Genomic DNA, 55,840 nt, shown 5'->3' on the forward strand with positions numbered 1-55,840 from the left:
AATAGAAAAATCCTTGAGTATTAATTTATCAGATGATTATAAAGAATTCCTCTTAAAATATGGGGAGTGCATGATCATGGAAGATAATCTAGTCTTTCCGGTATTAGGAGACACTCCACTTTCTGATGAAGGTGTCTTACCTTTGGGTTTTTTTTATGGGCTAGAAGATAACAGATACGATATTAGGAACGTTAGAGATATTTATTTTGATCAGATGCCTGAATGGGTTCTTCCTATCGCTGATGCTGAAGGAGGAGATCAAATTTGTATAGGAGTGAAAGGGGAGAAAAAAGGAAAAATATATTTTTGGGATCATGAACTTAGAGACAGACAACAAGACCTTTTCTTAGTTGCCAATACTTTTAGTGATTTTATTCAAAGTCTATTTGTTAAAGATACACCAAAAAAGAATAAAAATGATGGGGTTATTTCGATTGAACTTGATGAAGACTTATTAAATGATTAGGAATGAAAATAGATAATATGTCACCTTATACCAAATAATTGTCTCCTATTGTCTTGATACAAATAAGTTAGTAGACGGAGGATGCTCTGTAATACCCTGGGATAACCAAGATGATTATGGACGAACTCTTAGCTGATAATTTCTTGAGTTTTTTATGGAAGAGTTTGAGGAGTCTAAAGAAAAATTGGGAAGATGAAGAATAATTATAACAACCTCATCCATATCCAGAAGTCAAAAACCATATAGAGGTCAATATGCCCTTCAAGAAAAGTCCTTTAATTAAAGGGCTTTTTTGTTTAGCCAAGTTATAAATAGTGTATGTATAATGGGAAAATAAAATTTACCTTAATGATTCCAGATCGACATTGACATAATCCAAAAATAGGATATCCTTAAGGAATAAACGGTTTGTAAGATTGAGGGATTTTTGGTAAGGGGGATCTTAAAAAATGAATAGTGATACGGTATGGCAAAGAAACTTCACTTTTCTTTTTTGCTCAAAACTGGTGAAGATAACAGCGGATTGCTTTGCAGTAAATACAATTCTGTGGTTTTTGATTTTTGAAGGAAAAGGGGCAATTGGCACCGCTCTATTGCTGGCAGTATCTTTTCTTCCGCAAGCTTTATTGGGGCCAATCATTACTCCATTAATGAAGAGAAACACTTTGAAATTTTGGATGTTCTTTGCGGACTTAACCAGAGCGATGCTCATGCTTGCGATTCCAATTTGTTATTTCAGCGGTTTTTCACCACTGTGGTTTATCTTATTACTCATGCTGATTCATTCAGCCACAGGAGCATCTTATAACCCTGCAAGTGTTTCGTTGATTCCGAAAATTGTTAAGGCAAATCTCATTCAAAAAGCAAACGCGGTAATGCAGTCATCGGAACATATTGTGAGACTTGTTGGAGTCACTGTATGTGGCGTTACTATTGTTGCTATTGGGGCGGCGCAAGCAATGTTAATAACCCTTCCATTGTATATACTTTCAGCCAGTTTAATTCTATTTATCAAATACAAAATAGAGAGAGAGGCTGAACACGAAAGTGAGAGTACAAAACAAAAAGGCGCATACTTCAAAAAATTAAAAAGAGGTTTCACTCTTGTTCGAAGTCATCATATTTTATTTCCATTAGCAGTCTATTGTGTTTTTTCTAATTTGGCGTCTGCTCCATGGGAGGCGCTTTCTGCGGTTTATATTGCTGAAGAGCTTGGGGGAGATCCTATCATTCATTCCTTATTAAAAGTGACCACAGCAGGAGGAGCTTTTTTATTAGGATATATTTTAGCAAAAGTAAAGGTAAATCGATATGGACTCCTGTTTGTGACTGCTGGAATAATCGAAGGGGTTGCATTTTTTATCACAGGAATGAATCCATTACTGCCATTAGTATTTTTAGCTGCTTTGGCTTTAGGAGCCACAATAAGCGCAATCAATGTCCCGGAGCATACGATCATTCAAATATCTGTTGATGATGAGGATCAACCACAGGTTTATTCAGTAATAAGTATGATTTCTTATGTCATGATTCCATTGGGAGCTATAGTCGGCGGTTATGCAGCAGCAGTCTTCGGTTCAGGAAAAGTAATCGCTGCCGGAGGAGTGATTGAGATCATTGCAGGTATTGCTATCCTATTGTTTACAAAGCTCGGGAAAGCTCAGAGATTGGATATGATCCGAGAAAAAGAAGAAACATTAAAAATTTGAGTTTAATGTTCAAACAAATCTAACAAAACGATTTGGAAATCTTCCGAATTTTGCGATAATACAGGTGGTTATAAAACTTAATTTGTTATTTTAGAGAAAGGATGAGAGGGGTTTTGACAACGATTAAAATTGCATTTGAAGAAGTAGCCAATAAGATTAACCAATGGTATACGATGATTAAAAAACGTGAAGTTGAAGATGCCATTCAATTGAAAGATGAAATTGATTACATATTGGATGATATGGAGGAGAATCAAAATTTGCTCCTTTATTATAACCTCTTAGATGCACGTCACAGGATGTCAGTAGACATGTTTAAGTCATCAGGGGAAATTCTTGAGAGAATTCAGAAAAGTCCAGAAATGCAGAAAACAGACGATATGCTGCAATATTATTTTTTATTTTTCTCAGGTCAATACATGTTTTTCAAAAAGAAATACATAGAGGCAATTAATTATTACAAATTAGCTGAAGACAAACTTATAAAAATTGAAGATGAAATTGAAAAAGCAGAGTTTTATTATCATCTAGCTATATCATATTATCACATCGATCAATATTTCTTTTCATTGGCTTACGCTGAAAAAGCTCTAGATATTTTTAGGGAATTTGAAGATTATGCACATCGGTCAATTAGCAGTGAAATGATTTTGGGTGCAAATAAACTTGATCTATTCCGTTATGAGTCCGCTTATGAACATTATAACAATGCTTTGGAATTTGCAAAGACCATACAGATTCCTGAGTCAGAAGGAAAGGCATATCATAATCTAGGGATTCTTTATATAAGAAGAAACATGTTATCCGAAGCGGAAGACTGTTTTAAAAATGCTTTACAAATTCAAGAATATATCCAAAGCATAAATGGACTTAAATCAATCTATAATCTAACTCATGTCTTGTATAAATCGGGACATATCGAAGAAGCAAGGGAATGGTATGACAAAGGATTAAAACGTGCAGAAAAAGAAGGAGATAAGGAATATTTGGCGAAACTTACACTTGTTAACACCTTATACGATGAGTACAATGAAAGTGTGTTAACGAATTCCCTTGACATTTTAGAAAAGTTGGATTTGTGGAACGATGTAGCAGAATTAACACTTGAGGTGGGATGCTACTTCAAAAAATCCGATGATATCAAGAATGCAGCAAAATATCTTGAAAAGTGTATTCACGCAAGGGATCAAATTCTAAAAGTGACGGAGGAATTAAAATGAAAAAGACAATTGCCATTGCTTCTACAGTCATTTTAGCTGGTTTGGTTGCATTCGGAGTGTCTACTGGGAAAATAGAAATTCAACAAGGTGAGCATGTTCAAGTCGCTGAAAAAGCTGTCTTCTGATGCGTGTTTCAATTAAAGACTTGATTAAACAGTCCTTTTAAGGACTAAATAAACATTTTGAAGAAGCAATAAAGGATAGGCTACCTCCTGCGAGGGATAGCCTATTTTTTTATGAGTGAATTGCATTAACTGTTTCATGGATTTTCATTTGTCATGCCGACTAATGAAAGGACACCACTGAAGATTAATATGACGAATGATTATATTCAATTTATCTTCTCCGGTGTTAATTTGTACTTCTGTAACGTTTGATGGGTACGGGGAGTATGTAATAATGGTTTTCAGATAAAAATCATCCTTAAATATTTGATAAATGAAAAAGTAGTATAATTGACACCGCTCCAAAAGGAACTAAAGGTGGTCAATCGAAGGATATGTATATTTAGGTTATTATATTATGATTTGTATATAAATAAATTAAGAAATGAATATGTAAAAGGGGTTCCTTTGGTTATTTATATGCCATAGTTGGAAGCCGATCGACAACATGAAAGTCTATAGACAATAATATATTAGAAAGGAAGATTAATATTAGGTTATTTTTATCAGTAGTTTTTGCGGGGATTGCTGTATTAATAATGACTGTGTTTATTGAATATTTTTTCAATAATATATCGCTAGGTACTAAGCTTATACTCAATGTTGCATCGGCTATTGTGGGATGTGTTTTGGGAATGTTAATAACAAAAAAGCGAAGTTAAATTATGTTCTAAAAGACCATAAAGACAAACTAAAGAAACAAACATGAAAGAGGCCGTATGATAAAGTTCGGTCTCTTTCTTATCTCTATAAATTTGTGGAGAGTAAGTTTACCCTCTTGCCTCATCATATTCCATTGCTTGATCGCTGTCTGTCAGAGATGCCTTTAGTTGTTGGATCGACAACAATACCCAATACAACCAACAATTCTAGCATTGCATTGAACTTTTCAGTTATTCCAGCACTAAATGCTCATATCCAAAAGCTCCAGAAATAGCTTGAACAAACAAAAGTGTTGCAGAGAAAATTACATCGACACTTTTTTCTATTCCACTTCTTTTCCGTTAAGTGGTAAACGCACAACCGATCAACTTCAATGCAAAAGCATATTACGACACAAAAGTATTCAAGTATAAAGATGAAATACATAAGAAAACAGAGGAATACCTTACAATTAAAAAAGAAGAAGCTGAAAAACGCAGGATTGAAGAGTTAAAAGAAAAGCTTGCCAAAGTATCTGATCCTGATGAATATCTTGAAATGGCCAAAGAGATTGGGTATGACAATCTAGACTCAGAGCAGAAACAATATGTTCAGGCACTGCAGAAGATGAAGCGTGATGAGTTCTTTGATCCAATTGGATTTCTTGGGGGAGTAAAAGATAATCTAGTCGATGCGGGCATTGGGTTGTGGGACGCTGCAACCCACCCGAAGGAAACACTGGAGGGCATCGGCCATGTGATCATCCACCCCGTAGATACCTTTAACATCATAAAAAAGGATATTGAAGAATCCTTCGAGCGGGATGTGATCCATGGTGATGCCTACAGCAGAAGCCATTGGTTCGGCTATGCCCTTACAACGGTGGGAACATCGCTAGTAGGCTCAAAAGGTGCAGACAAATTAAGCAAAGTCTCGAAAGCCGGAAAAATCGGAAAAGCTGGAGCTAAAGTAAAGGCAGTTACAAAGAAAGCCACAAGCAAAACGATGAAGGTTTCAAAGGAAGCTTTAGAAAAAAGCGTAGCGTCTTTCAAACAATCGATGCAAAGAGTCGCTTCAAAAATAAAAGGGATTCAAATACACAACCCTTTTGAGCCGCAAGTTGAATTTGCGGGCATAGGGAAAGTTCCATATAATGTACTCAATGGTGAGAAGATAAAAGAAAAGTTTATTCAGTTTGCAAAGAAAGTTTCTGATCTAAGCAGAAAACCGTTTACAGGAAAAAACATAAATCTTCCTTGGTTGAACAAAGAAAGATATGGAGTTACAGAAGTTAAGGGGCATGTAAAGGTTAAAGGAAAAACTAAGGATGTTGGTCGAAGAGTTTATACATGGAATGATATTGATATAAATCAAAAAAATGAGTTTGGTGTTACAAATCTTGAACTCATGAAAAAGGGGAGTGCTCCTTATGCAAAGGATGGTACTCAAATCAACCTTCATCATTTAATTCAAGAAGAAAAAGGAACAATGATAGAGATTCCAAATAGTTTGCACAGAAAATATTATAAAGTAATCCATGGACTAAAAGGAAAAGGAGAAAGTTTCAGAAATGACCCTGAATTGAAAGCTCAATATAACTCTTTTCGAGGTCGCTATTGGAAGTGGAGAGCCGAAGAAATTGAGAAACAGATGAGGTGAATAATTTTATGAATCTCTCAAAAGTTAGAGAATTTATTGAAGAGAATAAACATGAGGCAATATTTACTGGTGGTACAAATGAAAATAATATAAAGTGGATCGAAGAAACACTTCAAGTTGAATTGCCAGAGAGTTATAAATGGTTTTTAAGAAATTATGGTGCGGGTGGTATGTTTGGCGTTTTAATTTTAGGATATAATATTGACTCCGTTACAGTTGTTAACAAAACTGTAGAGTACAGAGAAGATTACAACTTAACAGAAGGCTTAGTGGTCATAGAAGATATTGACTTCTTTGCTTATTGTTTAGATACAAACAAGATGGAAAATGGAGAATGTCCAGTATTTATATGGGATCGAGAAAATGGATATGAAAATGTTGTAGCCGGCAGTTTTATTGAATATTTTTATGATAAGCTTAAACGAATGAAAGAGAACTGGGAAGAAGATGAAGAGTAATCAGATTAGCCTCATCCTTATTAAGGGTGAGGTTTTTCTGGGATTTTTTATATGGAAAAAATTATATAAAAGCCCTATAAACTATAATAAAATAATGTTTTTTAGAAGATGGGGTTATGTTTACTGAAAGGGAAGCATTACGTTTAAGGCTTGAGCAAGTTAATGATGCTGAGATTAATTTGCTGCGTCAACTTCGGGAAGAGCGCAATGAAATTTATTCTAAGCTGCGCGAATTAGATAATCAAAACAATCTAGACGAAGTAACCGATTCAGACATGATCCACAAAAAATCCTTATTTAGAATTAGCCAATGAAACGGCAAAGTCCTTTGAGAAAAACAAACCAGAGAAAACAAATCCGCTAGTTGTATCATCCTCAAACCCTAGAAGAAAACCTAAGCCTGGGACGAAAACACATAGACTTCGTGAGACAGCATTAAAGGTTTTAAGGGATCACAAAGGTGAAATACGGGGATATGAGCTTCAAAAAGAAATTGAAAAAGAAACAGGGATGTCGATTCGTAATATGACGACATTTATGCAAGGATTATTGAAGTATCATCCTGAAGTTGAAAAGACATACCGAGGTCGCTATGTTATTAGAAAAGAAAAAGACAATAACAATAATGAAAGTCCTTCTGAATGAGGGCTTTTTTGTTTAGGAACTGATTTAATGATGTATAATAAATAGGGAACGTACGTTTGATTTTAAGGTGTTGAGAATATGAAGCCTGTTATTTCTAGGGAACTTGAGAATGCAATACATGAAAAGATCATTATTGATCTATGTATCCATGTAATACAGACAAAGTTGAAGAAAGCTGAAGATAAAGACAAAAAACTTGTTGAATATTACGAGGATAAGCTAAAGAAGCTCTTTTCAACAAGAAAACAATTGAATGACTATCTAAGGAAGAAAAACACAAAAATTCAAGAAGTGGTCATATGTGATGACATGTTTGTGGAGTATCCATACTATATTAAAACTAAAGAAGGGGGGATTAAAGAGGGGGGTACAAGGTATTGGAAAGCTGCATTAAAACTTCATTAAAACTTCATTAAAACTTCATATGAAAAGGGTCTATAGGATAGGCTTCTCCCTCATTTTTCATTCATTGTATTATGAAAATTTTCTAACAAATCTTTTCCGTTACATTCCTTCTTTATGCTATAATTCTTAATTATTGGAAAGATTGAAGAGGGAAGGGGTTTGTAACTTGTCTAATGAAAGTGTGATACCGTATGATCTAGTTGCAACGAAAATGAATCAATGGTATACAGCTTTGAAAAATAATTGGTCAGCTATTGCTGAAAGGGTAAAGGAAGAAGTTAAGCAGGAGTTAGAGCGAATGGAAGAAAACCAAGATGCACTGGTGTATTACTCGCTATTGGTGTTCCGTCATGAGCTAATGCTTGATTATCTTTATCCTGATACTGATAGAGACATAGAAAAGCATTACAAAGAATTAAAAGAGAATGTGGGCAGCAAAAATTTAAACGGAATGCTGGAATATTACTATCATTACTTTATGGGGATGTATTATTTTAGACAAAAAGAGCTGTCATACTCTTTGAATTTTTATAGACTTGCAGAAAAAGCTCTTGATTCAATTGAAGGGGTCGAAATTGAAAAAGCTGATTTTTATTTTAAAATGGCTGAAATTCATTATCATATGAAGCAGACTTATCTTTCAATGAATTATGCAAGTCGTGCTTATAAAATATTCCGTAGATACCCTACATATGGCGTTCAACGAGTCCATTGTCAATTTGTAATTGCAGGGAACTGGCTAGACAACATGAGAAGCGAAGAAGCATTAAAAAACGCATTTCAGGCATTAAAGGAATCTAAAGAATTGAATGTTGATTATTTAATTGGCTCATCGCACTTCAACGTGGGGATATGTTATAATCAACTTGAAGAACTTGGTGAGGCGGAGAAACATTTCCAACAAGCTCTTGAATTTTATAGACGTGGAAAACATAGCTATGAACCAAAGGCGTTGTTTAATTTATCACTTGTTAAAGCCAGACAAAATGACTTAGTTGCAGCTTCTCAATTGTACAAAGAAGGGAACGAACTGGCAAAACAATATGAAAACAATGAAATTATCGAAAAATTTAAAATGGTTAAAGGGCTGTACCTGTCAAATGATTTAGACATGGTTAAAGAAACATTCCAGTTCTTCGAAAAAACAAAAATGTACCCCGATATGGAGTGGTACAGTATATTGGTGGCAGAACTGCTTTCAAGTAGAGAGAAATATGAGGAAGCAGGTGAATACTACCGTAAAGCCATTGCAGCTAGGAGACAAATTCAAAGAGGTGAGCTGTTAAATGAAATCTAAATTGTTGATTTGTGCAGTTTTATTGTTAAGTGTTGCAGGGATAGTTGGGACTTCTTATCTTCAAACACAAAACAATAACATTAAAGTGGCCGAGAGAATGGCAACTTAATTAAGCGAAACTTATTTTTGACAATGTAAGAGAAATTTAAAAATAAAATACGTTGATAATAGATCAGTCAAAATAGGCTGATCTATTTTTGGTTGGGTTCTACATGTGTATAGTGGTACTCAGTATGTTTTTTTCAAGGGAGGTTACATCCTATTATAAGATCAATTAAGTTTACTTAAACAGTATTCTTAATTGATGATTAGTCTTAGATAGAGGTTGCCTATCAGCAAATGAGAGTGAGTAGGGGGATTCGGTGGAATAAGACACAGTAACCCTAGATTTCTCTGAAAAAGTCCTTGCTATGCAGATTAATCTCTATTTGAACAAAGAATTAAATATGAAATGTAGATCAGTTAATTTCTTCGTCAGATGGGTCTTTTTTATTTAGAAGTAAGGGGGAGAAAGAACTTTTTTATACAATTCAAGTGAAAGATAAATTTTTCCTTTAATATCAATTTATATACCTGTATAATTTCCTGGTGAATTTTTTTAAAGGAGGATAGTATTGTATTTTTGAAACATATTTTACTAAGGAGAGAGCATTTTTGAAGAAGATACTTAGTGTTTTATTTGTAATCACATTTTTATTCACGACCATTTCAACAACTTTTACAATGCCAGAAAGAGCATTTGCAGCGTCAGGAAGTAGTCTAAATGAGTCTCAATTGAAAAAAATTCAAAAAGAAATAGAGATCTTGAAATTATTAAAAAAAGAATACGATTCACTTGATAAGCAAAAAAAGCCCTTTTAAAGAAAAAGTTAAAAAGGCTAGCTGCTCTAGTAGATATTAAACTTAAGGCATTACATAAAAAAATTAAGAAAAAAGAAAAAGAAATAATAAAAGAGATAGAGACTAAAGTTATTCCCGCTATAAACAAAGCATTATGGATTTATAAACAAACAATAGAAATACTCGATGGCGTGAATGAAATAATGGAGCAAATGATAGAAGCCGAGAACCAAATGATCAAAGGCTTAGATCAAATGAATGCTGCTGTAGATGGAATGAATAAAGAAATGGACAATGTTATTCATTCGATGAATGAAGTTAACAAAGCAATGGATGAATGTAATAAAGCCTTAGATGTCATGATAGAAACAACGAATGAAATGACAAAAGAGGTTAACGATGCAACCGCCAATGCGAACCAAATGATTAGGGGTATTAACCAGGCCAATAAGGGTATGGAGCAATTAAATAAGTCAACTGACAAACTTAATAAAGCTATTAAAAAAACCAATAGAGCTTTTGGTAATTATGATAAAAAATCAAATAAAGTTAAAAATAAAAAGATTACAAAGAAGCAAGCAGAGAAAATAAAAAAGCAAAAAGAACAGTTAAAAAGAGCCCAAAACAAAGTTGATAATGCTAGCCAAAATTTAAAGAAGAATGAGAAGACTTTAAATGAGGGAGCTCTTGGTTTATCAATTTTACTTGATTTAACCCCAGTGGTTTCTAATATAAAAGGTGGGGCGGAGTTTGTTATTGGAGAAGACCTAGTTACTCATGAGCGCCTCTCTGATTACGAAAGAACACTTGCTGGAATAAGTGTGCTTACATCAGGCACCTTCAAGCTTGCAAGTAAGGCAATGGGTATGTCTTCAAAAACTGCTAAGACTGCAAAAATTGTTGAGGATGGTGCTAAAAGCGGAAAAGCAGGTTTTGATGTAGCTTCCTTTGAAAAAAAGATAGCTAAAATGAATTTAAATGAAAAAATTCCATTGGTTAGAACGACTGCTGCTGATTTTGCTAAGCAAAGAAATTGGAAAAAGGATTCGAAATTAACTAAAATTAATAAAAGAGATGTGTATTTGGATTCGAAAACAGGCACATACTATGCAGTAGATACCCAACATGGTAGATTTGAAGTTGTTAATAAAAGAGGAAAACATCAAGGAGAAGTGGACTTTAACTTAAACGAAACTAAACCAGCTGACAAATCGGGACGTCATGATTTAAAAATGAAATAAGGAAGTGAAAATTAGAATGAATGATCTAGTTAGCGAAACTATAGAAAAATACTACAGAAACAATAACGAATCAGATTATCTTACTAAATGCCGCGAGCAGTTTTTAATACCAGAAATAATAAAAAAATTTTCCGACAATAATAATATGATAATCACCAATGTGAATTTTGGTGAAATATGGCCGTCGTCAAAATTAATATTTGAGTATGAAGACTACATAAAAGGAGAATTTGAAGTTACTTATAGTACCACTTTAATGCTATCTAAGCTTGCTCCTTTATTTTATCTTCAGCACGAATTTCAAGTTGAAAACAGAGATGCGAATAGAACTGTCCCAACTCTTGAGGGTTTTGATACTCAACCTTATAATACTAAACAACAAGAATTTGAAGATTGTGTGAAAGAATATTTTTCAAAGAAAGAGTTCATTGAATTATCCTATTCGGAGATGAATGAAGTTGTATGCGGGCTGGATTTTAAAAAAGATGTCGCGTTTTTTGGATCACAAGTTACAGTGGAGAGTGCATTGTTTTTTGATCTACTAGAAATTTGTCCAGACTAAAATACAGCTATCTTTTGTTATTCGAGATAAATAAGTAAAAATTAAAGGTGAATAAAATATGGAAAAGAAATGCTACATGATTCACTTGAGTTTTACCAGCAGAGTAGTGGGCAAGAAGGCAAATACAAAGGAGTAGGAAAGTACATGAAAGCTAATGTGCTCTATTCTGCTATTGGGTGCAGTTGGTTTAGTGGGCACTTCCTACGATCAATCAACAAATAGAACATATCATGTTGCTGACAGGATAGCAATTTGAATCTGAGACTGTTATATGAAAATATATAAGAACCTTTAGAAGAGACCAGTTCGTGAAACACTCCATGAGTTTATGGCTGGTCTTTTTTTGCATCTATTGTAATAAACTACAGTTTTTCAGAATATTGACTAGAAGCAGGAAAGCCCGCTTGTGACGAAAAGTATACTGTGATTACAGTCAATTCCCAATATTCATAATAGAAGGTCCTTGCTTTACTCAATCATACGAAACGTAGATCAGCCAATTTCTCACTTTATTTTCTTTCATTTAAGCTCCTCTCGATGGTTTATTTCCACCATTGCCAAACTAAACTGCAGCAGGTTACGAGGTAACTCATACATCTACATTTCAGCGATCCTCAGAATATTCAATGCGTTAATATGGATTTATCATTACTCCAATCAGTGCTGTAACAGAATCACGAAAATAAAATATGAATTTCTTTTTATGCAACAATTAAAAAAGCCCAGACTTTTGTGAAGTGCCCACTGGGTTCAGGCATTTCTCTGCTTCCCTATAGTGATAAAGGGAGATTGTCAACTTTTTGTATGAAAGATACATATTCATGAACAATAATTTATCCCTAAACTCTTACTATAGTGAAACATCTTGATTTCTTCCAGAACTTTTTGCGTAACTTCTTGTCGCGATTCTTTGATTCTGTCTATATACAAATGATTCATTTTCGTCGCTAAGTTAATTGCAGAAAAAATTGATTGATCTTACATTATCAATTGGCAATGCTACAAGTTTGGCAGAACCTTTCTTGCACCCAGAAACAGCCAGGAGCAAAGAACAAACGGCATTGTTAGGGCAGGGAGTCCATATGGCAAAAGATACGTGCTGAGGCCTGCTGTGATAGGCACTGTCAGACAAGCTGAAATGATCCCTGATAAAAATGCAAACCGGTTATGTTCACTTTTAAAAACAGAAGATACGGCCAGAATAGTTAAAATTGCGTTATACCCGTAAAGACCCAATGTGATGAGAGAATGCTCCCCTCCTAAAAGGAATGCAATGATGATAGCAACTGCATTTCCGATAACTGTATATAGTCCTAGTTTTCTTCCTGCCCAACATACGGCGAGGAATACTAAAATCCCAGATACTGTGTTACTAAGAAAAAATACTTGTCCAATTCCATGAAAGACCCCGTCTATTAAATTGACTTCACCTGCTGTCTTTAGTTCCCAGTGTGTTAAATCCTGAGGTACCAGGGCAGAACTTAATCTAATCCCTTTTAATTTGTATGAAGCTAATAATATAAACCATGTCAGGATAACAAAGGGGAATGTAAGAATTGGAACTTCGGTTCTTTTCGTAAAATGCATCATGGCGGCTGTGAAGATGGCTGCTGCGGCTGCCCCAATTAAAGCGATAAGCCACATGTAAGGGCCAGTTAAGAATGATGCCAATGCCATTCCAGTTAACACAGAATTATATCCTAACAAACCCTGATTTATATTCTTTTCATCTGCCGCCCCCAATTTCCCTGCTAAGGTGCCGATAATAGCGGACAACAGAGCAATTATGCCTAAATAATAAGAAGAAACAGTGATGGCTATCAGAATTAGAAAGCCGGTCATTACATTCTCAATCAGGATGACTTGAGAGATGCCTTTGAGAGAAGCTGTTATTAAAGGGAAAAACACCCCCTCGCTTAATAAATGATGCTTGTTTTTTTGCATCATGTATCATCTCCTTCTTTTCAACTTAAATATCTACAGTATATCATATGTAAATTTTTAAATATATAAATTGACATATATGTAAGAAATGATATACTCATTTCAAATGGAAGCGGGGAATCAAGTATATTTTCAGTTTGAATAACAGGTGGCCAATCTTATCCTGTATTTGTGAAGGTAAATCCAATGGTTTCCAGCATGGTTTTTTGGCAGTTGTCTCTTTGCACAACAGGCAGGAAACACTTGATTTTTAGGCGCTGTCAGGTCGGAATGTTCATGAATTGGCTCCCCCTATAAGAAAAAAGGAGAGAATAATCCCCGTTTGTTCATTTTGATTTAACAGACTTTTTTTGCCGAAAAAGGGAGGTTTCATGATGCAACTATTACCGCGTGAGGTAGACAAACTTATGATTGTTGTTGCTGCAGATCTTGCGAAGCGACGTAAAGAACGAGGATTGAAATTGAACCACCCGGAAGCAGTAGCGCTTATAACGTATGAAGTGTTGGAGGGAGCACGGGATGGAAAAACAGTTGCGGAGCTGATGGAATATGGAACAACCATTTTGTCGAGGGAAGATGTAATGGAAGGTATTCCGGAAATGATTGAAGATATCCAGGTAGAAGCTACATTTCCAGACGGCACAAAGCTTGTAACAGTACATAGTCCGATTAAATAAAATGGATAGGGGGCTGTTCAAATGCAACCGGGACAACTATTTTTGAAAGAAAAAGATATCATTTGTAATGTCGGAAGAACGGCGTCTAAATTGACTGTAACGAATACAGGTGACCGCCCAGTTCAAGTAGGTTCACATTTTCATTTTTATGAAGTGAATGAAGCGCTTCAATTCAAACGAGAAGAAGCGTTTGGGAAGCGACTCAACATTCCGGCAGGAGCAGCTGTGCGTTTTGAGCCCGGTGATGAAAAAGAAGTGGAATTAGTGCCTTACGCCGGCGAACGTCGGGTATATGGATTTAATAATAAAGTGGACGGACCATTAGAAAAAGAGGGGAACCAATCATGAGTTTCAAGATGCCAAGAAAGCAATACGCTGAAATGTACGGCCCGACGACAGGGGATTCTATTCGTCTGGCAGATACAGATTTGCTCATTCAAATTGAGAAAGACTACACAACATATGGCGATGAAGTTGTATTCGGCGGCGGTAAAGTTATTCGTGATGGAATGGGACAACACCCTCTAGCTACACGTGGGGAGGGAATAGCAGATGTTGTCATGACGAATGCTGTTATCTTAGATTACACTGGTATTTATAAAGCAGACATTGGAATTCGTGATGGCAAAATTGCTGGAATCGGAAAAGCGGGTAATCCGCTAATCATGGACAATGTGGATATTGTGATTGGCGCCGGTACAGAAATTATTGCTGCTGAAGGTATGATCGTCACTCCAGGTGGAATTGACACTCACGTCCATTTTATTAATCCGGAGCAAATCAGAACAGCAATAGCTTCAGGTCTTACCACTCTAATTGGAGGAGGAACAGGACCTGCTGCAGGATCAAAGGCTACTACAGTTACACCGGGTGAGTGGCATATGCACCGAATGCTTGAAGCGGCAGAAGGCATGCCGATTAATGTCGGGTTTACAGGAAAAGGGCAAGCTGCTTCAGAAGAACCGCTTGTAGAGCAAATACGCGCTGGTGCCATTGGACTGAAAGTTCATGAGGACTGGGGCGCTACAGCTTCAGCTATCGACCATGCCCTAAGTGTGGCTGACAAATATGATGTACAGGTTGCCCTTCATGCGGATACATTAAATGAAGGCGGATTTATGGAAAATACAATGGCAGCTATTAAAAATCGCGTCATTCACATGTACCATACAGAGGGTGCAGGGGGAGGACATGCCCCTGATTTAATTAAATCGGCCAGCTTTAACAATGTTCTGCCATCATCTACGAACCCGACATTACCTTATACAGTCAATACAGTAGACGAGCACTTAGATATGTTAATGGTCTGTCACCATTTGAATCCATCTATTCCAGAAGATTTGGCGTTTGCTGACTCACGTATCAGACGTGAAACGATTGCAGCTGAGGATATTCTCCAGGATATGGGTGTATTCAGTATGACTAGTTCGGATGCCCAAGCGATGGGACGGATTGGAGAAGTCATTTTACGTACATGGCAAGTAGCCGATAAGATGAAAAAACAAAGAGGAACAATCGTGGGCGACAATGAGTTTTCGGACAACAACCGCGTGAAACGTTATATTGCCAAATATACCATTAATCCTGCCATTACTCATGGTATTTCCGAATATGTCGGTTCTATCGAGATAGGGAAAATGGCCGATCTCGTTGTTTGGAATCCAGCATTTTTCGGCGTGAAGCCTGAAATGGTGATGAAAAGCGGCTTTGTTGCAGAGAGCTTAATGGGAGATGCTAACGCCTCTATCCCGACACCGCAGCCGGTTATTTACCGTCCGATGTATGGACAATATGGCAGCGCGCTGTCCAGCACTTCCATTACGTTTATTTCTCAGGCAGCTTTCGATGACAAAGTGCATGAGAAGCTTGGATTGCAAAAAATCATTCTTCCGGTTCGGGGCATTCGCAATTTAACGAAAAAAGATATGAAGCTGAATTGCGAAACTCCTGAAATAACGGTCGATCCACAAACATATGAAGTAAAAGTAAATGGCCAATTCATTACATGTGACCCTGTTGATGAGGTGCCAATGGGTCAACGATATTTCCTATTCTGAGGTGAGAGTCATGATAATTGAACAAATCGTAACAAATATTGAAAACATGGAAAAGGAGGAAATTGAAAAACGCCATATTGAAAAAGTGTACCTCGAAAGTGCTAATTTAGTAAAACGAATCCAACGGGTGAAAACAGATCATGGCAATGAAATTGGAATACGTTTAAAAGAACCGCGTGACCTTGTCGCTGGTGATGTTTTGTATATGAATGATAAAAATATGATCGTTATCGATGTACTATCCGATGATTTATTAGTCATCAAACCGCGCACCTTGAATGAAATGGGAACAATCGCTCATCAATTAGGAAACCGCCACCTGCCGGCGCAGTTTGAAGAGGACGAAATGCTTGTTCAATATGATTATCTTGTAGAAGAATTACTTCAAGACCTGCAGATTCCTTATAAACGTGAAGACCGAAAAGTAAAACAGGCCTTTCGCCATATCGGCCATAGCCATGAATAATATTCTATCTTTACTCCAACTATGCGATTCAAATTTTCCTATAGGGGCTTTCAGTCATTCGTATGGTCTTGAGACCTATATCCAAGAAGATAAAGTCCATGATCAGGCAACGTTCGTACAATGGCTTCATACGTATGTAAACGAGCAGCTCATCTATTCAGATGGGATTGCTTCTCGCCTTGTATATGAAGCGTTAGAGAAGGAAGATTTACAAACAGTATGGAAATTAGATCGTATGTTGACTGTTCAAAATTTGCCGCGTGAAACAAGAGAAGGAACCCAAAGGATGGGTGAACGGATGTTAAATCTTATTGAATCCCTATATGATATACCAATTCTTTTAACATATCGGGAGCGTATAGATCAAAAGCAATCGTTTGGACATCCTTCCATTGTATTTACGATTGTAGGTCATCATCTTGGTGTCCCTTCATCAACGACTACTTTGTACTATTTGTATTCTGCAGTTTCAAATCTTGTGCAAAATGCGGTACGGGCTGTCCCTCTGGGGCAAGTGGCAGGTCAAAAGACAATTCAAGAATTTCAGACTGTCTTAATCGAAGCAACAGAAAAAATTGAAAATTTAAATGAAGAGGAATTTGGGATTGTTTCCCCCAGTTTAGAATTATCTCAGATGATGCACGAACGTGTAAATATTCGTATTTTCATGTCTTAATAAAAAAAGGAAGTGTTCGTTATGAATCCAGTTAAGATCGGTGTAGGAGGACCTGTAGGAGCAGGGAAAACAATGTTAGTCGAAAAATTAACCCGACATTTACAAGCTGAAATGAGTATGGCAGTTGTGACAAACGACATTTATACAAAAGAAGATGCCAAGTTTTTAATGAACAACGGGGTGCTTCCCGCAGATCGCATTATAGGTGTGGAAACAGGCGGCTGCCCTCATACGGCAATTCGCGAAGACGCTTCAATGAACTTTGCGGCCATTGATGAGCTGGTCAAGAAGAATCCAGACGTTGAACTCATTTTCGTTGAAAGCGGCGGGGATAATCTGGCAGCTACCTTCAGCCCTGAACTTGTTGACTTTTCAATCTATATTATTGATGTTGCCCAAGGGGAGAAAATACCGCGTAAAGGCGGGCAAGGAATGATTAAATCCGATTTATTTATCATCAATAAAACAGATTTGGCGCCTTTCGTTGGTGCAAACCTGGATGTTATGGCATCTGATACGAAGGTTTTCCGCGGAGACAAGCCATTCGCTTTTACAAATTTAAAAACGAATGAAGGTCTTGATCAAGTCATTGACTGGATTAAGAAAAATGCACTGTTAAAAGGACTGGAGTAAGATGGGGGACTGGACAGGCGTTTTGCGTTTGGGCGCTGAAGAAAAAAATGGAAAGACCATTGCGAAAAATGTGTATTTTCAGGGGGCGTATAAAGTCATGCGTCCTATTTATCATGATGAATCAGGACAAGCCTGTTATTACATTTTAAATCCTGGCGGCGGTTATCTAGACGGTGATCGCTATCAAATGAAGATTTCACTGGAGAAACAAGCAAGATTAACATTAACAACCCAATCGGCAACTAAAATATATAAGACACCTCATACACATGCATATCAGGAAACCGAATTTAACCTGAGGGAAGGCAGTTATCTGGAGTACATTCCCGATCCGCTTATCGGCTATCAAGATGCACGGTATAAACAAAAAAATGTGGTGTATATTGAAAAAGGATGTACACTCCTTTATTCAGATATTGTGACTCCTGGATGGTCTCCCAGCGGAGAAAAATTCACCTATGATATGCTTCAATTCATTAATGAAATCTATTTGGAAAATGAGCTGGCAGTCTATGACCATATCAAACTATGCCCGGCTAAACAAAATATCGATCGTCTCGGTTTAATGGAAGGCTATTCTCATTTAGGTTCCATGATTGTGATCAACGAAAAGGTAGATCACGACCTTCTTGATCGGTTATATCAGGCCGTTGATACTCAGACAAAAGCATACAAAATAGGCTTATCTTTATTGCCTATCCCCGGGTTTTCCGTACGGGTATTAGCAAATCAAACACAGGTCATCGAAAGTCTATTTTCCGAAATTCATTATATCCTCAACCAAGAATGGTTTAACAAAACCCCGAGTTTTTTAAGAAAATATTAACGGTTAAAAAAACAGCAACACATTCAAGATAAAAAGGAGCTGCATTTTTATGGAAGGTACATTATTTTCAGTTTTAATGTTGGCTTTAATTTTTGGAATCAAGCATGCAATTGAACCTGACCATGTTATTGCGGTATCGACAATTGCAAGTCAAAGTAAAAAGTTATGGCAAGCTTCTTTAGCAGGCATATTTTGGGGGATAGGTCATACGGCAACATTATTTATAGTTGGAATCATTGTTATTGTAATGAAGGGTCAAATATCAGAAGAGTGGTCGATGTCCTTAGAATTTTTAGTAGGAATTATGCTTGTTTATTTAGGGGTTAAAACGATTCTTTCTTTCAAGAATAACCATGTACATACGCATCAACATCTCCACTCCCATCAAAGCGGCGGTGACCATAAGCACCGCCATAAAAAGGTCACATACTTAAGATCGACATTCATCGGTTTAGTTCATGGTCTTGCAGGAAGTGGAGCTATGGTCTTATTAACGATGAGTACTGTAAAGAATGTGGAGGAAGCAGCCCTATATATTCTTATATTCGGTGCAGGAACAGTTATTGGTATGCTTTTTTTTACAACAATCATTGGAATTCCTTTTGTGCTGAGTAAGAAGCGGGGAGCAATCAGTGGAACACTAGGGATGACGACAGGTGTAATAAGTGCTGTTTTTGGTGTATACTACATGTATAACTTGGGTATTAATGAGGGTTTATTTAACCTTTGGATTTAAAAATAGTATAAAGTAACCGCCATTTAAAGATTGAGGTGAATGATATAACTACTTTAGGATATGCCATTCTGAGTGTTCTCGGCAGAAAACCTTGTTCCGGATATGAGTTAGTTCAGTACCTGGAGGCAGTGTGGCCAGCAAAACATAGTCAAATATATCCTATGCTAAATAAAATGGAGCAAGAGGAACTTCTTGAATATGAGCATGTAGAACAAATAGGGAAACCTGATAAAAAAATATATTCAATTACAGAAAAAGGGAAAGAAGCGTTGGAAGGTTGGATCGCCGTATCTCCTTCAGATCCCATAAATAGGGACGAATTTCTGATTAAAGTATATTCGATTTGGTTGTTGGAAGAGGAAGATTCTCTAAAATTGATTCAGGATCGAATCGGAAATTTAGAAAAAACAATGGATACCCAATTAAAAAAAATGGCGGAGCTGGAAAAAAGCAAGGAAGCAGAAAGCATGTCAAAAAACTTTGGCCGTTATATCTTGATTGATCGCAAATTCAGACTGGCCAAAGAGGAAAAAACATGGTGTCAAAAGGTTTTAAATCTAATAAAAGATAAGAAATTCAATTTTCCCTTTCTGTGTTATGTCAGTGTAGAAGGAATAAAGGGAGCGTCTATACTTATCTAGACAGAAAAACGAATGTCACGTACATAAGATAAGGAGCCACAAATATAACACAGGGAGAAAACCGCATATTAGCACTATGCGTTCAAAAACGAAACATGTCATTATTGTTAAACAAACGAGGGAACTGCCCCATAAGATAAGACAAATAAAAAACACCTTCAAGTTTGAAATCGGATAGGCTTGGGGGTGTTTTTTCTATGGGATCAAGAGTGGGTTATCCGTAGAAAACAGAAGGCTGTAAAAATGAGATTAGCAAGCATGCCTATGAAAGAGATCGTGCACGAATTGAAAATCAAGAATAAGACGCAGATTCAGACAAAGGTCAGCCTGTTGGAAAACAATACACGATGAAAGCAAATTTAAAAAGCTGTTCGTGCTAATGAAACAAACCAATGATTATTTGAGAAAACAAAAGTGAATTTCTTTTTATTCAAATCAAAAAGCACAGATTTTGTGAAGATCCCGCTGTGAAACAGGGGAGAGCTGAGCAGCGGCCGCAGCACATCTTCAGACTGACTGTTCCATTCCCCTAAGGACCTCATCAATCATCATTTTCTTCTGATTTACCATGTCACCCCCGTTAAGCAATTACCGAAAAGGCAAACAGAAATAAAAAATTGGTTTGTCCGCACAGCTTACCTGAATACAATAAGAAATAAAGTATTTCTCGGGAAAGCGCAGGTTTCAACAAGACCTGACCCGTTCTTGTCAAAAAGCATCGGATTGTGCAGTCATGTGGGCGTCTGTCACGGCTTAAGCGCGCCATGAATAGGATATAAAGAGAGAATGGTGAGGTGAGTGTGTTGGAAAGGGCTGTTACTTATAAAAACAACGGACAAATCAATATCATACTGAACGGTCAAAAGCAGGTTTTGGCCAATTCAGAGGCTGAAGCCGAATATCAGGCGGCACTGCAAAAAAATGAAGCCAAGCACAGCATTCTGAAGGAAATTGAAAGGGAAATGAACACGCTGGTCGGAATGGAGGAAATGAAGCGCAATATCAAAGAAATCTACGCCTGGATTTTCGTCAATAAAAAGCGCGAAGAACAAGGCCTTAAGGCCGGAAAACAGGCGCTTCACATGATGTTCAAAGGAAATCCGGGAACCGGAAAAACGACCGTCGCCAGGCTGATCGGCAGGCTTTTTTACGAAATGAATGTTCTCTCAAAAGGCCATCTGATCGAGGCGGAGCGCGCCGATCTCGTCGGTGAGTACATCGGCCATACGGCGCAAAAAACGAGGGATTTAATCAAAAAAGCGATGGGCGGAATCCTGTTCATCGATGAAGCCTATTCCCTTGCCAGAGGCGGAGAAAAAGACTTCGGCAAGGAGGCAATCGATACATTAGTCAAACATATGGAGGATAAGCGCAATGAATTTATTTTAATCCTCGCCGGCTATTCACGGGAAATGGATCATTTTCTTTCGTTAAATCCCGGCCTGCAGTCCAGATTTCCGATCAGCATCGATTTTCCCGACTACTCCGTTAGCCAGCTGATGGATATTGCGAAACGGATGATGGCGGAAAGGGAATACCAGTTCAGCCCTGAAGCCGAATGGAAGCTGAAAGACCATTTGATGGCCGTCAAAAGCACGGTCAGCCCGGCCAAGTTCAGCAACGGCCGCTACGTCCGCAACTTAATCGAAAAATCGATTCGTTCGCAGGCGATGAGACTCTTGATGGGAGACTGCTACTTGAAGAATGATTTGATGACCATCAAAAGCCAGGATCTTGATGTGAAAGAAGACGCGCCACACGTATGATGGGGCGTCTTTTTTTATTTTCAAGGATTTCTGGCAAGTGCTCCCTCCGTTTGTTATGATAGTACTGCTTGCCTGACTATTGTTTAGAAAGGAACATGATCATTTGAATAAACAGGAAGTCATAAAAGAAAAAGTGATATTGGTTGGATGCCAGCTGCCGCATGTAACCGACGAGCGTTTTTCATATTCGATGGAAGAGCTCGCCGCTTTGACGAAAACCGCTGACGGAACGGTTGTTTCCACTGTGACACAGAAGCGGAACCGTGCGGACAGCGCTACATATATCGGAAAAGGAAAAGTAGATGAACTGGCGGTGCTTTGCGAAGAGTTAACGCCTGATGTGCTGATTTTCAACGACGAGCTATCGCCGAGTCAGCTGAAAGCGCTTGTTACTTATCTTGACGTGAAAATCATTGACCGGACGCAATTGATCCTCGACATTTTCGCGAAACGGGCGCGGACGCGGGAAGGGAAGCTGCAAGTCGAGCTGGCCCAGCTGCAATATGCACTCCCGCGCTTAAGCGGACAAGGGATTAACCTGTCGAGACAAGGAGGCGGAATCGGAACGAGAGGCCCCGGGGAAACAAAGCTTGAAAGCGACCGGCGCCACATTAGAAACCGGATACATGAAATCAATGTACAGCTTTCGGCCGTTATTCGCCATCGAAACAGATACAGAGAAAGAAGAAAGAAAAACGGCGTCTTGCAAATTGCCCTTGTCGGCTATACGAATGCGGGAAAATCCACATGGTTCAACCGCCTGACAGACGCGGACAGCTATGAAGAAAATCTTCTGTTTGCCACGCTTGATCCGATGACCCGCAAAATGACGCTGCCGAGCGGCTACAGTGTGCTGTTATCCGATACGGTCGGATTTATCCAGGATCTGCCGACGACTTTAATTGCGGCATTCAGATCGACTTTGGAGGAAGTGAAGGAGGCTGATTTGATCCTGCACATGATCGATTCCTCACATGAAGATTATGCGGGGCACGAAGCCACTGTCAAGCGCCTTCTCGAAGAGCTGGAGGCCGATGATATTCCCGTGTTGACAGTCTACAACAAACGGGATCAAAAGAGGGCCGATTTCATCCCATCAGCAGGAAGGGAGCATATCATGACAAGCGCCAAAATAGACGGAGACCTGCTTTTATTTAAGCAGGCAGTCGAAGAATATATCAAACACGAGCTGCTTGTACCATTCGAGGTGGAAATTCCCGCTTCAGATGGAAGGCTTTTATCAAGAGTCAAATCCGAAACCATGACGAAAAGCAGTGTGTTTAATGAAGATCGGGAAGCATATGAGGTGAAAGGGTACATCATGCCCGAACAGAACATATTGGGAGAACTGAAGAAGTTTATGTAGGAAAGGATACTTGTAAGAATGTTTGAGACATTAAAGCATGGAGATTTATTAAAAAAAACGGCATTTGAAACAGAACACGACATCCGAGACATTCATAGAAAAATTGATGAAGTCAGTGAACGAAATGAATGGAAGGTGCTTGAAAGCTACCGCAAGCATAAAGTTTCAGACACTCATTTCACACCTTCGACAGGGTATGGCTATGATGATATCGGCAGGGATACGCTTGAGGCGATTTACGCAGATGTCTTCGGCGGTGAAGCCGGTCTAGTCAGGCCGCAGATCATCTCGGGAACACACGCGATTTCAATCTCATTATTCGGCGTTCTCCGGCCGGGTGACGAACTTCTCTATATCACAGGGAAACCGTACGATACACTTGAAGAAATCATCGGTGTCAGAGGTGAAGAAAACGCAGGTTCTTTAAAGGATTTTAACATTCACTACAGCGATGTCGCCTTGACTGAAGAAGGAACAGTTGATTTCGAACGGGTTGCGTCTTCCATCACTCCGCGGACAAAGGTGGTCGGCATCCAGCGTTCCAAAGGGTATGCCAACCGTCCTTCTTTTACAATAGATGAGATTGAAAACATGATTCGGTTTGTTAAGGAAATCAATGAAAACATCATCGTTTTCGTAGACAACTGCTACGGAGAGTTTGTTGAAGAACGCGAGCCCTGCCATGTCGGCGCCGACCTGATGGCTGGATCACTCATTAAAAATCCTGGCGGCGGACTGGCGAAAACTGGAGGCTATATCGTCGGAAAAGAAGAATGGGTGAAAGCTTGCTCCTACCGGATGACATCACCGGGCATCGGCAGGGAAGCAGGCGCATCCCTTTATTCCCTTCAGGAGATGTATCAAGGTTTCTTCCTGGCGCCGCATGTCGTAGCACAGGCATTAAAAGGGGCTGTTTTCACGGCGCGGTTTCTAGAGAAGCTGGGCTTTCGTCCGAACCCTTCATGGGACAGCAGACGCACCGATTTGATTCAGTCTGTCGAGTTCTCCGGCTCCGAGCAGATGATCGCTTTTTGCCAGGCGATCCAGTACGCTTCTCCGGTCAATTCCCATGTGACGCCTTACCCAAGCTATATGCCGGGCTATGAAGACGACGTCATTATGGCTGCCGGTACATTCGTCCAAGGGGCGAGCATTGAATTATCAGCTGATGGCCCTATAAGACCGCCTTATGTAGCTTATGTACAAGGCGGATTAACCTATGCCCATGTGAAAAATGCGATCATCAGCGCGGCCGATGCATTGATGGAACGGCAATTAATTTAGAAAAAGAAATTAAAAAACGATGTAAAGAATCCTCACATCATGTTGACACATTTTATAACATAACATATAATAAATTTATATAAGAAAAGGAGGAAATTGAGATGAGTGATAAAATTCGCCGCTCAATGCCCTTATTTCCAATAGGAATCGTCATGCAGCTGACCGAATTGTCAGCAAGGCAAATTCGCTATTATGAGGAAAATGGACTGGTATTTCCTGCGAGAAGCGAGGGGAACAGACGGCTGTTTTCGTTCCATGATGTCGATAAGCTGCTTGAGATTAAAGACTTGATTGAACAAGGTGTAAACATGGCGGGAATTAAACAAATTTTCGCGAAGTCAGAACAAGAACAAAAAGAAGAGAAACAAGACAAACCGAAAAAGGCCGAGAAACACAACCTGTCAGATGAAGAGCTGAGAAAGCTGCTGAAAAACGAGCTCATTCAAGCAGGCCGTTTCCAAAGAGGGACAACATTCCGCCAGGGAGACATGTCCAGGTTTTTTCATTAATTGGTTAGCAACTGCATTGCTATATACATTTACCTTTTAGAGGAGGAGTTTTACGAATGGCAAAGTATACAAGAGACGACATTGTTAAACTAGTAAACGAGGAGAATGTCAAATACATCCGCCTTCAGTTTACAGACATTCTTGGAACGATTAAAAACGTTGAAATTCCTGTGAGCCAGCTGGAAAAAGCACTTGATAATAAAGTCATGTTTGACGGCTCTTCAATCGAAGGCTTCGTCCGCATTGAAGAATCAGATATGTACCTATACCCTGACTTAGATACATTTGTCATTTTCCCATGGACAGCCGAAAAAGGTAAAGTAGCCCGTTTCATCTGCGACATCTACAATCCGGACGGCACACCGTTCGAAGGTGACCCGCGCAACAACTTGAAACGCATCTTGAAAGAAATGGAAGACATGGGCTTCTCTGATTTCAATCTTGGACCTGAACCGGAATTCTTCCTGTTCAAGCTTGACGAAAAAGGCGAGCCGACGCTTGAGCTGAACGACAAAGGCGGATACTTTGACCTTGCGCCGACCGATCTTGGCGAAAACTGCCGCCGCGACATCGTTCTTGAACTTGAAGAAATGGGCTTTGAAATCGAAGCGTCTCACCACGAAGTTGCACCTGGACAGCACGAAATCGATTTTAAATACGCCGGAGCGATCCGCGCTTGTGACGACATTCAAACGTTTAAACTCGTTGTCAAAACAATCGCGCGTAAACACGGCCTGCACGCAACATTTATGCCAAAACCATTATTCGGTGTGAACGGATCAGGGATGCACTGCAATCTATCACTCTTCAAAAACGGCGCCAACGCGTTCTTTGACCAAGACGCCGATCTTCAATTGAGTGAAACAGCGAAACAATTTATCGCAGGCATCGTGAAACACGCTACAAGCTTTACTGCCGTGACGAACCCGACGGTCAACTCTTACAAACGTCTTGTTCCAGGCTATGAAGCACCTTGCTATGTCGCATGGAGCGCGCAAAACAGAAGCCCGCTTATCCGCATCCCGGCTTCCCGCGGCATCAGCACGCGTGTAGAAGTAAGAAGCGTTGATCCTTCTGCAAACCCGTACCTTGCACTCAGCGTACTGCTAGCAGCAGGCCTTGACGGCATCAAAAACAAACTGGACGCGCCGGCTCCGATCGACCGCAACATCTATGTGATGACGAAAGAAGAGCGCCTCGAAAACGGAATCGTCGACCTTCCGGCAACTCTTTCAGACGCCCTGGAAGAATTCAAATCAAACGAAGTCATGGTCAAAGCCCTCGGCGACCACCTTTTCGAACACTTCGTCGAAGCAAAAGAAATCGAATGGGATATGTTCCGCACACAAGTTCATCCTTGGGAGCGCGAGCAGTACATGTCTCAGTATTAATTTAGGAATCCCTTGGCACCAGTGGTGTCAGGGGGTTTTTATTTTTGTGGGTATTTTTAATATTTTAAGATGGAACAATAATCACCCACAAATCACCCACAAAAAATCAATAAAAAAATTACTCCATTATCGTGGAGATATACTCTTCATATCTATTCATCGAATCCATGTCAATCTTTTTGCTGACATGAGAATAAATATCGGATGTTACTTGAATACTTTTGTGGCCGAGGCGCTCCTGAACATATTTCATAGATGCCCCGGATTCTAAAAGTAAAACAGCATGAGTGTCCCGAAGGGCATGAATGGGCAATTTGGGTAGACCTGCTTTTTTTAGTATACGTTCAAACGCATTGAATAAAGATGATTTAGGCAGGGGAGATCCATCTTTCCGCGCAAACACTAAGTTTAATTCATGAAGGTAAACTTCATTAAGAACGAGCTTATCGTCATTTTGACGTTTTTTTAAATCGTGTAGATCATTAACCAATTGTTGATCAATAGTTATAATTCGCTTTGATGTAAAAGTTTTCGGGTCACTAAATAATTCATTCTGATTTTTCGCCCTAAAATCAAGAGTTTTAGATATATTAATAGTTTTATTCTTAAAATCAATATCTGTCCACCGTAAAGCCGCAGCTTCACCTTTTCGCATTCCAGTGTTTAGTAACGTCTTGAAGAAAATATAATATATATATCCGTATTGATAAGCTGTACGTAAAAAAAGCGGTAGATCATCACTGTTAATGAATTCAATATTATACTCTCTTTTTTTGTTAGTTTTAATCTCTATACCAACACATGGATTTTTTTCGATTTTGCCAAGCAATACTGCTTTTTCCATTGCATTACTCATGGTACTATGGATAATTTCCACTGTGCGTTTACTATAATTTTGATCACAAAGGTAGTTAATAAATTTTTGATATAAGATAGGTTTTACTTCTTTAATATCGATGTTTTTGAAATACGGAATAATGTGATTATTAACATTTCTTTTATGTAATTCAAATGTATTCTTGCGTACTACCCCGGATTTATATTCTTTCAACCACTCATGAAGATAATTTTTAAGGGAGTAGGGGTGATCATCCAACTCTAATCCATTAAAAATTTTCTTTTCTTCTTCAGCAGCGGCCAATTGAGCTTCTTTCTTTGTATTAAAACCACGTTTTGATTTTTCCTTAAACTTCTTGTCGATTGGATCTTTATACCGGATGCGATATTCCCATGAGCCATTTCCGTGCTTTCTAAAACTGGCCATCTTTTTTCACCTCTCGAGAAACTTACGTTCTGTTTTTAGGTTAAAAAATTTTTTCGATATTTGATAAAACTAGCTGTTCTGGGATTCCATAAAGTTCAATTGCTTCTTTCACGGTTACACACTTATTAAAAGATGAGAACAACAAATTGATTGCAAAAAAATTTGCTTCTAATTCGATTTGATCTGTTGAGAATAATGTCTTTCTTTTTAAAAAAGGAGTGTTTGCGTCCGGATGAAAGATCGCATGACCTAACTCATGAGCGCAAATAAACTCCTTGTTATGTTCATTCGCATTCTGATTAATGTGAATGACCTTAACTCTGAAATGCCTACTGTAATACCCCAGGGCTTTTCCTAAATCTTCATATACCACTTCAATTCCTAGTTCTTTTGCAATTTTAAATGGATTGTTTGTTTCAAATTTTTTTGTTATTGATTTTATCTTTTTAGTAATTGACTCCACAAAAGCACCTACTTACGATATTTTTTCGGAGTGAATTTTTGTTTTGAAATTCTTTTTGCGAGACGTAAAGAATTTTCCAGACTGGCAATTAATAACTCTTTGTCTTCTTCATCCATATCGTCAAGAGTTTGGCCGTCAAATGCGGCATAACCGTTCTTGCCTTCTAACCCTTCTATAATTTTTTGTAGCTCTTTCTGTATATCTCTTTCATCTTTTTCTGTAAGTTCCGGCTCAAAGTTTTCCTTTTCTGTTCTGCCGAGAAGGTAATCAACTGAGACGTTAAAATAATCAGCTACTTTTTGAACTTTGTCTATACCTGGAGTTTTTTCATCCCATCTTCTAATTGTTCCATTTGATAATTTGGTCTTCCTTTCAAGTTCAGCCAAAGATATTTTATGCTCTTTTGCCAACTTTTTTATCCTTTCAACTATTGTCATATCAACCATCCTTAAATGAGCCTATGACAAAAATTAAACTTTATGCTATTTTTGCGTTGACAATTAGCATATAGTTTATTAAAATGTGTTCATAAGCTACTTATTTAGCTTTCAGGACACTACAAACTAAAGCCTAAGACCACGTTCCCCAACGTAAAAGGCTGTAATTGTAGGGTTTATTCGCTATGCTTAGATATTAGCATATATCCTATTTTTCAGTCAACAAAAAGCTAAATAATTAGCAAAAAATATATAGGAGGTGTTTTCTGTGGAATTGGATTTCGGAAAAAGGGTTAAGACCTGGTTAATAATTAACGGCATGCAGCAGAAAGAATTAGCCGAAATGCTAAACATTTCTGGCCCTTACCTCTCCGACATTTTACACGGTAAAAGAGAAGGCAAAAAGGTCAGAGAGAAAATTGTCAAGATCCTGGACATGAAGGAGGTTTCATAATAGGTATGCTAACGGTTCAGGTAGATCAAGAACAAATAGAACGCCAATTTCTTGGCGAAATGCGCAAACACCTGAATGAAATTAAAAATCAATTCACATTCTGGGACATGAAAGAACTGTGTCGACAGACCAACATGAGCCCTAATTTCATAAAGGATACGTTCTTTTACGATCCTCGCTTTCCTAAGTATCGAGTCGGAAAGAAATGGCTTTTTCCAGCAAAAGAATGCGAAAAATTTCTATTGACCTGGTTGGCCGAACAGCCAAGACATTAAGATCTACTAAATGAAGGGAGGTGAGAAAATGAAGATCAAAACAAAAGAATGGCTTGCTTTAAGTGAGGCGGAACGTTTTATGAAGATTTATCAAGCTTTTGTGAAAAAGCATAAGGGAGACTTAAGAAATTTAAAACCTGACAAAATTAAGAATGCGAATGAGCAGTTAAAAAATGTTGAAAATCAAGATTGTATAAAGATGATCATGAAAGATAAACGACTAAAAGATATTGATGAGTACATTAAAGAGTTAACATCTGATTTTATTGGAAATTTTGGTTTCGAGCCTTCAAAATTTTTTCTGGCAGCGGAAGGCGACTCTCTAAGTATCCGAATGTTTCTAAATTGAATTTGAAAATCTTCTTAGTGGTTTTGATTCTTAAGATATTTTGTTTTGCTTTCATCTCCTATTTTCTTGATATGTACATTATACCAGTATGAAAGGAGTAAAGAGAATGACAAATAAAAATATTATTGTTTATTCAAAAAAAGATGGCGTCAACAGATTATTATCTATCGACACCAATGATTTGATTTCTTTGACAAAATTCATTGAAGATCATTATCCGAAAGAGAAAGATTTTATCTACGCCTTAGTGCAAGGTGTAGAAATTAAATTATTCTAGACCGATAAGCTTTTTCGTAATGCTTTCTCCGACATTTGAAAGTATGGACAAGGAAACGCTTGATAACGACTTAACGGCATCTTTCGTTTTAGACCAAACAGCATTGTCACGAATGTTGTCTAAAAATTGATGTCCATCCCAAGTAATGGAGCCAACTCCAATATGGTCAATCTTATTGTCTGCGCGCGAAACCGAACCGTTTAAAAAGTCAGCTTCGATTAACTTGGTTAAAGCGTAAACGGAAGTTTCATAGCCATACTCTTTGAATGTCTGAAAATTTTTGAGCCGATATAAAGTGACGCCATCGTTTAGAGTTAAATTTTCCTCTAATTCTAGAAGAATTGAGCGGACACAATCATGATTTAGTTTCATAGTTTCACCTCCTGTCTTATACAGGAACATTATACCAAAAAAGGAGGAGCAAGCATGTTTTTAGTCAGCTATGTATGGCTACATAATCAAATTCATGCCGTTATCAGTGAATCTGTCCAATCGCACAATCAGGCTTTGGGCAAGCTTAAACGCCAGGGCGGTACCATCATCCAAAATGAACGCAAAGACAATGCTCTCGGCTCTGTAATTGTCAACGGGAAAAAATCAGTTTGGCCTTTAACCAAGTCGGAAGGGTTGGAAGCAAATGGCTGAGGTCAAGTGGATTAAGCTAAGTACGCAAATGTTTGAAGACGAAAAAATCAAGCTAATCGAACAGATGCCGGAGGCTGACACCATTTTAATCATATGGGTCAAGCTGTTGGCCCAGGCTGGGAAAACCAATGCGTCAGGCTATATCTTCCTGAGCAAAAATATCCCGTATACGGACGAAATGCTGGCGACTATTTTCAATCGTCCGTTACCGATCGTGAGAATGGCATTACAGACATTTCAGCGGTTCGGCATGATTGAGATAGATGAGCACAATTTTATCAGCATTTTGAATTGGGAAAAGCATCAAAATGTCGAAGGCATGGATAGGGTGAGACAGCTCAACGCCGAACGAAACAAAAGATACAGGGAAAGAAAAAAACAATTACAGCTTTCTTCACCACAAAACGCAGGTGACGTTAGCGTGACATCACGTGACGGTACAGATATAGATAAAGAATTAGATAAAGATATAGATAAAGAAAATAATATATTGTCGGGTAAACCCGACGACGCATCTCCTGAAAAAGATGAAATTCCTTACAAACTGATCATTGATCTTTTAAACAAAGTCGCTGGAACAAAGTACCGTCATACTACAACAAAAACCAGGTCTTTAATTAAGGCACGCTGGAATGAAGGCAATCGATTTGACGACTTTAAACATGTCATTTTAGTTAAATGGGAAGAATGGCGCGGTTCTGATATGGACAAGTATTTAAGACCTGAAACGCTGTTCGGTACTAAGTTTGAGAACTATCGTAATCAAAAGCCAAAAGGGGGAAGCCGCATTGATCCAGGAACAGAAGACCAATACTCGGGCCTCTTTTAAAACAATTAGCCCTAAGTTTAAAAGCCTGGCTCATTTGATTCCCGAGAAGATCGGCACGCGCATATGCCCTGATTGCGGGACTGAAGTTCCTATTTACCGCAAGGGAGAAAAAGAAATCAGCCATTGTTTGACCTGTGATAACAAAGGGTTGGAAAAAGAAATGAATGAGTTCAAGCGGCAATCCGAGGCGGAAGCTTTCTTCTGGAATAACAGCCTTATCCCGCCGGACACGAGAGATAAAACATTCGAAAATTACCCTTTGAAAACTGCTACGGAATCACAAATTGCCGCCTTTTCTAAAATCAAATGGTATGCGGAAAATTTTGGACAATGGGAGGGCTTTGATTCTCTCATGCTACAGGGGTCTTACGGAGTCGGCAAAAGCCATTTAGCCCACAGCGCTGCCATGCATATAAAATCTCTCGGTAAAAAGGTGGCATTCATCAATACGAAAATGCTGCTGCGCCGGATACGAAACGCTTACGGTGAACGGTCAAAAGAAACTGAGGAAGGCATTTTGCAAAACATTGAAAAATCGGATTTTCTCGTCATTGATGATTTGGGCGCGGAGTATGTCAAAAAGGACAAAGGCGGCGAGGAATCCTGGGGTGCTGATCTGATGCTGTCTATTGTGGAATCACGGGAACACGCTCCAACGATCATCACGACCAACTACAACAGCCAAGATTTAAAAAATAAGTATGGACAGCACGGCGGGCGAATCGTTTCACGCTCTTTAACCGGCGCCAAAGTCATTAAAATTCAAGGACCAGATAATCGTTTGGAGGTGGCGACAAGTGGATGGTAAGGAATTAAAACCGATCATGCCTGGTGTGTGGGGGCATCTTGAAACCAACAAAACACCAGAGGAACTCAAACAAGGATTGAAGGAGCTAGAAACAAAGCTCGAAAACTTGCTGGACTATTGGTCAAATGTACGGAGGGATAACGCATGAAACACGGAAAGCGACCAACACGCGCGCAAAAGAAAATCATTAAAAAGAACGGCTTAAACCCTGAGAACTGGCTTATATCAAAGAATCTACAGCATGAACAAAGATTAGTAGTTGTTCACCGCCATACCGGGACCATGCGGGAGTGTTGGACGTGAAAAAGACTGCCCGCGCTGATCGTTTAGAAATTGCCCTAGACAATCTGAATTATGAATGGTCATATGTCCAGCTTTGTAAATTGATAGATTACTGGTATGACGGCAAATCATTATATGACGTTGCCGATCTTCTGAGAAGAAAACCGGACGAGCTTTTGATTCTGATTGTGGACCTTGCAAAAAGAAGGATTCTCCCTCACAGGCCATACGGTATAGCCGCGAATCCGAGAATATGGATCGGTCCCCAAAGGATGATTACTAAAAAGAACGGAGTAAGACAGCTATTCTGTGAAAGTCCTGTTTATATTCCGTTCCTTGAAAATAATTTTATTTGGTATGAGCAGGAGCTTTATAAGTTTAAAGATTTGTGGAATCGGGGTCAGTCCATTATCAAAATAGCAAAATCCTTCAAAAGAGAAATAGAAGAATTATTATTTCTCGTCATTGATCAGGGGAACAAGGGAATGATTCAGCCGCGAAATGGGGGACTTTTAGGTGAGGAAGCATCTGAACAAGAAAAAAGGCGGTTCAAGATTATCGTTTGAAAAAGCATCCTTACAGCAGCTTTTAGTGATTATCAGGTTTGAACATTGTCCAAAGCGTTATAAAAATGCCGCTTTGAAAAATCTTTTAAAGAGGTGAAGTCTTTATGACAGAACAGGAGCGTATGGAAAAAATCGAATGGATCAATTTGATCGAAAGGTACGGAAAGGAATCGCTTAAACAGAAGAGCGATGAGGAAATTGAAAAGCTTTATAACCTGGCTATGCTCAGGCAGACGGATGAAATTTTTGTATAAAAAAACCAGAGCTATTAAAAGCCCCGGAAAATAAAAACTAGACACTTTTATTTTAACACGGGGGTGCGGCTGGTGAACAGTCCTAAAGAAATCAAAGTCAATCAAGATTTATCAAGCAAAATTCAAGACGGGAAGGTCACTGTCATTGTTTTGGATGGCCTAAACGGAAAGGCTTATGAAGCACAGGCCCCGGAACACGGCAGAACGATCATTGAAACATTTAAAGGTCACTTTTCACGGATTAACCTTGAATCATCACACAAGTTCAATTAATTTGCAGGGGCTTTCCCCTGCGGGGGAGGAACATAATGAACAATGATATTCAATTTTTAAAAGAGCTGCAGGAAGAGTTAAAAACACAAGATACAGACTCCCAGGCTGCACCACGTTTTTGGGCTTTGATGGATTACAGATGGAGAGAAACCACAGAGGGAGAACATGAAAGGATAAGCATTTATTCTTCTGATGCTGGTGAATGTTATGAGTTAAATGAATATGTTGAAAACATTCTGGAAGATGAATATACCATTTACACATACACCAAAAAGGTACACACATACGCCATGACAGCTTGGAGAGCTCCAAAAGTTCAACGGCTGCTTTCAATTCTTGAGACGTTTGATTGGGATTCTTTTGAGAAAGAAGGTGCCGTAAAATGACACTTTTACAACCTTCTTTACTGCATACGATCAAGGCGCAGCGGGACAACATGATGACCATTGAAGAGCTGGCAGAGAAGTACGAACTTCATCCAGATTACGTGAAATCGATTATTGAACGCACGGACGGGCTGGCGATTATGGATCAGGAGGCGGCGAGTAAGTTCATCTGAACACCTAGAAATAATTGTGAAAAATTCACTGTTATTTACGATATAATTGATAATAATTATTCTAGGGAGATGGGCATTATAGACATTAATTTTTACTTGCAATCAGATAATGTACAAGCTGTAAAAAATATTTTCTTGAATCCAAGTTTGTGGGGGTCTTTAGCTGGGGCAACTTTATCATCATCAGCAGCTATTATCATCATGTGGTTAAATGCTGAACGGGATAAAAAAACAAAACGTAAAGATAAACTTGAAGAATTTTTGGTTGAAGCAGTTTTTTTTAGAGATTGCGTAAATCTTTTAATTAAACATATGGATGCTTATGCGTCTTATCAGCATCTTGAGGAAAATATTCCAAGACGGAATATAAGCCATAGCTTACAAGAACAAATGGGTGAAATTAAAGAAAATAAAAAAATGAACGAAAAAGATATACTTCGATACTTGAGCCAAATTAGGTCAGTTGATAGAACTAAATTTTCTTATGAATACTACCAACATTATTTTAAAATTAAATATATATGCGAAAATCAATTAGAATTTTTTTGGGATCGTTCCTTGGAAAATGACATTTCAGGAGCTGCCGAAATTATCTTAAAAGAAATTAAAGCCCTAAAAAATGAGTTGGATAAACTAAATGAAATTATATCTGCTAAAGAAATAGAATTTGAAAAAATTAAATAAGTCCTAGATGGAATACCTGCGGACACTGAACTTACAGCTTTTACGCTGTTTGTTTGGTGTCCGTGTTTTATTTGTCCCGGCTGCGGTCTAGCGAAAGGAGCAATAGACATGAAATCCACCAAAAGAAAACGCCCTGAAAAAGCACAGGAGCGCTCTGAGCGCTTTTGGCGAGAGATTATGGGGCTAAATAAGCAGATTCTTAAACGAAGGAAAGGCGGCGCTTATAAGCGCAAATAAAAGGAGGAATAAACCATGCTATTTCAATTACCCGAAATCGATAGAGAAGCGACGAAAAAGAAAATTGAAGCCATACTGGATAATTACAGGGTGGTTCTCTTGCAAGTGCCAGATGATCTACTGCCGAAGGTCACGGCAGGATTTAACCTCGTGCCGCCGTCAAATACTAACGCGTTTCATTCATCTACTGAAGATACGGCTATTCAAAGAATTGAAATGGAACAGAAACGAAATGCTTTTCTTGCAAAAGTGCAAAAGGCTGTGAACCGTTTGCCTGTCAATGAACGGCAAATCATCATCATGCGATATATGTCCCAAGATCACCGTTTTGATTATGAGGTTTACAACGAAATTGGGTTAAGCCCGCGCACATACTTCAGAATTAAGTCGCGCGCTTTTTACAATCTGGCTTTTGCATTGAAAGAAGAAGTGTATGTGAAGGGAAGTGCTTCATAATGAATTTTGTGCAGCCTATCCGGGATATGGACCAGATTTATTATATAAAGAAATTCCTGAGAGAACGGAGTGAAAGAAACTATCTGCTTTTCGTCACCGGCATAAACTCAGGCTTGCGTATATCCGATTTACTTCGTTTAAGAGTCCGCGACGCCAAACGAATGTACATTGATTTGCGCGAGAAGAAAACCGGCAAGCAGAAACGGATCAAAATAAATAAGGCACTAAAAAAGGCCTTGGCCGACTATATTAAAGACAGAGATGACCAGGAATTTTTATTTAAGAGCCGCGAAGGACTAAATAAACCGATCAGCAGAAGCACAGCATACAACATATTGAAAGAGGCTGCGGAATACGTCGGACTTGATGGGATCGGCACCCACACCATGAGAAAAACGTTCGGTTATTGGCACTATAAAAAATTCAAAGACGTGGCTCTGCTGCAAGAGATATTTAACCATTCCAGCCCTGACGTCACGCTTCGATATATCGGGATTACTCAGGACACAATGGACCAAACAATGGACTCATTCAGCTTGTAAGCTCATCTGTTTTCAAAACGGATGAGTTTTTTTCTGCCTATTTTAACGAACCAACCATAACGAGAAAGTGTCCAACTCAGTTTGGCAAAATGGGATGAAACTATGCAGGACAAAGGGTTCCGGGTTTCTGTGAATTGGACACAATATAAGATATGGTTAATTCGTGGATAAAGTGGATAAGTTAAATGGATTTTGAGTTATAATAAGTCTGAATAGGAGTGATGCAGGTGGAACTTGAGACATTTTCGGCAGTAGCGACAATAATTTCTGCCATAGCAACTGTGATTGCTGCCATAGCAACGGCAATTGCTGCAAGGGCGTCCCGTGCAGCTGCTGATGAAGCAAAAAAAAGCAACGAAATTTCAAAAAAAGAAATAAATAAAAGGGAAAGACCAGTTTTAGATTTACCAACAAAACATTTTAGTGCGAAGCTTGGATCTGATTTTTTTTCACAATGGGAAGATGGGGATCCTGATCATAAAATAAACCGCGCTTCTGATTTCTATCTGGATTTGTATAATATATCGGATACTACTGCGCGTAATGTTGTCATGACATTTGAACGTGAACATACTAATGAGGCGGTTAAAGAACTACTTGTTGATGGTGAGTGGTGTTCCTCGGGAAAAAAGCTTGGAGTAAAGCATACAGAATATGAAGGGAGATTTGATTTGTTATTTTATGATAAAGATGCTTACAAAGATAAAATTGCACCAATTGCTACTATGACAGAAGCATTAGGAAGTATTTATCCTATTAAATATAACAATGAATCGACTAAAGTACATATACCAATATACTTTACATACCTAATGAATTTTGTTTGTAATGATATTAGCATATATGAAAAACAACATAAAATTAGTTTATTATTAACTTTAAAATACAGTGATCCTTCTAATAAAAAAGAATACATTCAAAAAATACGCTTAAGACCTATGTTTAAAAAGATTATTAAAAATAGAAATGAAGGGGTTTCGTTTTTTGGGAGATTAATAAGCGAAGAGATTTCTAACGAGGAAATAATAATGGCAGAATAATGGCACAATGTTGGCGCTTCATTTCATTTTAGATCGGTTATTATGGTATTAGGTCAAAAAAACACTGTAGTGACTTCCTATTGGAGGTCGCTTTTTATGTTCTCCGTAAACTGGGTCTAGACAATTGTGGTGAAGAATGAAACCAAACGAGAAGAACATTCTGAGCCTGGATAGCGCTAGTCTTGCGGCTTTGGTATCGGGGATTTGTAAGCAGTGTGTTTTTTGGACATGCGTCTTACAATGCTTGGCTTCCTCCCGGAGTGTGTGTAAGATGTAATTTAAAGAGCGTATAGCGTAAAAGTGAATAATAAGAGAAATATAAAATTGTAAATAAGTAAATTATTGGTTCTTCAAGAAACGTTCTAAACATAAATTTGTATAGAAATATTACTAAATTACAAATGGAGTGTTGGTTTAGAATGGCTACTCTTGATAAAACCCTGTTTTCTTTTGAATATCCAGAATTTATGGCTAGTACTTGTGTAACAGGTTGGACTTATGTCCCTTGTCCAACTTGGCAGAACCCCGGTCGAATGTGTAGACAAGATATAACAGCACCTTGTATGAAAACTCGAACTAGCAGGTTTAGGGTTTATGCATATGTAAGGTATCCTGATACGCTTGAAGAAGTAGTCAGGAGTGAAATTCAGCGTTGCCATTTAATAGCAGCTGCTGTTGCGACAAATGTCGTTTATACTGCTGCTACTGCTTCATCTGTTGTTGGACCTCAGGCAACTATTGCTGCTGCTATAGGAGCTATTCCAGGAGCTCTAGAAGCTTATCTTCAATCATTTTGGAATTGTTTAACTTCACTGAATTTATCGGACGTGATAAAGCGTCAAATAGAAATAGATGTGAGGCGTGAAACCGTACGTTTAACAGACTGGAATTAGATCAAAGAAAATCTAAAAAGGCTTTAACTTGAGAATGAAAAAATCTTTCGACAAATTTCGCGAAATATTTACTTGTTTATTTTTTAACCGATAAGCATATTGGTGATAGATATTGAATGAAAAATTAGCAAAAGAAAAAAATGTAATAAAGTATTTTAAAAAAATAGAGAAAGAAGGGGGATTCGGGAACTCTGTTAAGGATCAAAATGAATTTAAGGAAAAATTAAAAGAAGATCATACAAAATCGGATTTTTTGTTATTAAAAGAACGGTATGACATTGAAATAGAGACAAATAAAGATACAAGTTTTTTTTATAATCTTATTATTACCGTTTTAATTACCGCTTTAACATTACTGTGTACTTTAATGGTCTGCTTTTTCACTATTAGTACACAAGTAATGACTTCAGCAATAAACACTAAAGTAACTACAACAATTGCTGATGAAAAATTTAAAAAAATGAGCTCTGTGGATCAAAATGATCTATTAACAGGCATTTATTCTCCAATAAAAAAAGAGATGAATGATTTAGTTTTGGGAGGCTTTTTTCCTTTTATAGCTTGTGGGACTTTTATTCTTATTGTAGGCATACTCGTTTTGATGTATCTATACACAAGAAGAGTCAAAAAAACAAGATATTATCATATGTTGATCATAGAGTGTATTTCTGATATTGAGGATAAAGAAAAAGAACTAAAACAGAGAAGAGAATATAGAAGAAAGACAAGACATTAGCGTAAATTTTATTCGACAAATTTCGTAAATGGTTACAATTTTTAAAGAATGGTCGATATTCTATTTGGGTGATAATTATGACTAGGAATTTGGGCGAATCAAAAGTAATTCTAACTTATTTAGAAAATCGCTATGGAAAGATTTTTAATTTAACGATGGACGAAGAAAAGGAACTACAAAAAACAATTATTTTAGATCATGAAGAAGATGATCTGAAAAAAATGTTTAACAGAGTAGAAGGAGCCATTAACATTGCAAAAGATAGTCAGGCTCTGAATGTTCAACCTTTTTCGTTTTTTATGGTAATGATCACTGTATTATCTTCTGCATCTGTAGGGGTATTGACTGCATCAATGGCATTGCTCAATAGCATTTTCGGAAAATATTTAGATGATAAAAAAATGAGCAAAAAAGACATTTCAGACCTGTTGACCTCATTTGATTTCACTCCTGTTTTTCAGTCTGTTATATGGGCTCTTGCGATACCATTTTTATTTGTTTTAATTGTATGGGGATTATTCCATAGGAGGGTAACAAAAAAAATCGATAAACGATACAGCGTCTATGTTTTATTGAAAGAGTGTATAGATGACTATGATAAAATAAAGCCTCAAGTAAAGCCAACAGAAGAATAATATTATGTGTTAAAAGAAAATTAAAGGCAACAATAGTAAGCATCCTAAGGGGTGCTTTTTATGTTCTCTGTAAACCGGGTCCAGTAAATCTCAGAAAAAAACAATTGGCGGCAAAGGGTGCCTCTGAGTTTGGGTCGAAGAATATCAAAGGATATTTGTTTTAAATTTTGCAGCAATAGCATGGCCTATTTAAGTTTAAAAGCCTTGACTGAGAACGTACGTTCGTTTATTATAAATAATAAGTAAAAAGTAGCAGGATTTCCCCTTTTTTTGTCGAATTGTATGTTTTGGAAATGATAAAAAGGGGGAAATGTTCTTTGTTAGAAGACAAACAATCTTATATTGCAAATTTCAATTGTACTTTTGGAAAAGAAAATCAACCTATGTTGGATTATTTTTTTGAAATTATACTACCAGCTTTTCTAAAAGAAGAAGATCAAAAAAAAGGAAGTAAAAAAAAGGATGCTGATTTCTTTTTTCGTAATGTTAAACTGACTAATGTAAAAGGTGAATTTGTCCTTGCTGGTTTAATTGTTAAAAGTACTACTTTAGAAGTGAAGTCGAGAATCATTGATGGTGAATTAGTAAGGACAAATGAAGTATATCCTTCGGATCCTTACTCTTATTTCTTAATAAATTTAAAAAACCATCGCATGGTTTTAGTTAAAAATCAAAAGGGGAGTCCAACTTTAAAGAATTTCTCGGTAACAGCGAGAGAAAAAATTAAAGCCTTTATTAGGGAAGAGAATGAAGGAAGTGAAGAAAAATTACCTAATGTCAATTTAAATGTGGTAGCTATCCCTTTTAAAGGTGCAATCGAGGAAGAGTTAAAGAAGGTAAAACAAATCAAGAATGTAACTTTAAGATTTTACCCTTTAAATGGTGATATCATTGACAATGAAACCGTCGATTATTTAACAGAATCATTAGAAAAACTTGGTTCGAAAACAGGGAATATAACATATAATACACCAACTAATAAAGATAATGTGGTATCGATTATTCAAGACACAAAAGGTTTAATGAAACCTACAATAAGAGTTAAATTTAATAATGGAACTTCTGGAACTTTAAAGGATGATTCATTTACAGAGGTAATGAGTATACCTTTAGATGAAGAAGAAACTTTCAATCAGAATATTGATGAGATTACTGGTAAGGTTATAAATAAAACGGAATTTAATGAAACAAGTGAAGAAAATAGGTCAATATACGATAGAGTGTTTACAAGACTTGAAAATGCATACAATAACTTATTTAAAAAATAGCTTTTAAAAGGTGATTAAATGGATGAGGGACAAAAAGAGCAGATACGTGAGCATATTAGAGACTTACTTAAATACAAAAGAATGAGCTCTAATCAAATATTTTTAGAAAGTATTGGTCTTTTTAAATTATCTAACGTAAGATTGTGCTTTTTAATTTTAATGTTTATGACTGCATTTATATTTCTGAAATTTATTCTATTTAATGTAACTAGTGCAGTTGATATCATATCGGACATAACAGTAAATGTTAATACGATCATAATTCCTATTTTCACTATTATTGTAACAGGGTATGCTATCTTTCAAGCACTAGCTAACGACCAAACCATGATCACCTTAATTACAGTAAAACATAAAGATCAAAGTAGTATATTTAAAATATACAACTTGTATTTTTTGGGTGTTGGAGTATTTTATTTAATTATAATAATCGTTAATTTTTTGTTGATGATTATTTTTAAGTATTTACCAAGTGATTGGTATTTGATCTACTTGAGTATTGAAACGAATGAATTAATATCCGCGTTGTTGATGAGTCTGTACATCACTTTTATATTGAATTTTTTAATTGAGCTGAAAAGTGTTATTTATAACTTGTTTCAAGTTTTCATTACTAATGCTGCATCGAATGGTATAAACTATTTAAGTGAAATGGAGAAAGAAGAAAAAGATAATTAATCACCCTAAGACATCCATAACGGGCTGAGACCTTTCTAACTTTGAAAGGTCTTTTTTTGTTTGAAGGAGGGGAGCAAATTGTGTATTGAAAAACCAAGCCTTACTAAAGGCTTAAAGTTATCTAAAGAAAAGCCGCCATTGTTGCGGATTGAGCTTGATGATATTAATTCAATTCCACATGTTTTATACAAAGGCGAAAAGATCACCGACCGGATTGAGATAGATTTCGAATGGCGAACAGCAGATGCCGAGCATATCGGATCTGCCTATTTTCGTATTAAACACAGTATAGATCGCAATGGCAGACCGGCAGTAGAGACCAAGGAATTGGAGATTGGTTCGAGAGTGTATGAATAAACCTTTAAAACCCTGCAATGAACCGGGCTGTCCGACTCTCACCCGGGAAGGTTACTGTGAACAGCACAAGCGGACAAAGCCATTCTATGATCAATACCGTGAGTCAGCCGCCCGCCGGGGGTATGACAGCAAATGGCGGAAGGCAAGGCGGGGGTATCTCTCTAAACACCCTTTCTGCTCTTCCTGCACGATGGAAGGCAGGAGGGTTCCGGCGACAGTCGTTGACCATATCATTCCGCATAAAGGAGACAAAAAACTATTTTGGGATTCTTCTAACTGGCAGCCGCTGTGTACGCCCTGCCACAGTAGGAAGACCGCGAAGGAGGATGGAGGCTTTGGCAACAGAACATCAAACCTGCGTATGTGATCACTGCGGAACCAAGTTCCATATCAAAGGATGTTCGAAAGTTAGGAAGTATGACAACGGGGGGCGGCGGCATTACATCAAGTGTCCTCGGTGCCAGACTGAATACAGGTCCTACTACACGAACGAGAAGATCAGGCGCATGCAGCAGAAGGTAAAGAAGCTGACTGTACTACGTCTCAAAGCACAAGCTCAAAAGGGAATTGACGTATACAAACAAAAATACACGCAAGCTCGAAAAGAATTAGAGACGGCCATGTTGCAGCTGCGGGAGGAAATGGAGACCCCCCGCCCTTAAATCTCTGGAAAAGATTCGCTGGAGACCGCGCTCCCCTCCACATTTTGAAAAATTCCCTAAATGAAATTTCGGAAGGAGGTGAGGGAATGGCAAGACCAAGGCAACCGGTTGATTTATTGCTTGTGAAAGGCAAGAAAAACCTGACAAAACAAGAGATTGAGGAACGAAGAAAGCAGGAGATCAAGGCGCCAAGCGACAAAGTAAAGGCGCCTTCTTATTTACCGAAAGACTTAAAAAGGGAATTCAAAAAAATAGCGGACGAGCTGAAAAACATCGGAATTATGACGAATTTAGATGTTGATGCGCTCGCCCGTTTTTTATATTCACGGAAGCTCTACCTTCAGGTGACGGACCAGCTGCTTGATCAGGGGCCAATGAAAACAATAGTCGTCAAAGATGTGGATGAACAGGGAAATATCGTGGGGGAAAAAGAAAAAACGGTAGTCAATGAAGCGTATTCGGACTTGCTTATCAATCAAGATAAACTATTCAAACAATGCCGGCAGGCTTCCAGTGATTTGGGCTTAACCATTTCCTCGCGCTGCAAGCTCGTGATTCCTAAAAAGGATGACGACAAGCCGAAATCAAAAGAGGAAGAGCGGTTCGGGGGCAGGATGTAATGCAAGAGGTCACCGCTGAAATTCTGATTGAGCGTGTATGGGCGTATTGCGAAAAAATACTTTCCGGTGAGATAAAGGCTTGTCAAAAGCATAAATGGGCTGTGCAGCGATTTTTTAAAGATGTTGAGGCGTTAGCGGACCCGGATTGCCCCTTTTACTATGACGCTGAAGCAGTGCTGGATTTTTACGAATGGGCGCGGCAGTTCATGCATGTTGAGGGGATACTTGCGGGTGAGCCGATTGAGCTGACGGACTTTCAGCTTTTTATTGCGGCCAATGTATACGGCTTTTTTAAAAAGGAAAACGGTGCCCGCCGGTTCCGAAAAGTTTATATCCAGCTGGCTCGTAAGAATGCGAAATCGCAATTTCTCGCCCTCATGGCTTCTTATGAAGTGTTCCCGACAACCGAAAAACATCGGGTGTTTATTGCTGGATGGTCCCGGGAGCAGTCAGACGAAGTTTACCAGGCGATTCTTGAACAGCTGCAGCATGCTCCGATCCTTGAAGGAAAATATACATCTGCAAACGGCCGGGTAAAAAAGTATAAAACGAACTCAATAATTCAACCTCTTTCCCGGGAGGCGCGGAAGCTCGGTGACGGTAAAAACCCGTCATTGGGAATTGTGGATGAATACCATGCACATGAAACCAGCGAAATTTATGATGTGCTTGACAGTGGTATGGTCGCCCGGCGCAGCCCGTTAATGGCAATCATCACGACAGCCGGGTTTAACATGGAGCGGCCATGTTTTAAGGAATACCAATATACAAGCAAGATTCTCGATCCTGATGCTGACACAGAAAACGATGACTATTTTGTCATGATCTGCGAACTAGATCCTGATGACGACATAAAAGACGAATCAAACTGGATTAAAGCCAACCCTATTGTTGCAACGTATCCGGAAGGTATGGAGTCACTACGCTCTGCCTTAAAGGTTGCGCTCGAAGTTCCAGAAAAAATGCGCAGCTTCCTTACCAAGAATATGAACCGATGGGTTGATCAAAAGGATAACGGCTATATGAAAATATCAAAATGGCGCGCGTGCAGCGGTGAAATTCCTGATCTGGAAAACATGCCCGTATATCTTGGGCTGGATTTGTCCATGACTACCGACTTAACATCAGTCGGCTGGGTTGGTGTTCTTGATGGAATCTATTATGTCGGACAACATTCCTTCATGCCTGAAGGGCGCGCAAAAGAAAAAATGGCGACGGATAAAGTGCCATATGATCTGTGGAAAGAGATGGGCTATATTACGTATACGCCTGGCGACGCCGTTGATTATCAAATAGTTGAAAAATGGATCATTGAATTTATTTACAAGCATCGGTTCCGGCCACAGGAAACCGCATATGACAAATGGAATGCCTTGCATTTGGCTCAACGGCTTGAATCTAAAGGCCATACCATGGTGGAGATTCCGCAAAGAATTAATCATCTATCTTTGCCGACAAAAGACTTTCGTCAAAAAGTATATGACGGCAAAGTTGTTCACGGGGATGACCCGGTTTTAAATTGGGCGATCAATAATGCGATCATGAAAATTGATCCTCAGGAGAATATCATGCTGGATAAAGCAAAATCTCCGCAAAGAATCGACCCGGCTGTAGCTGTTATTAACGCATACGCCAGGGCGATGTATCACGAAACAAACCAAAAAGTAGACTTGAATGCACATTTCATGTCTGATAATTTCAGCTTTTAGGATGTGAGAGAATGAAAAAATTCCTGGCCTTTCTGCTTTTAATTTTAAATGATCTGCTGTTTGTGGCGGGGGCCGCCTTTATCCTTGCAGCTGCATACAGAGTTAACACAAACATCGGTCTGATTCTGACGGGTGTATTTTTTATGTTTTATGCCTATCTCCTGACAAAGAAAGGGAGGTGAAATAATTGCTAATTGATCGGGTGTTTGAGAAACGAACTGATTCCAAGGATATTAACGGCTTCAATGATTTGTTTTTAAATTTATTCGGCGGCAGACAGACGGCAAGCGGCGAAAAAGTGAATGAAAGAAATTCGCTTGTGCAGCCGGATGTTTTTGCCTGTGTGAATGTATTATCTGATGACATCGCCAAGCTCCCTATTCATACCTATCAAAAATTAGAAAGCGGGATCGAGCGAAAGCCGAGTCATCCGGCTGCCTATGTTGTCTATGCTCGGGCCAACCCTTACATGACCGCGTTCACCTGGAAAAAACTCATGATGACTCATGTTTTGACTTGGGGGAATGGCTACTCATACATTGAGTTTGGAGCCAACGGCTATCCAAAAGGCTTGTATCCATTACGGCCGGACGCTACAAATGCCTTTGTTCATCCAAAAACGGGCATGCTGTGGTATCAAACTGTTCTCAATGGGCAGACAGTGGAACTTTTTGAGCATGAGGTATTACATTTCAAAGGCCTTTCCACTGACGGCATACAAGGAAAATCACCCATCGGCGTAGTTCGCGAACACATTGGAGCTCAGGCCGCCGCAACAAAATATAATGCGAAGCTGTATAAAAACGAGGCAACGCCGCGTGGGATCTTAAAGGTTCCTGCTTTTTTAGATGAGAAGCCGAAAGAAAATGTACGTAAAGAATGGAAACGAGTCAATCAAGGTGAAAATATTGCGATCATCGACAACGGTCTTGAATATCAACCCATCGCTATGCCGCTGCAAGAGGCACAATTCGTGGAATCGATGAAATTCAATAAGGCCCAAATATCGATGATTTACAAAGTACCTTTGCACAAGCTTAATGAGCTGGATAAGGCTACATTTTCAAATATCGAACACCAATCCATTGAATATGTGAGAAACACTCTCCAGCCGTGGATTATTAATTTCGAACAGGAGCTTAACGTTAAGCTCTTTATGGACCATGAAACGGAATCCGGCCACTATGTGAAATTCAACATTGATAGTGAGCTGCGCGGAGACAGCAAGACACAGGCCGAATATTTGAAAATACTCCATGAAATCGGCGCCTTAAATAAAAACGAAATCAGGGCATTAATTGAGCGGAATCCGATTGAATACGGAGAAAAATACATGTCCAGCTTAAACTATGTTTTTCTGGACTTTATGGAGGAATACCAGCGGCTTAAAGCTGGCGGTGCCCTGAAGGGAGGTGACAAAAAGGATGAAGGATAAAGAGATTCGGCAGTTAACCACACCTATAGAAATTCGTTCTGAGGGTGAGGATAAAAGCGAATTTGTGGAAGGATATGCCCTGAAATTTGAAAAATGGTCTGAGCGGCTTGGGGGGTGGTTTAAGGAAATTATTAGTCGGAATGCCCTGAATTCGACCGATCTAACAAATGTCATCGCGCTGTTTAATCATCGGCAAGATTTCCCGTTAGCTCGAAATACCGTCTCAGGGGACACAGGGCGGCTTGAATTAGAAGCGGACAACATAGGTCTCAAATTCCGTTTTAAGCCGTCAGATACGTCATACGCGCGTGATTTGATGGCGAATATAAGAAGCGGTGTCATAAACCAGTGTTCTTTTGCTTTTTCCTTAAATCACAATGAGGCGGATGCTGATGAATGGCGGTTTAATGATGAGGAAGACATTTATGAAAGACGGATCAATAAAATCCATCGCATTTATGATATTTCACTTGTCACCACCCCGGCCTATAGTGACACTGAGGCAGTTGTCGGATCCCGGAGTTTGGAGAAAGTTGAGCAGCTCAAAGAAGCCCGGAAATTTCCGGATGACAATTTGAAAATGGAATTAGAACTATTAGACCTTATTCTCCCTGAATAGAGGTCTTTTTTGTGTCTAAAAACAAGGAGGAAACATTTTATGCCAATGCAAATGAGCAAAAAAGAAATTGAATTGAGACAACAATTTACGGAAAAGAAAAAAGAAGCTGATCAAAAGCTGCAGGAGGGAAATGCCGAAGAGGCTCGTACGCTTCTTGACGAGGCCAAGACCTTAAAAAATCAAATTGAATTATTGGCGGAAGGCCGTTCTCTTGCTGTTCCAGAATTACCGGAAGATAATTTTGGTTCTAAATTGGGGAGCGATGTGCAAAATCGATCAAACGGAAATGAAGACAAGGAAGAAAGACAAAAAGAATTTACTTCTGTCTTTGTCAAATCAATTCGTGGTAAGCGTCTGACTGAGGAAGAACGGGATTTACTTGAAAGCCCTGAATTTAGAGCTATGTCCGGTAAAAATGAGGAAGACGGAGGCATTTTAATTCCTGAAGATATTTCGAGAACTATTAAAGAATTAAAGCGGGAGCAGGAACACCAGCTTGAACAATACGTGACAGTAGAACCGGTTGCCACGCGTTCAGGAACAAGAATGCTTGAGAAAAACAGCGACATGACTCCATTCGCGGTTCTTGAAGAAATGGATGAAATTCAAGAAACAGATCAGCCGAAATTCAGCAAGCTGTCCTACAACATTGTTGATTATGCTGGAATCTTGCCTCTTTCAAATACATTGCTGCAAGATACAGACCAAGCAATTATGAACTATGTGGCAAAGTGGTTCGCCAAAAAGTCGATCACAACCCGTAATGCGCTTATTCTTGGAACTCTTGAAAAACTGAAAAAGGTTGATTTTAAAGGGTTAGATGCCATTAAGAAAACCCTTAATGTGACCCTTGATCCTGCGATTTCACCAAACGCTATCATTATGACGAACCAAGACGGCTTTGATTACCTTGACAATTTGAAAGATGGTGACGGCCGTTATCTTCTTAAAGACAACCCGACTGAGCCAACACAAAAAATGCTGTTTGGCCGCCGGGTTGTTGTCGTTTCTAACAGAGTGCTGAAAACAAAATCAGGAAAAGCACCTGTGATCGTTGGGGATCTGAAAGAGGCAATTGTCTTGTTCGACCGTCAACAGCAGTCTATCGCTTCCACGGATGTGGGTGCCGGTGCATTTGAAACCAACACAACAAAAGTGCGCGCTATTGAACGCGAAGATGTCAAACTATGGGACTCTGAAGCGGCCGTATATGGTCAGTTAACACTTGAAGAGGCAGCAAAATAATAAGGAGGAAGCCTTGATGTCACATGTAACAAAAAACTATAACACCGATGGCGGGGATCGAACAGTCATAGGCGGTGTTTTAGAGATTAATGGAGGAAAAGTCATAAAGGACGGTCAGGAAGTTACTTTTGGCGGGGACGGATCAAATATCCGCGTGACTCATGAAATGCTCGATGACAAATCCGTTCGAAGTAACAACATCGGTACCGGCAGTGTAATGGAAGAGCATTTGAACTCGACTATCTTGAAGCGTTTTACCGATATTGAAGCCAAGCTGAAAGAGTTAGAGGGTTCATCTGGCACTGAATAAAATTTCAAGCAAAGGATGATGAAAAATGGCAGAACAATTTTTAAATCAAAGTAATGGCGTTTACACTTCCGCAGAGGATGACGGCACAGGTAAGCCTGTAACAGCTGTCTATTTGAAGAATAACAGTGAAGACAACCCTTTATACATTAAAGGGATGCAGGGGGAACCAGGGCCCCAGGGACCAAAAGGGGAAAAAGGAGATACCGGCCCGCAAGGCCCACAGGGAGAGCCAGGCCCTAAAGGCGACAAAGGTGACCCTGCTGTCATTGAAGAAAAAAGCATTACCCATGAAATGCTTGGTGACAAGGTAGTAAGAAGCAATAACGTAGGAACAGGTAGCATCATGATGGAAAACTTAAACAGCGAAGTAAAGGCCTTACTTGATAGCCTTCAATCTCAAATTGATGAGTTGAAAGAAAAAGTGGCAGGCTCTGACGATTCTGCGAACAATGAGCCACAAGAATAAGGCGGGTGAACCATCATGAATTTGGTGGATATGAAAAATTATCTCCGCCTGGACCATTCTGAAGATGATCAAATGTTAACGCAATTTATTGCGGCAGCGAAAAGCTATATTGTCAATGCTATTGGGCGGTTTGTTGATGGACACCCACAGTTTGAAATTGTGGCCCACATGCTTGTCGCGCATTGGTATGAAAACAGAGGGATGTATGAGTCAGGGACAACCGGCTCGTCCATCCCTTTTACTGTTGAAAATCTATTGACGCAGCTGCGTTATACGGATGATGAGGTGCAGGAAGATGAAGAGAAAGAGGCCTAGCGATCTGCGGTACCGCCTGACCTTTCAAAAGAAGACCGAGATTCAGGATGAAGAGTTGAACTGGAGCGAAACTTATATTGATTTATTCACCGTCTGGGGCGCTGTGGAGGGCTTTAGCTCTCTCGGAAACAATGAGTCTATGGTTGCGGGGGCGTGGGGCGTTAAATCACCTAAAAAGATCACAATTCGGTTCCGGCAAGATATTCAACGCGATATGAGAATTGTTGAACAGATCAGCACAAATGAAAAGGGTGAACCTGTTTTCCGAACCTTTGACATCCTTGACTTTAACGATCCTGAAGACTCAAAAAAGTGGCTTGAAATTATGTGCCAGGAGGTGGGGCTCAATGGCTGAAATGAACTTTGAAGGGCTGGCCGACCTAGATCGATATTTTGAAAGAATCGGTGAAGACGTGGAAAAGGCGGAAGATGTGGCTTTGCAAGCCGGCGGAGAAATTATCGCGCAGCACCAGCGACAAAATGTCAATCGAAGCGGTAAAAATCAGCCCCATATAGCTGATAACATTACGGTTTCAAAGGCTAGGGAATCCAAAGGCGCAGAAAAATTCGTTTCAATCGGACCTAATAAAAAAGTTGCCTTTCGGGCTGCCTTCTTAGAATATGGGACATCAAAAATGCCGCCGTATCCTTTTATCGAAAAAGGCAGGGATGAAGGGGAGGCGTCAGCTGTGGAAGTAATGGCCCGCATTCTAACAGCGCCAATCAAATGAGTTTTGATGCAAAAGCAGAATTGAGCGCTGCCCTGGTTAACGATTTCTCATTAAAAGAACTGGTGACAGGCGGCTTTCATAATAGAGTCGCTTCAGACGTTAACGCATACCCAAGAATCATGTATACCGAATTGAAAAATGCTGATGATTCATATGCCGATAATCAGGCGCAATCCTCGGAGGTTCGCTTTCAGATCAGCATTTTTACCAATTCAAATACGGTCAGTCAAGAAACCAAAATCGCAAAAGAAATTGACCGGCTTATGAAGTCAATCGGTTACGGCCGATACGATTCTCAAGATTTATACGAAGAGGCGGACAAGGTTTTTCACAAAGCAATGCGATATAAGAAAGCTTTTTTAAAGGAGGAAAAGTAGTGGGACAAACAATTTACGGTTTAGATATGTTTCATTATGCAGTAGTCGATCAGGATGATGAAAAAGACTTGAAATTCGGTATCCCAGAGCGGATTCCGGGAGCCGTTAGCATAAAGGTAGACCCAAAATCAGAGCAAACAAAATTTTATGCGGATAACGGCGTCTATGACATTTTTAATAGTATGGGCGATATTGATTTAGAAGCTGAAATGGCCGATTTGCCAATGAGTGTACAAAAGAAAATTTATGGTCATTCAGAAGAAAATGGGGTTTCCTTTGGAAGTGCTGATGACCAGGCAATTCATCTGGCTTTCGGCTTCAGATCGAAGAAATCAACAGGCGGATACCGGTATTATTGGTTTCTTAAAGGACTACCTGAATTAATGCCAATCGAATCAAAGACGACCGAAGACAAAGCTGATCCGGAAAGCGCTAAGTTCAAAGTTTCATTTATGCCACTTCAAAGCCCGAAAGGAAAACGGCGCTGGAAAGCGCAAGCAGAGGACAGCGAAACATTTAACGGTGAAAACTGGTTTAATCAAGTTGTATATGATGGTTCTGCTTTTGCAACAGATGCTAAAACCGAAGCAATTGGTTTAGGTAAATAAAGAATTTGGAGCGCTTATAGGCGCTCTTTTTTATTGTCCAAAAACAGGGAGGAATCAAGATGGAGCCTATTTCAATCAATCTCAGAATCAATGGTAAAAACAAAAAGTTTGTCACACCAAATTTCATTTCAGGAAAGCTGTTTCGGGACGCGGCCGAGATCGCAGAAGATATTGAGTCAACCGACCCTGAACGCATCTACACTGAAAAGCAAATTGAATTTATCTGTGCTGCGTTTGGAAACAAATTCACAGCTGATGAATTTGAAAATGGCATTGATGCCAGGCTGGTCACCAGAACAATTTACGGCACAGCAAACTACGTTTTAGGAAATATCGCTGAGGCAAGTCAGATTTTAAACCCTGATCCAAAAGAGGGTGAAGAGCCGGGGAAGTAAATTTGTCTGACGCTGTCATTGACATGTACAACGCGTTAGAAGAAATCGGCTATACACAAAACCAGATTGATGAAATGGACATTCTTTATCATCTGCGGCGCCTGGCCCGCCGAAAAGAAGCCGGTGGAAAGCCGACAGGAGAGAAAGAAGAAAAGCGTCTTTACATTGACCAGGTGTTGGGGTAAGGGGGTGACCGATTGGCAAAGGATGTAAGGATTAACCTGTATTCAAACTCAACCCCATTCCGAAAGGAAATGCGTGCAGTTGCTCTGCAAATGAAAAACGTCAAATCTGAGTTTGAAAAAAATCGTACAGCTGTAGGCGTATGGGGCAATGAATTAAGGACGTCTCAAGAGAAGGCGAAAACACTCAGCCAGCAGCTGGACATTCACAAGCGGAAAGTGAAGGCTCTTGAAAGGGCCTATGCTGATTCAGCTATCAAAAAAGGTAAAGATGCACAGGAAACACAGACATTATCCCGGCGGCTGAATTATGCCACAGCTGAAATGAATAAAACGCAAAATGCTTTGACACAGACCACGCAAAGGATCAAAAGGCTGGAGGATGAAGCAAGGCGCGCTTCTTCTGCCATCCATAGAATGGGCCAAAGAATGAATACAGTTGGCAGCACAATGAGGAATGTCGGCTCATCTGTGGCTATGACATCAGGTATTGCCTTCAGTGGTTTAGTCCTACCTTTAAAAGATGCGGTTCAAGTCGGCATGGATTTTGAAAAGCAAATGAGCAAAGTGCAGGCGATTTCCGGCGGTACCGCAAAAGAGGTTGCCAAATTAACGGAACAGTCCAAAGAACTTGGAGCAAGCACATCTTTCACAGCAAGCCAAGCCGCAGAAGCACAGAGCTTTCTTGCGATGGCCGGGTTTAAAACCAATGAGATTTACGGGGCTATGCCTGGCATGTTGAGTCTGGCCGCGGCTGGACAGCTTGAACTTGGATCAGCTGCAGATATTACATCAAACATCATGTCTGCCTTTGCATTAAAGGCCGAGGACTCGGCACATGCTGCCGATGTCATAGCTTATGCGGCATCAAATGCTAACACAAACGTTGAAGAAATGGGCGAGGCCATGAAATACCTTGCACCAAATGCAAACTCACTCGGCTGGGGCATGGAAGAATCGGCTGCCGCGATCATGGCGTTTGGCGACGCCGGTTTACAAGGTTCTATTGCCGGTCAGGCTTTTGGTACGTCTCTTATCCGTCTGGCAACTCCTACCCGGAAGGCTCAAAAAGAAATTAATAAGCTCGGTTTTGAATTTTTTGATGCTGCCGGCAATATGAAAAGTCTGCCGGAAGTCGTTGCGGAAATGGAAAAAGGCATGAAGGGGATGACCAAAGAGCAGCAGGCTGCAACCCTGAAAACAATTGTGGGGGCTGAAGCATACAAGCAGTGGGCTGTCCTTCTACAAAAAGGCTCGAAAGCGCTCGGAAAAAACACGGAAAAACTGAAAGAATCCGACGGCGCGGCCAAAAAGATGGCTGACACAATGCTTGATAATGCACAAGGAAGCATTACAAAGTTTCAGTCGGCTATGGAAGGCGCAAAAATCGCGCTGACAGAAGGGCTTCTTCCTTCAATCGGTGACCTTGCGGATAAAGGTGCTGCCCTGCTTACCATGTTCAATAACCTTGATAAAGGCACTCAAGAAACCATAGGGAAAACCGCGCTTCTTGCTGCAGGCGTTTTGGGTGTGACAACTGCGGTCGCTACGCTTACGGCCGGAATCGGTGCCTTGTTAGCCTTCACCGGTCCTGTGGGATTGGCTATCGTCGGCGGGACGGCTTTACTTGGTGCTTTGGGAGTCACCATGTATGCCGTTTCTGAACAGACCGAAAACATGAAGAAGAAGCAGGAGGAAGCCAGGGAAAAAACTTTGCTGTTTGGTGAAGGAGTTTCAAAGGCAACACAAAAAGCCGCAGGCTCTTATGTGGATTTGAGGGAAAAAGCGGAATCCCAACTTTTTGAGCTGACACGGGTTTCCGGCGAGGAAGCCGATAAGATGGCTGCAAAATTAGTTCAAACGTATTCTGATATGCGAGACGAACTAATACAACAGCTTGAGATGTTGAAAAAAGATGCGATTGTTGTAATTGAAGGCTTGATGGAAGATACCGATAAGAACACCCAAAAAGCCGGTGAAAAAATCGTGGACAAAATGGTCGGCGATATAGACGCGGATATCGGAGAAGCCAGAGAAAAAGTCAAGGAACTGCAAAAACTTCAGAAAGAAACCGGTCTTGTCTCTTCCAAAATGAATGATGCTCAGAAAAGGAAATTCAAAGAGATCATTTCATATTTTGAGGAATCAACCAGCAAATTTGCGGCCAACCAAAAAGAAGCCTTGGCGATGCAAAAGGCTGTAAATGATCAGCAGGGAAAGCTTTCTTACAAACAAGCAAAAGAATACAACGATAAGATCAAAAAAGTTTATGACGACGGGAAAAAAGCCGCAAAAGAAGATTACGACTATCGGAATAAAATCTTAAACCAGCTGTATGCCCAGGGCTATATCGATGCTCAGCAAAAAGAGGCTCTCTTGAAAAAAAGTTCAGCTGACTATCAAAAAACCTTAGCCGAAAATACAGCTTCATATGAAAAAAATTCTCGTGCTCTTTTTTCAAAAATGTCCAAGGACGGAAAATTGCTAGACCTGGAAACCGGCAAAGCTCTTGAAAAACAAAAGAAGTTCTTTTCCAATTCCATGGGTATGGTACAAACTTTTGATGAACAACAATTTGAATATGAAGAACGTTGGGCACAAAAGCAAATTGAATATTTAAACAAACTCGGAGATAGCAAAGAAAAAGCTATTGAGACGACTAGACAAGCTCTTGAGGATTTTTATGTCGGTCTCGGAAATACCCAGGAGGAAGCCGAAGCAAAGGCAGATGAAGCGATCCAAAACGTCCTAAAAAAAATGAACGGTGGTAAAAAAGAAGCTGAACAGGCGGGACGAGAAAAAGGATCAGCCTTTAATCTGGGGCTAAGTAGTACATTAGGTCAAGCCCAGGCTACGGGAAGCCAGGTTGAAAAAGGAGCCAATCAGGGGTTAAGCCAAGGGAAGAACCAGCCGAAGCTCTTTGGTATGGAAAAAGGTAATGCCTTTGCTCTGGGGTTAAGAAATACGCTCGGGATTAATAAACAATCCAGCAGCGTGCTTCGCCAATCCGTTAACACGGAACTGTCTAAAAACAGCGGTCAGGCTCGTGCAGCCGGGAAGGAAAAAGGGGATCAGCATAATGCTGGTTTAAATTCTACAAAGGCGAAAAACAGTACAACTGCAGCAAGTCTTTCAAAAACCGTGTCCGGTCGGCTCGGCCAGACAACAGACGGCGGAGGCGGTAAGAAAGCAGGTATGGACTTGACCAAAGGTTTGTTAAGCCAGCAAACACCTTCTTATAACGCTGGTTCCAAGGTTTCAAACAAAGCAAAATCCGGCCTGGAAAGTGTGAAGTCAGACAGTGTGGGATCGGATTTTGTCTCTGGATTTGTCAAAGGAATTGAGGGCGGAATCGGAAGCAACTCGCTTTTTAGTGCGGCATGGAATCTTGGTAAATCTGCAATATCTGCATTGAAAAAGTCGATTGCTTCAAAATCTCCCGCCAAAAAGACCATTACGGAAGGTCACAACTTTACAGACGGTTTTGCTATCGGGATAAACAAAACAGCAGCCCGCGCAAAACGAAGCGCCCAGGCGTTAGGGCAAGGAGCCAACCTGTCACTTAAACAGGAGATCAACAAAATGGCTTACAACATAAAAGGCGCGGCTGATGAGTTGTTGTCCTTGCGTTCGGAGTTAGTCGTCCGAAATGAAGTTGATACACCTTCTTTGAATCAGAAGCTTGATGCTCTCATTACGCTTCTTTCTAATGGTTTATCGTTTGGAGGACAACCAGAGCCGGCGGCCGCGGGCGGGCCAATTAGAATTTATCCGGCGCCTGTCAATATTGATGGAAAACAAGTGGCGGAAATCGTTTTTGAACAAGGTGACGGCAGGATTTTGGATAGGAAGAGTTTAGACCGATATGATCAAAATGCTTATCAGAGTGGGGTGAGACGAACCTGATGAACCTTTATTTAGATTTTAATAATGGCCTGGGGGAACAGAGCTTATCAAGTTTGCTCCCCCATTTTAAGTTGCTGAGCTTTACGCCTGATTCACCGGCCATTGAACGGGAAACAGTGAAGATACCGAGGGTCAACGGCCTTGTCTTGCCGCAGCATCCCCGCGATGTTGTTTTTAAAGAGCGATCTATCAAGGTAGAAATTCTATTAAACTCGATCATCGCAGAAAATTTTTATCAGTACAGGCGGGAGCTTTATGCACTGTTGGTGAAGCCGTTCCCTTACTATATTTCGACTGACTTATTGCCGAACCTCCGTTTTCTTGTAACGTGTGACGGTAGCTTTAGCATACCGAAAGAGAAACAGAAAAACCAAACTTCATTCACGGTTGATTTTAATAACATCGACGGCCTGGCCGAATCAAAATTTACGTCTCTTACAAAACAGAATTTTCATGGGGAACACTGGAGCCCAGGCATGAATATTCAAATGCGGGACGACCTGGAATACATCTTTAAAAACCGAAAAAGATTTCAGGTTTATAACACGGGTGATGCCTATATTAACCCCATGCAGCATGACTATAATGTGACCTTACGAGCTAAAGGAAAAAACGTGACGATCATCAACCATACAAGTGGCGAAAAGCTGAAAATCGAACATGAGTTGAAAAAATCTCAGCCTGTCACTTTTGTAAAACAGTATACTGTGATCAATAAC

At 39.4% G+C, this 55,840-nt stretch carries 76 protein-coding genes and 1 pseudogene (2 of these 77 cut by a window edge); 71 read left to right on the forward strand and 6 right to left on the reverse strand.

Features of this window, described 5'->3' with window-relative positions:
* From M654_RS11885 to M654_RS24125, 4 genes are all read left to right on the forward strand, one after another.
* On the forward strand, positions 1 to 466 hold the 3' portion of the coding sequence (locus M654_RS11885) for an SMI1/KNR4 family protein (protein ID WP_026587116.1). Its footprint begins 89 nt before the window's first position; 466 of the gene's 555 nt are visible here — the last part of the coding sequence; the start codon falls outside the window, past its left edge; the stop codon is at positions 464 to 466.
* 449 nt (positions 467 to 915) lie between these two features.
* Positions 916 to 2,175, forward strand: a complete 1,260-nt coding sequence (locus M654_RS11890) for an MFS transporter (protein WP_026587117.1) — start codon at positions 916 to 918, stop codon at positions 2,173 to 2,175.
* Between the two features lie 113 nt (positions 2,176 to 2,288).
* Positions 2,289 to 3,395, forward strand: a complete 1,107-nt coding sequence (locus M654_RS11895; protein WP_026587118.1) for a response regulator aspartate phosphatase — start codon at positions 2,289 to 2,291, stop codon at positions 3,393 to 3,395.
* On the forward strand, positions 3,392 to 3,520 hold the full coding sequence (locus tag M654_RS24125; RefSeq protein WP_268884326.1) for a hypothetical protein: 129 nt from the start codon (positions 3,392 to 3,394) through the stop codon (positions 3,518 to 3,520). The genes M654_RS11895 and M654_RS24125 overlap by 4 nt, the downstream gene beginning before the upstream one ends.
* Before the next feature lie 825 nt (positions 3,521 to 4,345).
* Here M654_RS24125 and M654_RS24370 read toward each other — a convergent pair.
* Entirely contained in the window at positions 4,346 to 4,435 is a 90-nt protein-coding gene (locus M654_RS24370) for a phage holin (protein WP_081692837.1), read from the reverse strand.
* A gap of 831 nt (positions 4,436 to 5,266) precedes the next feature.
* On the opposite strand from M654_RS24370, the pseudogene M654_RS24375 reads away from it, so the two are divergent.
* From M654_RS24375 to M654_RS11940, 9 genes and pseudogenes are all read left to right on the forward strand, one after another.
* Positions 5,267 to 5,860, forward strand: a pseudogene (locus M654_RS24375) (HNH/ENDO VII family nuclease); the annotation flags it as partial.
* Between the two features lie 8 nt (positions 5,861 to 5,868).
* Complete coding sequence (locus M654_RS11910) at positions 5,869 to 6,318, forward strand: SMI1/KNR4 family protein (RefSeq protein WP_026587119.1); 450 nt, start codon at positions 5,869 to 5,871, stop codon at positions 6,316 to 6,318.
* A gap of 116 nt (positions 6,319 to 6,434) precedes the next feature.
* A complete protein-coding gene (locus M654_RS24380; protein WP_409445117.1) occupies positions 6,435 to 6,632 on the forward strand; it encodes a hypothetical protein in 198 nt (65 codons plus the stop codon).
* 151 nt (positions 6,633 to 6,783) lie between these two features.
* Positions 6,784 to 6,963, forward strand: coding sequence for a Rok-like winged helix domain-containing protein (locus tag M654_RS24385; protein ID WP_442858865.1), 180 nt, complete (start codon positions 6,784 to 6,786; stop codon positions 6,961 to 6,963).
* 78 nt (positions 6,964 to 7,041) lie between these two features.
* Positions 7,042 to 7,368, forward strand: a complete 327-nt coding sequence (locus tag M654_RS11920; protein WP_026587120.1) for a YhjD family protein — start codon at positions 7,042 to 7,044, stop codon at positions 7,366 to 7,368.
* Between the two features lie 166 nt (positions 7,369 to 7,534).
* Positions 7,535 to 8,665: a response regulator aspartate phosphatase gene (locus M654_RS11925; protein ID WP_026587121.1), complete on the forward strand. Its 1,131-nt coding sequence runs from the start codon at positions 7,535 to 7,537 to the stop codon at positions 8,663 to 8,665.
* Between the two features lie 654 nt (positions 8,666 to 9,319).
* Entirely contained in the window at positions 9,320 to 9,526 is a 207-nt protein-coding gene (locus M654_RS11930; protein ID WP_026587122.1) for a hypothetical protein, read from the forward strand.
* A 182-nt stretch (positions 9,527 to 9,708) separates the two neighbouring features.
* A complete protein-coding gene (locus tag M654_RS11935) occupies positions 9,709 to 10,746 on the forward strand; it encodes a pre-toxin TG domain-containing protein (RefSeq protein ID WP_026587123.1) in 1,038 nt (345 codons plus the stop codon).
* A 16-nt stretch (positions 10,747 to 10,762) separates the two neighbouring features.
* Positions 10,763 to 11,308, forward strand: a complete 546-nt coding sequence (locus M654_RS11940) for a hypothetical protein (RefSeq protein ID WP_026587124.1) — start codon at positions 10,763 to 10,765, stop codon at positions 11,306 to 11,308.
* Positions 11,309 to 12,307: 999 nt separating this feature from the next.
* Here the strand turns inward: M654_RS11940 and M654_RS11945 are convergent.
* A complete protein-coding gene (locus M654_RS11945) occupies positions 12,308 to 13,255 on the reverse strand; it encodes an urea transporter (protein WP_051290369.1) in 948 nt (315 codons plus the stop codon).
* Between the two features lie 371 nt (positions 13,256 to 13,626).
* Between M654_RS11945 and M654_RS11950 the strand changes: the two genes are divergently transcribed.
* From M654_RS11950 to glnA, 14 genes are all read left to right on the forward strand, one after another.
* Positions 13,627 to 13,929, forward strand: coding sequence for an urease subunit gamma (locus M654_RS11950; protein ID WP_026587126.1), 303 nt, complete (start codon positions 13,627 to 13,629; stop codon positions 13,927 to 13,929).
* 21 nt (positions 13,930 to 13,950) lie between these two features.
* The gene (gene ureB / locus M654_RS11955) at positions 13,951 to 14,277 is read left to right on the forward strand and encodes an urease subunit beta (protein ID WP_026587127.1); all 327 of its coding nucleotides are present in this window, start codon (positions 13,951 to 13,953) and stop codon (positions 14,275 to 14,277) included.
* A complete protein-coding gene (gene ureC / locus M654_RS11960) occupies positions 14,274 to 15,986 on the forward strand; it encodes an urease subunit alpha (protein WP_026587128.1) in 1,713 nt (570 codons plus the stop codon). The genes ureB and ureC overlap by 4 nt, the downstream gene beginning before the upstream one ends.
* Before the next feature lie 10 nt (positions 15,987 to 15,996).
* Complete coding sequence (gene ureE, locus M654_RS11965; RefSeq protein WP_026587129.1) at positions 15,997 to 16,452, forward strand: urease accessory protein UreE; 456 nt, start codon at positions 15,997 to 15,999, stop codon at positions 16,450 to 16,452.
* Positions 16,445 to 17,128 carry an urease accessory protein UreF gene (locus M654_RS11970; protein WP_026587130.1) on the forward strand — a complete coding sequence of 228 codons (684 nt, stop codon included), beginning with the start codon at positions 16,445 to 16,447 and terminating at the stop codon, positions 17,126 to 17,128. Before ureE ends, M654_RS11970 begins: the two co-directional genes overlap by 8 nt.
* Positions 17,129 to 17,149: 21 nt before the next feature.
* Entirely contained in the window at positions 17,150 to 17,761 is a 612-nt protein-coding gene (gene ureG / locus M654_RS11975) for an urease accessory protein UreG (protein ID WP_026587131.1), read from the forward strand.
* A 1-nt stretch (position 17,762) separates the two neighbouring features.
* Positions 17,763 to 18,587, forward strand: a complete 825-nt coding sequence (locus M654_RS11980; RefSeq protein WP_026587132.1) for an urease accessory protein UreD — start codon at positions 17,763 to 17,765, stop codon at positions 18,585 to 18,587.
* A gap of 49 nt (positions 18,588 to 18,636) precedes the next feature.
* Complete coding sequence (locus M654_RS11985) at positions 18,637 to 19,323, forward strand: urease accessory protein UreH domain-containing protein (protein WP_026587133.1); 687 nt, start codon at positions 18,637 to 18,639, stop codon at positions 19,321 to 19,323.
* A 35-nt stretch (positions 19,324 to 19,358) separates the two neighbouring features.
* Positions 19,359 to 19,964: a PadR family transcriptional regulator gene (locus M654_RS11990; RefSeq protein WP_077736779.1), complete on the forward strand. Its 606-nt coding sequence runs from the start codon at positions 19,359 to 19,361 to the stop codon at positions 19,962 to 19,964.
* Between the two features lie 800 nt (positions 19,965 to 20,764).
* A complete protein-coding gene (gene spoVK / locus M654_RS12000) occupies positions 20,765 to 21,730 on the forward strand; it encodes a stage V sporulation protein K (protein WP_035428089.1) in 966 nt (321 codons plus the stop codon).
* 103 nt (positions 21,731 to 21,833) lie between these two features.
* Positions 21,834 to 23,096 (forward strand): GTPase HflX, encoded by a 1,263-nt coding sequence (gene hflX / locus M654_RS12005; RefSeq protein ID WP_026587136.1) that lies wholly within the window; start codon positions 21,834 to 21,836, stop codon positions 23,094 to 23,096.
* Positions 23,097 to 23,114: 18 nt separating this feature from the next.
* The gene (locus tag M654_RS12010) at positions 23,115 to 24,380 is read left to right on the forward strand and encodes a methionine gamma-lyase family protein (RefSeq protein WP_026587137.1); all 1,266 of its coding nucleotides are present in this window, start codon (positions 23,115 to 23,117) and stop codon (positions 24,378 to 24,380) included.
* Between the two features lie 101 nt (positions 24,381 to 24,481).
* Positions 24,482 to 24,889 carry a MerR family transcriptional regulator gene (locus tag M654_RS12015; protein ID WP_026587138.1) on the forward strand — a complete coding sequence of 136 codons (408 nt, stop codon included), beginning with the start codon at positions 24,482 to 24,484 and terminating at the stop codon, positions 24,887 to 24,889.
* A 56-nt stretch (positions 24,890 to 24,945) separates the two neighbouring features.
* Complete coding sequence (glnA, locus tag M654_RS12020) at positions 24,946 to 26,280, forward strand: type I glutamate--ammonia ligase (protein WP_026587139.1); 1,335 nt, start codon at positions 24,946 to 24,948, stop codon at positions 26,278 to 26,280.
* A gap of 118 nt (positions 26,281 to 26,398) precedes the next feature.
* On the opposite strand, the gene M654_RS12025 is transcribed toward glnA, so the two are convergent.
* Genes M654_RS12025 through M654_RS12035 form a run of 3 tightly spaced genes read right to left on the reverse strand, consistent with a single transcriptional unit; the run spans position 26,399 to position 28,444 of the window.
* Entirely contained in the window at positions 26,399 to 27,544 is a 1,146-nt protein-coding gene (locus M654_RS12025; RefSeq protein WP_026587140.1) for a site-specific integrase, read from the reverse strand.
* A 40-nt stretch (positions 27,545 to 27,584) separates the two neighbouring features.
* The gene (locus M654_RS12030) at positions 27,585 to 28,007 is read right to left on the reverse strand and encodes an ImmA/IrrE family metallo-endopeptidase (RefSeq protein WP_026587141.1); all 423 of its coding nucleotides are present in this window, start codon (positions 28,005 to 28,007) and stop codon (positions 27,585 to 27,587) included.
* Positions 28,008 to 28,015: 8 nt separating this feature from the next.
* Positions 28,016 to 28,444, reverse strand: coding sequence for a helix-turn-helix domain-containing protein (locus M654_RS12035; RefSeq protein ID WP_026587142.1), 429 nt, complete (start codon positions 28,442 to 28,444; stop codon positions 28,016 to 28,018).
* Positions 28,445 to 28,712: 268 nt separating this feature from the next.
* On the opposite strand from M654_RS12035, the gene M654_RS12040 reads away from it, so the two are divergent.
* The 4 genes from M654_RS12040 to M654_RS23570 all read left to right on the forward strand — a co-directional run bounded on the left by M654_RS12040 (position 28,713) and on the right by M654_RS23570 (position 29,799).
* Complete coding sequence (locus M654_RS12040) at positions 28,713 to 28,898, forward strand: helix-turn-helix domain-containing protein (protein ID WP_026587143.1); 186 nt, start codon at positions 28,713 to 28,715, stop codon at positions 28,896 to 28,898.
* 5 nt (positions 28,899 to 28,903) lie between these two features.
* On the forward strand, positions 28,904 to 29,173 hold the full coding sequence (locus M654_RS12045; RefSeq protein WP_026587144.1) for a hypothetical protein: 270 nt from the start codon (positions 28,904 to 28,906) through the stop codon (positions 29,171 to 29,173).
* 28 nt (positions 29,174 to 29,201) lie between these two features.
* Positions 29,202 to 29,522, forward strand: a complete 321-nt coding sequence (locus M654_RS12050; protein WP_035428092.1) for a hypothetical protein — start codon at positions 29,202 to 29,204, stop codon at positions 29,520 to 29,522.
* A 106-nt stretch (positions 29,523 to 29,628) separates the two neighbouring features.
* On the forward strand, positions 29,629 to 29,799 hold the full coding sequence (locus tag M654_RS23570; protein WP_011198326.1) for a hypothetical protein: 171 nt from the start codon (positions 29,629 to 29,631) through the stop codon (positions 29,797 to 29,799).
* Here the strand turns inward: M654_RS23570 and M654_RS12055 are convergent.
* On the reverse strand, positions 29,791 to 30,171 hold the full coding sequence (locus M654_RS12055; protein WP_026587145.1) for a DUF2513 domain-containing protein: 381 nt from the start codon (positions 30,169 to 30,171) through the stop codon (positions 29,791 to 29,793). The genes M654_RS23570 and M654_RS12055 overlap by 9 nt on opposite strands.
* A 54-nt stretch (positions 30,172 to 30,225) precedes the next feature.
* On the opposite strand from M654_RS12055, the gene M654_RS12060 reads away from it, so the two are divergent.
* The 40 genes from M654_RS12060 to M654_RS12240 form a co-directional block, all read left to right on the forward strand.
* Positions 30,226 to 30,444 carry a hypothetical protein gene (locus M654_RS12060; RefSeq protein ID WP_026587146.1) on the forward strand — a complete coding sequence of 73 codons (219 nt, stop codon included), beginning with the start codon at positions 30,226 to 30,228 and terminating at the stop codon, positions 30,442 to 30,444.
* Positions 30,437 to 31,273 (forward strand): phage replisome organizer N-terminal domain-containing protein, encoded by an 837-nt coding sequence (locus tag M654_RS12065; RefSeq protein ID WP_026587147.1) that lies wholly within the window; start codon positions 30,437 to 30,439, stop codon positions 31,271 to 31,273. The genes M654_RS12060 and M654_RS12065 overlap by 8 nt, the downstream gene beginning before the upstream one ends.
* Complete coding sequence (locus M654_RS12070) at positions 31,233 to 32,081, forward strand: ATP-binding protein (RefSeq protein WP_026587148.1); 849 nt, start codon at positions 31,233 to 31,235, stop codon at positions 32,079 to 32,081. Before M654_RS12065 ends, M654_RS12070 begins: the two co-directional genes overlap by 41 nt.
* The gene (locus M654_RS12075; protein ID WP_163170533.1) at positions 32,071 to 32,229 is read left to right on the forward strand and encodes a hypothetical protein; all 159 of its coding nucleotides are present in this window, start codon (positions 32,071 to 32,073) and stop codon (positions 32,227 to 32,229) included. Before M654_RS12070 ends, M654_RS12075 begins: the two co-directional genes overlap by 11 nt.
* Positions 32,226 to 32,384 carry a DUF6906 family protein gene (locus tag M654_RS24390; RefSeq protein ID WP_371268685.1) on the forward strand — a complete coding sequence of 53 codons (159 nt, stop codon included), beginning with the start codon at positions 32,226 to 32,228 and terminating at the stop codon, positions 32,382 to 32,384. Before M654_RS12075 ends, M654_RS24390 begins: the two co-directional genes overlap by 4 nt.
* Positions 32,381 to 32,929, forward strand: a complete 549-nt coding sequence (locus tag M654_RS12080; protein WP_026587149.1) for a hypothetical protein — start codon at positions 32,381 to 32,383, stop codon at positions 32,927 to 32,929. The genes M654_RS24390 and M654_RS12080 overlap by 4 nt, the downstream gene beginning before the upstream one ends.
* Before the next feature lie 104 nt (positions 32,930 to 33,033).
* Positions 33,034 to 33,183: a BH0509 family protein gene (locus tag M654_RS12085; protein WP_144620496.1), complete on the forward strand. Its 150-nt coding sequence runs from the start codon at positions 33,034 to 33,036 to the stop codon at positions 33,181 to 33,183.
* 72 nt (positions 33,184 to 33,255) lie between these two features.
* Entirely contained in the window at positions 33,256 to 33,456 is a 201-nt protein-coding gene (locus tag M654_RS12090) for an XtrA/YqaO family protein (RefSeq protein WP_026587150.1), read from the forward strand.
* 35 nt (positions 33,457 to 33,491) lie between these two features.
* On the forward strand, positions 33,492 to 33,842 hold the full coding sequence (locus M654_RS12095; protein WP_026587151.1) for a hypothetical protein: 351 nt from the start codon (positions 33,492 to 33,494) through the stop codon (positions 33,840 to 33,842).
* Positions 33,839 to 34,015: a hypothetical protein gene (locus M654_RS12100; protein ID WP_163170534.1), complete on the forward strand. Its 177-nt coding sequence runs from the start codon at positions 33,839 to 33,841 to the stop codon at positions 34,013 to 34,015. The genes M654_RS12095 and M654_RS12100 overlap by 4 nt, the downstream gene beginning before the upstream one ends.
* A 69-nt stretch (positions 34,016 to 34,084) precedes the next feature.
* Complete coding sequence (locus tag M654_RS12105) at positions 34,085 to 34,699, forward strand: hypothetical protein (protein ID WP_026587152.1); 615 nt, start codon at positions 34,085 to 34,087, stop codon at positions 34,697 to 34,699.
* Positions 34,700 to 34,807: 108 nt separating this feature from the next.
* Positions 34,808 to 34,936 (forward strand): hypothetical protein, encoded by a 129-nt coding sequence (locus M654_RS23910; RefSeq protein WP_236251124.1) that lies wholly within the window; start codon positions 34,808 to 34,810, stop codon positions 34,934 to 34,936.
* A gap of 15 nt (positions 34,937 to 34,951) precedes the next feature.
* Complete coding sequence (locus tag M654_RS12110; protein ID WP_026587153.1) at positions 34,952 to 35,392, forward strand: ArpU family phage packaging/lysis transcriptional regulator; 441 nt, start codon at positions 34,952 to 34,954, stop codon at positions 35,390 to 35,392.
* Positions 35,392 to 35,934, forward strand: a complete 543-nt coding sequence (locus M654_RS12115) for a site-specific integrase (RefSeq protein WP_026587154.1) — start codon at positions 35,392 to 35,394, stop codon at positions 35,932 to 35,934. The genes M654_RS12110 and M654_RS12115 overlap by 1 nt, the downstream gene beginning before the upstream one ends.
* Positions 35,935 to 36,161: 227 nt before the next feature.
* On the forward strand, positions 36,162 to 36,974 hold the full coding sequence (locus M654_RS12120) for a hypothetical protein (RefSeq protein ID WP_026587155.1): 813 nt from the start codon (positions 36,162 to 36,164) through the stop codon (positions 36,972 to 36,974).
* A 419-nt stretch (positions 36,975 to 37,393) separates the two neighbouring features.
* Positions 37,394 to 37,867, forward strand: coding sequence for a hypothetical protein (locus M654_RS12125; RefSeq protein ID WP_026587156.1), 474 nt, complete (start codon positions 37,394 to 37,396; stop codon positions 37,865 to 37,867).
* Between the two features lie 112 nt (positions 37,868 to 37,979).
* The gene (locus M654_RS12130) at positions 37,980 to 38,603 is read left to right on the forward strand and encodes a hypothetical protein (protein WP_026587157.1); all 624 of its coding nucleotides are present in this window, start codon (positions 37,980 to 37,982) and stop codon (positions 38,601 to 38,603) included.
* 77 nt (positions 38,604 to 38,680) lie between these two features.
* Positions 38,681 to 39,238, forward strand: coding sequence for a hypothetical protein (locus M654_RS12135; protein WP_026587158.1), 558 nt, complete (start codon positions 38,681 to 38,683; stop codon positions 39,236 to 39,238).
* Between the two features lie 317 nt (positions 39,239 to 39,555).
* Positions 39,556 to 40,506 carry a hypothetical protein gene (locus tag M654_RS12140; protein ID WP_026587159.1) on the forward strand — a complete coding sequence of 317 codons (951 nt, stop codon included), beginning with the start codon at positions 39,556 to 39,558 and terminating at the stop codon, positions 40,504 to 40,506.
* An 18-nt stretch (positions 40,507 to 40,524) separates the two neighbouring features.
* The gene (locus M654_RS12145; RefSeq protein ID WP_026587160.1) at positions 40,525 to 41,184 is read left to right on the forward strand and encodes a hypothetical protein; all 660 of its coding nucleotides are present in this window, start codon (positions 40,525 to 40,527) and stop codon (positions 41,182 to 41,184) included.
* A gap of 78 nt (positions 41,185 to 41,262) precedes the next feature.
* Positions 41,263 to 41,541: a hypothetical protein gene (locus tag M654_RS12150; protein ID WP_152520966.1), complete on the forward strand. Its 279-nt coding sequence runs from the start codon at positions 41,263 to 41,265 to the stop codon at positions 41,539 to 41,541.
* On the forward strand, positions 41,534 to 41,908 hold the full coding sequence (locus tag M654_RS12155) for an HNH endonuclease signature motif containing protein (RefSeq protein ID WP_026587161.1): 375 nt from the start codon (positions 41,534 to 41,536) through the stop codon (positions 41,906 to 41,908). Before M654_RS12150 ends, M654_RS12155 begins: the two co-directional genes overlap by 8 nt.
* 139 nt (positions 41,909 to 42,047) lie before the next feature.
* Complete coding sequence (locus M654_RS23915; protein WP_236251125.1) at positions 42,048 to 42,203, forward strand: hypothetical protein; 156 nt, start codon at positions 42,048 to 42,050, stop codon at positions 42,201 to 42,203.
* Positions 42,204 to 42,289: 86 nt separating this feature from the next.
* Complete coding sequence (locus tag M654_RS12165) at positions 42,290 to 42,823, forward strand: phage terminase small subunit P27 family (protein ID WP_026587163.1); 534 nt, start codon at positions 42,290 to 42,292, stop codon at positions 42,821 to 42,823.
* Positions 42,823 to 44,532: a terminase large subunit gene (locus tag M654_RS12170; protein WP_026587164.1), complete on the forward strand. Its 1,710-nt coding sequence runs from the start codon at positions 42,823 to 42,825 to the stop codon at positions 44,530 to 44,532. Before M654_RS12165 ends, M654_RS12170 begins: the two co-directional genes overlap by 1 nt.
* Positions 44,533 to 44,543: 11 nt before the next feature.
* Positions 44,544 to 44,714 (forward strand): hypothetical protein, encoded by a 171-nt coding sequence (locus M654_RS23575; RefSeq protein ID WP_201278473.1) that lies wholly within the window; start codon positions 44,544 to 44,546, stop codon positions 44,712 to 44,714.
* A 5-nt stretch (positions 44,715 to 44,719) separates the two neighbouring features.
* On the forward strand, positions 44,720 to 45,967 hold the full coding sequence (locus M654_RS12175; protein ID WP_026587165.1) for a phage portal protein: 1,248 nt from the start codon (positions 44,720 to 44,722) through the stop codon (positions 45,965 to 45,967).
* Entirely contained in the window at positions 45,957 to 46,586 is a 630-nt protein-coding gene (locus tag M654_RS12180; protein ID WP_026587166.1) for an HK97 family phage prohead protease, read from the forward strand. The genes M654_RS12175 and M654_RS12180 overlap by 11 nt, the downstream gene beginning before the upstream one ends.
* Before the next feature lie 39 nt (positions 46,587 to 46,625).
* Entirely contained in the window at positions 46,626 to 47,831 is a 1,206-nt protein-coding gene (locus M654_RS12185) for a phage major capsid protein (RefSeq protein WP_081692838.1), read from the forward strand.
* 16 nt (positions 47,832 to 47,847) lie between these two features.
* Positions 47,848 to 48,141 carry a hypothetical protein gene (locus tag M654_RS12190; RefSeq protein WP_026587168.1) on the forward strand — a complete coding sequence of 98 codons (294 nt, stop codon included), beginning with the start codon at positions 47,848 to 47,850 and terminating at the stop codon, positions 48,139 to 48,141.
* A 25-nt stretch (positions 48,142 to 48,166) separates the two neighbouring features.
* Complete coding sequence (locus M654_RS12195) at positions 48,167 to 48,607, forward strand: collagen-like triple helix repeat-containing protein (RefSeq protein ID WP_026587169.1); 441 nt, start codon at positions 48,167 to 48,169, stop codon at positions 48,605 to 48,607.
* A 15-nt stretch (positions 48,608 to 48,622) separates the two neighbouring features.
* Positions 48,623 to 48,922: a head-tail connector protein gene (locus M654_RS12200; protein ID WP_026587170.1), complete on the forward strand. Its 300-nt coding sequence runs from the start codon at positions 48,623 to 48,625 to the stop codon at positions 48,920 to 48,922.
* Positions 48,903 to 49,277 (forward strand): phage head closure protein, encoded by a 375-nt coding sequence (locus M654_RS12205; protein ID WP_051290371.1) that lies wholly within the window; start codon positions 48,903 to 48,905, stop codon positions 49,275 to 49,277. Before M654_RS12200 ends, M654_RS12205 begins: the two co-directional genes overlap by 20 nt.
* A complete protein-coding gene (locus tag M654_RS12210; RefSeq protein ID WP_026587171.1) occupies positions 49,270 to 49,653 on the forward strand; it encodes an HK97-gp10 family putative phage morphogenesis protein in 384 nt (127 codons plus the stop codon). Before M654_RS12205 ends, M654_RS12210 begins: the two co-directional genes overlap by 8 nt.
* Positions 49,650 to 50,030, forward strand: a complete 381-nt coding sequence (gene gp17, locus M654_RS12215; protein ID WP_026587172.1) for a tail completion protein gp17 — start codon at positions 49,650 to 49,652, stop codon at positions 50,028 to 50,030. The genes M654_RS12210 and gp17 overlap by 4 nt, the downstream gene beginning before the upstream one ends.
* On the forward strand, positions 50,030 to 50,638 hold the full coding sequence (locus tag M654_RS12220) for a major tail protein (RefSeq protein WP_026587173.1): 609 nt from the start codon (positions 50,030 to 50,032) through the stop codon (positions 50,636 to 50,638). Before gp17 ends, M654_RS12220 begins: the two co-directional genes overlap by 1 nt.
* 59 nt (positions 50,639 to 50,697) lie before the next feature.
* The gene (gene gpG / locus M654_RS12225) at positions 50,698 to 51,033 is read left to right on the forward strand and encodes a phage tail assembly chaperone G (RefSeq protein WP_026587174.1); all 336 of its coding nucleotides are present in this window, start codon (positions 50,698 to 50,700) and stop codon (positions 51,031 to 51,033) included.
* Between the two features lie 2 nt (positions 51,034 to 51,035).
* Positions 51,036 to 51,218, forward strand: coding sequence for a hypothetical protein (locus M654_RS12230; protein WP_026587175.1), 183 nt, complete (start codon positions 51,036 to 51,038; stop codon positions 51,216 to 51,218).
* Positions 51,219 to 51,230: 12 nt separating this feature from the next.
* Entirely contained in the window at positions 51,231 to 55,121 is a 3,891-nt protein-coding gene (locus tag M654_RS12235) for a phage tail tape measure protein (protein WP_026587176.1), read from the forward strand.
* Positions 55,121 to 55,840, forward strand: the 5' portion of a protein-coding gene (locus M654_RS12240) for a phage tail family protein (protein ID WP_026587177.1). The gene runs 117 nt beyond the window's last position; the window shows 720 of its 837 coding nt (coding positions 1-720); its start codon is at positions 55,121 to 55,123; the stop codon falls past the right edge of the window. Before M654_RS12235 ends, M654_RS12240 begins: the two co-directional genes overlap by 1 nt.

This window comes from Bacillus sp. NSP9.1 (assembly GCF_000465465.2).
Lineage (GTDB): Bacteria > Bacillota > Bacilli > Bacillales > Bacillaceae > Bacillus > Bacillus sonorensis_A.

Bases quoted from the DNA above. Each gene is read 5' to 3' on its own strand.
- M654_RS12205 (WP_051290371.1), top strand. From the start codon at position 48,903: ATGAAGAGAAAGAGGCCTAGCGATCTGCGGTACCGCCTGACCTTTCAA.
- M654_RS23575 (WP_201278473.1), top strand. From the start codon at position 44,544: ATGAAAAAATTCCTGGCCTTTCTGCTTTTAATTTTAAATGATCTGCTG.
- M654_RS23570 (WP_011198326.1), top strand. From the start codon at position 29,629: ATGACAAATAAAAATATTATTGTTTATTCAAAAAAAGATGGCGTCAAC.
- M654_RS12190 (WP_026587168.1), top strand. From the start codon at position 47,848: ATGTCACATGTAACAAAAAACTATAACACCGATGGCGGGGATCGAACA.
- M654_RS12095 (WP_026587151.1), top strand. From the start codon at position 33,492: ATGAACAATGATATTCAATTTTTAAAAGAGCTGCAGGAAGAGTTAAAA.
- M654_RS11980 (WP_026587132.1), top strand. From the start codon at position 17,763: ATGGGGGACTGGACAGGCGTTTTGCGTTTGGGCGCTGAAGAAAAAAAT.
- M654_RS12195 (WP_026587169.1), top strand. From the start codon at position 48,167: ATGGCAGAACAATTTTTAAATCAAAGTAATGGCGTTTACACTTCCGCA.
- M654_RS24380 (WP_409445117.1), top strand. From the start codon at position 6,435: ATGTTTACTGAAAGGGAAGCATTACGTTTAAGGCTTGAGCAAGTTAAT.
- M654_RS11950 (WP_026587126.1), top strand. From the start codon at position 13,627: ATGCAACTATTACCGCGTGAGGTAGACAAACTTATGATTGTTGTTGCT.
- M654_RS11945 (WP_051290369.1), bottom strand. From the start codon at position 13,255: ATGATGCAAAAAAACAAGCATCATTTATTAAGCGAGGGGGTGTTTTTC.
- M654_RS12210 (WP_026587171.1), top strand. From the start codon at position 49,270: ATGGCTGAAATGAACTTTGAAGGGCTGGCCGACCTAGATCGATATTTT.
- M654_RS12155 (WP_026587161.1), top strand. From the start codon at position 41,534: ATGAATAAACCTTTAAAACCCTGCAATGAACCGGGCTGTCCGACTCTC.
- ureG (WP_026587131.1), top strand. From the start codon at position 17,150: ATGAATCCAGTTAAGATCGGTGTAGGAGGACCTGTAGGAGCAGGGAAA.
- M654_RS11940 (WP_026587124.1), top strand. From the start codon at position 10,763: ATGAATGATCTAGTTAGCGAAACTATAGAAAAATACTACAGAAACAAT.
- M654_RS12010 (WP_026587137.1), top strand. From the start codon at position 23,115: ATGTTTGAGACATTAAAGCATGGAGATTTATTAAAAAAAACGGCATTT.
- M654_RS12045 (WP_026587144.1), top strand. From the start codon at position 28,904: ATGCTAACGGTTCAGGTAGATCAAGAACAAATAGAACGCCAATTTCTT.
- M654_RS11920 (WP_026587120.1), top strand. From the start codon at position 7,042: ATGAAGCCTGTTATTTCTAGGGAACTTGAGAATGCAATACATGAAAAG.
- gp17 (WP_026587172.1), top strand. From the start codon at position 49,650: ATGAGTTTTGATGCAAAAGCAGAATTGAGCGCTGCCCTGGTTAACGAT.
- M654_RS12200 (WP_026587170.1), top strand. From the start codon at position 48,623: ATGAATTTGGTGGATATGAAAAATTATCTCCGCCTGGACCATTCTGAA.
- M654_RS12170 (WP_026587164.1), top strand. From the start codon at position 42,823: ATGCAAGAGGTCACCGCTGAAATTCTGATTGAGCGTGTATGGGCGTAT.
- M654_RS23915 (WP_236251125.1), top strand. From the start codon at position 42,048: ATGCAGCAGAAGGTAAAGAAGCTGACTGTACTACGTCTCAAAGCACAA.
- M654_RS12100 (WP_163170534.1), top strand. From the start codon at position 33,839: ATGACACTTTTACAACCTTCTTTACTGCATACGATCAAGGCGCAGCGG.
- M654_RS11910 (WP_026587119.1), top strand. From the start codon at position 5,869: ATGAATCTCTCAAAAGTTAGAGAATTTATTGAAGAGAATAAACATGAG.
- M654_RS12105 (WP_026587152.1), top strand. From the start codon at position 34,085: ATGGGCATTATAGACATTAATTTTTACTTGCAATCAGATAATGTACAA.
- M654_RS12135 (WP_026587158.1), top strand. From the start codon at position 38,681: ATGACTAGGAATTTGGGCGAATCAAAAGTAATTCTAACTTATTTAGAA.
- M654_RS12025 (WP_026587140.1), bottom strand. From the start codon at position 27,544: ATGGCCAGTTTTAGAAAGCACGGAAATGGCTCATGGGAATATCGCATC.
- M654_RS12050 (WP_035428092.1), top strand. From the start codon at position 29,202: ATGAAGATCAAAACAAAAGAATGGCTTGCTTTAAGTGAGGCGGAACGT.
- M654_RS12165 (WP_026587163.1), top strand. From the start codon at position 42,290: ATGGCAAGACCAAGGCAACCGGTTGATTTATTGCTTGTGAAAGGCAAG.
- gpG (WP_026587174.1), top strand. From the start codon at position 50,698: ATGGAGCCTATTTCAATCAATCTCAGAATCAATGGTAAAAACAAAAAG.
- M654_RS12125 (WP_026587156.1), top strand. From the start codon at position 37,394: ATGGCTACTCTTGATAAAACCCTGTTTTCTTTTGAATATCCAGAATTT.
- M654_RS24125 (WP_268884326.1), top strand. From the start codon at position 3,392: ATGAAAAAGACAATTGCCATTGCTTCTACAGTCATTTTAGCTGGTTTG.
- M654_RS23910 (WP_236251124.1), top strand. From the start codon at position 34,808: ATGAAATCCACCAAAAGAAAACGCCCTGAAAAAGCACAGGAGCGCTCT.
- M654_RS12085 (WP_144620496.1), top strand. From the start codon at position 33,034: ATGACAGAACAGGAGCGTATGGAAAAAATCGAATGGATCAATTTGATC.
- M654_RS11890 (WP_026587117.1), top strand. From the start codon at position 916: ATGAATAGTGATACGGTATGGCAAAGAAACTTCACTTTTCTTTTTTGC.
- M654_RS11935 (WP_026587123.1), top strand. From the start codon at position 9,709: ATGGAGCAAATGATAGAAGCCGAGAACCAAATGATCAAAGGCTTAGAT.
- M654_RS12065 (WP_026587147.1), top strand. From the start codon at position 30,437: ATGGCTGAGGTCAAGTGGATTAAGCTAAGTACGCAAATGTTTGAAGAC.
- M654_RS11985 (WP_026587133.1), top strand. From the start codon at position 18,637: ATGGAAGGTACATTATTTTCAGTTTTAATGTTGGCTTTAATTTTTGGA.
- M654_RS24390 (WP_371268685.1), top strand. From the start codon at position 32,226: ATGAAACACGGAAAGCGACCAACACGCGCGCAAAAGAAAATCATTAAA.
- M654_RS12145 (WP_026587160.1), top strand. From the start codon at position 40,525: ATGGATGAGGGACAAAAAGAGCAGATACGTGAGCATATTAGAGACTTA.
- glnA (WP_026587139.1), top strand. From the start codon at position 24,946: ATGGCAAAGTATACAAGAGACGACATTGTTAAACTAGTAAACGAGGAG.
- M654_RS12110 (WP_026587153.1), top strand. From the start codon at position 34,952: ATGCTATTTCAATTACCCGAAATCGATAGAGAAGCGACGAAAAAGAAA.
- M654_RS12180 (WP_026587166.1), top strand. From the start codon at position 45,957: ATGAAGGATAAAGAGATTCGGCAGTTAACCACACCTATAGAAATTCGT.
- M654_RS12185 (WP_081692838.1), top strand. From the start codon at position 46,626: ATGCCAATGCAAATGAGCAAAAAAGAAATTGAATTGAGACAACAATTT.
- M654_RS12055 (WP_026587145.1), bottom strand. From the start codon at position 30,171: ATGAAACTAAATCATGATTGTGTCCGCTCAATTCTTCTAGAATTAGAG.
- ureE (WP_026587129.1), top strand. From the start codon at position 15,997: ATGATAATTGAACAAATCGTAACAAATATTGAAAACATGGAAAAGGAG.
- ureC (WP_026587128.1), top strand. From the start codon at position 14,274: ATGAGTTTCAAGATGCCAAGAAAGCAATACGCTGAAATGTACGGCCCG.
- M654_RS11970 (WP_026587130.1), top strand. From the start codon at position 16,445: ATGAATAATATTCTATCTTTACTCCAACTATGCGATTCAAATTTTCCT.
- ureB (WP_026587127.1), top strand. From the start codon at position 13,951: ATGCAACCGGGACAACTATTTTTGAAAGAAAAAGATATCATTTGTAAT.
- M654_RS12035 (WP_026587142.1), bottom strand. From the start codon at position 28,444: ATGACAATAGTTGAAAGGATAAAAAAGTTGGCAAAAGAGCATAAAATA.
- M654_RS12015 (WP_026587138.1), top strand. From the start codon at position 24,482: ATGAGTGATAAAATTCGCCGCTCAATGCCCTTATTTCCAATAGGAATC.
- M654_RS12060 (WP_026587146.1), top strand. From the start codon at position 30,226: ATGTTTTTAGTCAGCTATGTATGGCTACATAATCAAATTCATGCCGTT.
- M654_RS12115 (WP_026587154.1), top strand. From the start codon at position 35,392: ATGAATTTTGTGCAGCCTATCCGGGATATGGACCAGATTTATTATATA.
- M654_RS24370 (WP_081692837.1), bottom strand. From the start codon at position 4,435: ATGCTAGAATTGTTGGTTGTATTGGGTATTGTTGTCGATCCAACAACT.